The organism is Streptomyces sp. NPDC053426 (genome assembly GCF_055585405.1).
Window position 1 is genome coordinate 57672 of sequence record NZ_JBVJKE010000025.1, and the last position, 44546, is coordinate 102217.

The 44546-nt window shown below is 72.2% G+C and carries 42 protein-coding genes and 1 pseudogene; 19 read left to right on the forward strand and 24 right to left on the reverse strand.

Annotated elements, in window-relative coordinates; translation table 11 throughout:
• Positions 1-115: 115 nt before the first annotated feature.
• Positions 116-1255, forward strand: coding sequence for a transcription termination factor Rho (gene rho / locus ACZ62B_RS34915; protein ID WP_344555579.1), 1140 nt, complete (start codon positions 116-118; stop codon positions 1253-1255).
• 91 nt (positions 1256-1346) lie between these two features.
• On the forward strand, positions 1347-2498 hold the full coding sequence (locus ACZ62B_RS34920) for a D-alanyl-D-alanine carboxypeptidase family protein (RefSeq protein WP_469693479.1): 1152 nt from the start codon (positions 1347-1349) through the stop codon (positions 2496-2498).
• 44 nt (positions 2499-2542) lie between these two features.
• Here the strand turns inward: ACZ62B_RS34920 and ACZ62B_RS34925 are convergent, their stop codons facing one another.
• Positions 2543-3559, reverse strand: coding sequence for an asparaginase (locus tag ACZ62B_RS34925; protein WP_344555575.1), 1017 nt, complete (start codon positions 3557-3559; stop codon positions 2543-2545).
• Positions 3559-4287: a FadR/GntR family transcriptional regulator gene (locus ACZ62B_RS34930; RefSeq protein ID WP_344555573.1), complete on the reverse strand. Its 729-nt coding sequence runs from the start codon at positions 4285-4287 to the stop codon at positions 3559-3561. The genes ACZ62B_RS34925 and ACZ62B_RS34930 overlap by 1 nt, the downstream gene beginning before the upstream one ends.
• 158 nt (positions 4288-4445) lie before the next feature.
• Here ACZ62B_RS34930 and ACZ62B_RS34935 point away from each other — a divergent pair, with 158 nt between their 5' ends.
• The gene (locus tag ACZ62B_RS34935) at positions 4446-5492 is read left to right on the forward strand and encodes a fatty acid desaturase family protein (RefSeq protein ID WP_344555571.1); all 1047 of its coding nucleotides are present in this window, start codon (positions 4446-4448) and stop codon (positions 5490-5492) included.
• Here the strand turns inward: ACZ62B_RS34935 and crcB (ACZ62B_RS34940) are convergent.
• The 6 genes from crcB (ACZ62B_RS34940) to ACZ62B_RS34965 all read right to left on the reverse strand — a co-directional run bounded on the left by crcB (ACZ62B_RS34940) (position 5489) and on the right by ACZ62B_RS34965 (position 10873).
• A complete protein-coding gene (crcB, locus tag ACZ62B_RS34940; RefSeq protein WP_344555569.1) occupies positions 5489-5863 on the reverse strand; it encodes a fluoride efflux transporter CrcB in 375 nt (124 codons plus the stop codon). The genes ACZ62B_RS34935 and crcB (ACZ62B_RS34940) overlap by 4 nt on opposite strands.
• A complete protein-coding gene (locus ACZ62B_RS34945; RefSeq protein ID WP_344555568.1) occupies positions 5860-6240 on the reverse strand; it encodes a DUF190 domain-containing protein in 381 nt (126 codons plus the stop codon). The genes crcB (ACZ62B_RS34940) and ACZ62B_RS34945 overlap by 4 nt, the downstream gene beginning before the upstream one ends.
• The gene (crcB, locus tag ACZ62B_RS34950; RefSeq protein ID WP_344555567.1) at positions 6237-6680 is read right to left on the reverse strand and encodes a fluoride efflux transporter CrcB; all 444 of its coding nucleotides are present in this window, start codon (positions 6678-6680) and stop codon (positions 6237-6239) included. The genes ACZ62B_RS34945 and crcB (ACZ62B_RS34950) overlap by 4 nt, the downstream gene beginning before the upstream one ends.
• Before the next feature lie 75 nt (positions 6681-6755).
• On the reverse strand, positions 6756-7013 hold the full coding sequence (locus ACZ62B_RS34955; protein WP_344555565.1) for a helix-turn-helix domain-containing protein: 258 nt from the start codon (positions 7011-7013) through the stop codon (positions 6756-6758).
• A 163-nt stretch (positions 7014-7176) separates the two neighbouring features.
• Positions 7177-8736, reverse strand: coding sequence for a glycoside hydrolase family 53 protein (locus tag ACZ62B_RS34960; protein WP_344555563.1), 1560 nt, complete (start codon positions 8734-8736; stop codon positions 7177-7179).
• Positions 8737-8851: 115 nt separating this feature from the next.
• Complete coding sequence (locus tag ACZ62B_RS34965) at positions 8852-10873, reverse strand: beta-galactosidase (RefSeq protein ID WP_344555561.1); 2022 nt, start codon at positions 10871-10873, stop codon at positions 8852-8854.
• A gap of 184 nt (positions 10874-11057) precedes the next feature.
• Between ACZ62B_RS34965 and ACZ62B_RS34970 the strand changes: the two genes are divergently transcribed.
• The 5 genes from ACZ62B_RS34970 to ACZ62B_RS34990 all read left to right on the forward strand — a co-directional run bounded on the left by ACZ62B_RS34970 (position 11058) and on the right by ACZ62B_RS34990 (position 15888).
• Positions 11058-12377: an ABC transporter substrate-binding protein gene (locus ACZ62B_RS34970; protein ID WP_344555559.1), complete on the forward strand. Its 1320-nt coding sequence runs from the start codon at positions 11058-11060 to the stop codon at positions 12375-12377.
• Positions 12374-13300 carry a carbohydrate ABC transporter permease gene (locus tag ACZ62B_RS34975; protein ID WP_468877141.1) on the forward strand — a complete coding sequence of 309 codons (927 nt, stop codon included), beginning with the start codon at positions 12374-12376 and terminating at the stop codon, positions 13298-13300. The genes ACZ62B_RS34970 and ACZ62B_RS34975 overlap by 4 nt, the downstream gene beginning before the upstream one ends.
• Positions 13297-14190: a carbohydrate ABC transporter permease gene (locus ACZ62B_RS34980; protein WP_344555555.1), complete on the forward strand. Its 894-nt coding sequence runs from the start codon at positions 13297-13299 to the stop codon at positions 14188-14190. The genes ACZ62B_RS34975 and ACZ62B_RS34980 overlap by 4 nt, the downstream gene beginning before the upstream one ends.
• Positions 14187-15218, forward strand: coding sequence for a LacI family DNA-binding transcriptional regulator (locus ACZ62B_RS34985; RefSeq protein ID WP_073934949.1), 1032 nt, complete (start codon positions 14187-14189; stop codon positions 15216-15218). Before ACZ62B_RS34980 ends, ACZ62B_RS34985 begins: the two co-directional genes overlap by 4 nt.
• A 280-nt stretch (positions 15219-15498) precedes the next feature.
• Complete coding sequence (locus ACZ62B_RS34990) at positions 15499-15888, forward strand: MarR family winged helix-turn-helix transcriptional regulator (protein WP_468890598.1); 390 nt, start codon at positions 15499-15501, stop codon at positions 15886-15888.
• 14 nt (positions 15889-15902) lie between these two features.
• Here the strand turns inward: ACZ62B_RS34990 and ACZ62B_RS34995 are convergent, their stop codons facing one another.
• Positions 15903-16307 carry an SseB family protein gene (locus ACZ62B_RS34995; protein ID WP_073934951.1) on the reverse strand — a complete coding sequence of 135 codons (405 nt, stop codon included), beginning with the start codon at positions 16305-16307 and terminating at the stop codon, positions 15903-15905.
• Positions 16308-16506: 199 nt separating this feature from the next.
• Between ACZ62B_RS34995 and ACZ62B_RS35000 the strand changes: the two genes are divergently transcribed.
• On the forward strand, positions 16507-17952 hold the full coding sequence (locus ACZ62B_RS35000; protein ID WP_344555551.1) for a glyceraldehyde-3-phosphate dehydrogenase: 1446 nt from the start codon (positions 16507-16509) through the stop codon (positions 17950-17952).
• A gap of 160 nt (positions 17953-18112) precedes the next feature.
• Entirely contained in the window at positions 18113-19081 is a 969-nt protein-coding gene (locus tag ACZ62B_RS35005) for a hypothetical protein (protein ID WP_344555549.1), read from the forward strand.
• 24 nt (positions 19082-19105) lie between these two features.
• Here the strand turns inward: ACZ62B_RS35005 and ACZ62B_RS35010 are convergent, their stop codons facing one another.
• A complete protein-coding gene (locus ACZ62B_RS35010; RefSeq protein ID WP_469693485.1) occupies positions 19106-20965 on the reverse strand; it encodes an FAD-dependent oxidoreductase in 1860 nt (619 codons plus the stop codon).
• 235 nt (positions 20966-21200) lie between these two features.
• Here ACZ62B_RS35010 and ACZ62B_RS35015 point away from each other — a divergent pair, with 235 nt between their 5' ends.
• The 7 genes from ACZ62B_RS35015 to ACZ62B_RS35045 all read left to right on the forward strand — a co-directional run bounded on the left by ACZ62B_RS35015 (position 21201) and on the right by ACZ62B_RS35045 (position 26545).
• Complete coding sequence (locus ACZ62B_RS35015; RefSeq protein ID WP_344555545.1) at positions 21201-22325, forward strand: SchA/CurD-like domain-containing protein; 1125 nt, start codon at positions 21201-21203, stop codon at positions 22323-22325.
• 69 nt (positions 22326-22394) lie between these two features.
• On the forward strand, positions 22395-22862 hold the full coding sequence (locus ACZ62B_RS35020) for a cupin domain-containing protein (protein ID WP_469693487.1): 468 nt from the start codon (positions 22395-22397) through the stop codon (positions 22860-22862).
• A complete protein-coding gene (locus tag ACZ62B_RS35025; RefSeq protein WP_344555541.1) occupies positions 22859-24127 on the forward strand; it encodes a beta-ketoacyl-[acyl-carrier-protein] synthase family protein in 1269 nt (422 codons plus the stop codon). The genes ACZ62B_RS35020 and ACZ62B_RS35025 overlap by 4 nt, the downstream gene beginning before the upstream one ends.
• Positions 24124-25368: a ketosynthase chain-length factor gene (locus tag ACZ62B_RS35030; RefSeq protein WP_344555540.1), complete on the forward strand. Its 1245-nt coding sequence runs from the start codon at positions 24124-24126 to the stop codon at positions 25366-25368. Before ACZ62B_RS35025 ends, ACZ62B_RS35030 begins: the two co-directional genes overlap by 4 nt.
• A gap of 27 nt (positions 25369-25395) precedes the next feature.
• A complete protein-coding gene (locus ACZ62B_RS35035) occupies positions 25396-25656 on the forward strand; it encodes an acyl carrier protein (RefSeq protein WP_344555538.1) in 261 nt (86 codons plus the stop codon).
• A 2-nt stretch (positions 25657-25658) separates the two neighbouring features.
• A complete protein-coding gene (locus ACZ62B_RS35040) occupies positions 25659-26141 on the forward strand; it encodes an SRPBCC family protein (RefSeq protein WP_344555536.1) in 483 nt (160 codons plus the stop codon).
• A 68-nt stretch (positions 26142-26209) separates the two neighbouring features.
• Entirely contained in the window at positions 26210-26545 is a 336-nt protein-coding gene (locus ACZ62B_RS35045; RefSeq protein WP_073934961.1) for a TcmI family type II polyketide cyclase, read from the forward strand.
• Positions 26546-26620: 75 nt separating this feature from the next.
• Here ACZ62B_RS35045 and ACZ62B_RS35050 read toward each other — a convergent pair whose 3' ends face one another.
• The 5 genes from ACZ62B_RS35050 to ACZ62B_RS35070 all read right to left on the reverse strand — a co-directional run bounded on the left by ACZ62B_RS35050 (position 26621) and on the right by ACZ62B_RS35070 (position 33572).
• A complete protein-coding gene (locus ACZ62B_RS35050; RefSeq protein ID WP_344555533.1) occupies positions 26621-27649 on the reverse strand; it encodes a methyltransferase in 1029 nt (342 codons plus the stop codon).
• 49 nt (positions 27650-27698) lie between these two features.
• A complete protein-coding gene (locus ACZ62B_RS35055) occupies positions 27699-28760 on the reverse strand; it encodes a right-handed parallel beta-helix repeat-containing protein (RefSeq protein WP_344555531.1) in 1062 nt (353 codons plus the stop codon).
• Positions 28761-28852: 92 nt separating this feature from the next.
• The gene (locus tag ACZ62B_RS35060; protein ID WP_469693491.1) at positions 28853-30862 is read right to left on the reverse strand and encodes a beta-galactosidase; all 2010 of its coding nucleotides are present in this window, start codon (positions 30860-30862) and stop codon (positions 28853-28855) included.
• A 279-nt stretch (positions 30863-31141) separates the two neighbouring features.
• Positions 31142-32719 (reverse strand): MDR family MFS transporter, encoded by a 1578-nt coding sequence (locus ACZ62B_RS35065; protein ID WP_468878075.1) that lies wholly within the window; start codon positions 32717-32719, stop codon positions 31142-31144.
• A 172-nt stretch (positions 32720-32891) separates the two neighbouring features.
• Positions 32892-33572, reverse strand: coding sequence for a TetR/AcrR family transcriptional regulator (locus tag ACZ62B_RS35070; RefSeq protein ID WP_468877164.1), 681 nt, complete (start codon positions 33570-33572; stop codon positions 32892-32894).
• A 169-nt stretch (positions 33573-33741) separates the two neighbouring features.
• Here ACZ62B_RS35070 and ACZ62B_RS35075 point away from each other — a divergent pair, with 169 nt between their 5' ends.
• Both ACZ62B_RS35075 and ACZ62B_RS35080 read left to right on the forward strand, forming a co-directional pair.
• The gene (locus ACZ62B_RS35075) at positions 33742-34497 is read left to right on the forward strand and encodes an IclR family transcriptional regulator (RefSeq protein WP_469693494.1); all 756 of its coding nucleotides are present in this window, start codon (positions 33742-33744) and stop codon (positions 34495-34497) included.
• A 120-nt stretch (positions 34498-34617) separates the two neighbouring features.
• Entirely contained in the window at positions 34618-35787 is a 1170-nt protein-coding gene (locus ACZ62B_RS35080) for a 4-hydroxybenzoate 3-monooxygenase (protein WP_469693496.1), read from the forward strand.
• Positions 35788-35814: 27 nt separating this feature from the next.
• Here the strand turns inward: ACZ62B_RS35080 and ACZ62B_RS35085 are convergent.
• From ACZ62B_RS35085 to ACZ62B_RS35125, 9 genes and pseudogenes are all read right to left on the reverse strand, one after another.
• Positions 35815-36516: pseudogene (locus ACZ62B_RS35085) on the reverse strand (NAD(P)/FAD-dependent oxidoreductase); the annotation flags it as partial.
• Between the two features lie 6 nt (positions 36517-36522).
• Positions 36523-37428, reverse strand: coding sequence for a LysR family transcriptional regulator (locus tag ACZ62B_RS35090; protein WP_344555519.1), 906 nt, complete (start codon positions 37426-37428; stop codon positions 36523-36525).
• Positions 37429-37464: 36 nt separating this feature from the next.
• Positions 37465-38664, reverse strand: coding sequence for a glycine C-acetyltransferase (locus ACZ62B_RS35095; protein ID WP_344555517.1), 1200 nt, complete (start codon positions 38662-38664; stop codon positions 37465-37467).
• Positions 38665-38692: 28 nt separating this feature from the next.
• A complete protein-coding gene (gene tdh, locus ACZ62B_RS35100) occupies positions 38693-39721 on the reverse strand; it encodes an L-threonine 3-dehydrogenase (protein ID WP_344555516.1) in 1029 nt (342 codons plus the stop codon).
• Positions 39722-39904: 183 nt separating this feature from the next.
• On the reverse strand, positions 39905-40480 hold the full coding sequence (locus ACZ62B_RS35105) for a GAF domain-containing protein (RefSeq protein WP_344555515.1): 576 nt from the start codon (positions 40478-40480) through the stop codon (positions 39905-39907).
• Between the two features lie 58 nt (positions 40481-40538).
• Positions 40539-41168 carry a GTP-binding protein gene (locus ACZ62B_RS35110; RefSeq protein WP_344555513.1) on the reverse strand — a complete coding sequence of 210 codons (630 nt, stop codon included), beginning with the start codon at positions 41166-41168 and terminating at the stop codon, positions 40539-40541.
• On the reverse strand, positions 41146-41517 hold the full coding sequence (locus ACZ62B_RS35115) for a DUF742 domain-containing protein (RefSeq protein WP_344555695.1): 372 nt from the start codon (positions 41515-41517) through the stop codon (positions 41146-41148). Before ACZ62B_RS35115 ends, ACZ62B_RS35110 begins: the two co-directional genes overlap by 23 nt.
• A gap of 2 nt (positions 41518-41519) precedes the next feature.
• Positions 41520-41954 carry a roadblock/LC7 domain-containing protein gene (locus tag ACZ62B_RS35120; RefSeq protein ID WP_019522568.1) on the reverse strand — a complete coding sequence of 145 codons (435 nt, stop codon included), beginning with the start codon at positions 41952-41954 and terminating at the stop codon, positions 41520-41522.
• A gap of 56 nt (positions 41955-42010) precedes the next feature.
• Positions 42011-43867: a sensor histidine kinase gene (locus ACZ62B_RS35125; RefSeq protein WP_468890608.1), complete on the reverse strand. Its 1857-nt coding sequence runs from the start codon at positions 43865-43867 to the stop codon at positions 42011-42013.
• Positions 43868-44546: the final 679 nt, after the last annotated feature.

Consider the following 44546-nt stretch of genomic DNA (forward strand, 5'->3'; position numbering starts at 1 on the left):
CCGTGACCGGGGTGCTGTTCCCCGCCGCCCGAAGGCGCGTGTCCGCCCTCCCCGCGCGGTTTCCCTCCTTCCCACCACACGTCTCTGTCCGTCGCCCGCGAAAGGACCGACCCCCATGACCACCACCACACTCGATCACCCTCCCGTACGGCAGCGGCCCCGGCTCGTCACCGGTGTCCTGGACATCGACGCGGCCGGGAAGGGGCATCTGCGCGCCGAGAACTGTCTGCCCTCCCCCTTTGACCCGTCCGTCTCCCCCGCGCTGCTGCGCCGCCACGGCCTGCGCAAGGGCGACCTCGTGGAGGGCGTGCGCGGCGACCGGAGCGCCCTGACCGAGGTCACCCGCGTCGAAGGCCGCACGCCCGGCGCACCGCACGGCAGGCGGCACTTCCGCGACCTGACGCCGCTTCACCCGCACCGGCGGCTGCGCCTGGAGCACCCGGCGTCCGGCCTCGCCGGGCGGGTCGTCGATCTGCTCGCGCCGGTCGGCAAGGGGCAGCGCGGGCTGCTCGTGGCGCCGCCCAAGACCGGCAAGACCGTCCTCCTCCAGCAGCTCGCGGCGGCCGTCGCCGGCAACCACCCCGAGTGCCGGCTGATGGTGGTGCTGCTCGACGAACGCCCCGAGGAGGTCACCGACATGCGGCGCTCGGTGCGCGGCGAGGTGTACGCCTCGACCTTCGACCGGCCCGCCAAGGAGCACATCGCGCTCGCCGAGCTGGTCGTCGAGCGGGCCAGGCGGCTGGTCGAGGCGGGCGAGGACGTCGTCGTGCTCCTCGACTCGCTGACCCGGCTGTGCCGGGCGTACAACAACGCGGCCGCGTCCGGCGGCCGTACCCTCAGCGGCGGTGTCGACGCCTCCGCGCTGCTCGGGCCCAAGCGGTTCTTCGGCGCCGCCCGGCAGGCCGAGGAGGGCGGCTCGCTCACGATTCTCGCCTCGGCCCTGGTGGAGACCGGCTCCCGGGCCGACGAGTTCTATTTCGAGGAGCTCAAGAGCACCGGCAACATGGAGTTCCGGCTGAGCCGCGAGGCCGCCGCGCGGCGGCTCTTCCCTGCCGTCGACATCACGGGATCGGGCACCCGCCGCGAGGAACTGCTGCTGGCTCCGGCCGAGTTGACCGCCGTACGGGGACTGCGGCGCGTGCTGCGGTCGCGGGACGGGCTGGCCGATCTGGAGACCCTGCTGGGCCGGATGCGCGAGACCCCCGACAACGCGGCGTTCCTGCGGCGCGTCCAGCCGACCCTGCCGGGCGGCTGAGGCGCCGCCGGCGTGTGGCATCCGGGTGCTCGCGGGCGGTCCCCGGCCGGGGCAGCGCGGTGTTCGGGGGGTCCATTCCTACGTTTGCGGTATGACTATCGGATTTACTTCGCGGGCTACCGTGTCGACCTGCGTGCTCTGTGCGGCGGGCCTGCTGGTGACGGCGCCCGCCGCGGCGATCGCCGGCGTCGACCCCGGGCCGCGGGCGACGGCCGGGTCGCTGCTGCACCGGCCCGGCACGCACGTCCGCCCGCGCCCGGGGGCACCCGAGGTCCCGGATCCGTCCGCCCTGTCGTGGCTGGTCGCCGACGCCCGCACCGGCGACGTACTGGCGGCGCACGACGCGCACCGCCGGCTGCCGCCGGCCAGCACGCTCAAGACGCTGTTCGCGCTCACCGTGCTGCCGATCCTCCCCGCCGGCATCCGGCACCGGGTCAGCGAGGAGGAGCTGGCGGGCATCGGCCCCGGCAGCAGCCTCGTCGGGGTCGCGGAGAACCGTACGTACCGGGTGTCCGACCTGTGGAACGGGGTCTTCCTCAGTTCCGGCAACGACGCGGTGCGCGTGCTGGCCGCGCTCAGCGGGGGCTGGCGGGCCACGGCCGAGCGGATGCAGACCAAGGCCCGCGCGCTGGGCGCCCGCGACACCCGGGTCAAGTCGCCCGACGGCTACGACGCACCCGGCCAGGTGTCGTCGGCGTACGACCTGGCGGTGTTCGGCCGGGCGGGGCTGCGCAACGACGAGTTCGCGCGGTACTGCGCCAGGCACGAGGCACTGTTCCCGGCCCGCGAGGGCGGCTCGTACGGCATCGTGAACACCAACCGGCTGCTCACCGGCGCGGACGGTGTCGAACCCTACGAAGGTCTGATCGGCATCAAGAACGGCTACACCAGCAACGCCGGCAACACCCTCGTGGCGGCCGCGCGCCGGGACGGTCACACCCTCGTGGTGACGGTCATGAACCCCCAGTCGGGCGGCGGCCACGCGGTGTACGAGGAGGCCCGCACGCTGCTGGACTGGGGCTTCGAGGCGACCGGGCACGTGACCCCGGTGGGCTCCCTGGACGCCCTGCGCCCCGGCCCACTGGGCGGCCCGGAGGCGGAACCCGCCACGGCCCCCGTGGCCCGAAGCCGCGACGCCCCGGCCCGCCCGGTCACCTGGACCATCGCCGCGGCCGCCCTCCTGGGCGCCGCGAGCGTGTCCCTGTACCTACGCCTCAGATGGGGCCCGGTACCGACGAACTGACGGCAAGGACAGCACCCCCGAAGGGGCGCGGGGAACCGCGCACATCACGTCAGCACCGGTGCGGTCACCGAATCCAGCGCGGGGACCGGCCGCACCCGCCCGACCGGCCGCCCGCCCCCGAGCAGCACCTCGCCCCGGAACTCCCCGAGCAGGGACGGATCCACCCCCGCCCGCACCAGCGCCGCCGCGGCGACCGGCACCCGCGCCCGCCCCGCTCCGTCCGCGATCTTCACGGCGACCGCCCGCCCGTCCGGCAGCGCGGCGACCTGCACGCCCTCGAAGCCGTCCTTGACGAGCAACCCCGGCACCGCCCGCATCAACGCGGCCACGTCCCGCCCCGACCCGGAGGCCATCTCCGCGTGCTCCCGCATCGCGTCGGCGACGCGCGCCTCCGGCGTGCCGGGCGCTGCGGTGGTGATCCGCGCGGCGGCGTGGGCGAGTCCCCGCAGGGAGACCGCGAACAACGGCGCGCCGCAGCCGTCGACGGTGACCGTGGCGACGCGCTGCCCGGTGAGGTCCTCGACGATCTCGGCGATCGCCTGCTGGAGGGGGTGGGCGGGGTCGAGGTAGTCGTCGAGGGACCAGCCGTTCAGCCTGGCCGTGTACAGCATGGCGGCGTGCTTGCCGGAGCAGTTCTGGGCGAGCCGGGACGGCGGGCGGCCCTCGCGCACCCAGGTGTCCCGGACGACCGGGTCGAACGGCAGGTCGGGGACGTTGCGGAGGTCGTCCTCCGTCAGCCCGGCGAGTTCGAGGATGCGCCGGGCGCCGGCGAGGTGGCGTTCCTCGCCGGAGTGGCTGGCCGCGGCGAGCGACAGCAGTTCGCCGTCGAGCGGGAGTCCCGCGCGGACCATCGCCACCGCCTGGACGGGCTTGAGCGCGGAGCGCGGGTAGCAGGCGGCCTCGATGTCGCCGAGCCGGAGGTCGACCTCGCCGTCGGGGCCGAGGACGACGACGGAGCCGTAGTGGACGCCTTCGACGACCCCGCCGCGTATCAGGTGGGCGACGGGGGCGTGGAGGGGCTCGCGGATCAGGGGTGCGTCCGCGGGGACGGTGCTGTACATCACACTGCCTGGGGGGAGTCGTGGGCCGGTGTGCGCGCGGAGCGCACGATGTCGGTGAGGGTCGTCTCGACGCGGTCGAGGTGGTGGGTCATGGCCTCGGCGGCGTCGTGCGCGGAGCCGTCGGCCAGCGCCTCGACGATCGCCCGGTGCTCGCGGTCGGACTGCTCACGGCGTCCGCCGAGTTCGTTGAGGAAGGCGGACTGGCGGGCCAGCGCGTCCCGGATCTCCTCGATGACCCGGCGGAAGACCGGGTTCTGGGCGGCCTCGGCCACGGTGAGGTGGAAGAGGGTGTCCATAGCGACCCATGCCATGGTGTCGGTCTCGCGCTCCATCCGTTCCAGCAGACGGTTCAGCCGGTCCAGGTTCTCCGGGGTGCGGCGCTCGGCGGCGTACCCGGCGACCGGGATCTCGATGTGCCGGCGCACCTCGAGCAGGTCGCTGGCCGCGTAGTCGCCGAAGGTGGGGTCCTCGACGGCGTCGGCGACGACGAAGGTGCCCTTGCCGGTCCTGGACACGGTCAGGCCCATGGTCTGCAGGGCCCGCAGCGCCTCGCGCAGCACGGGCCGGGAGACCTCGAGGGTCCGGCACAGCTCCGCCTCGGAGGGCAGCTTGTCGCCGATCGCGTACTCGCCGCGTTCGATGGCGCCGCGGAGGTGGGAGAGGACCGCTTCCATCGCGCTGACGCGCCGCGGACCCGCACCACCTGTCTGGCTGTCTGACAGGTTCACGGGGCCGATGGTGCGGGGGCGGCGCGGACGCTGTCAAGCGGAGGGCCCGCGCCGGGAGGGTGGGGCCAGCCACACCCCCTGTCGGGGGGTCCCCGTCACTCCCCTCCGGGGGGCCAACATCATTCCGCTCCGCGGAAAACGTTCACATACTCAGTCACATGGCCAATCCACCGGTACTCACCGCCGTCCCGCCCACGCCCGCACGTGAAAAGGGAAGCGACTTCTCCGAATTGTCACGGCGCATAGCCGAAGCGGGTCTGCTGCGCCGCCGCCCGCTGTACTACACGGTGCGTTTCGGGGCCGTGGGAACGGCGCTCGCGGGCGGTGTCGCCGCTTTTCTCGTCCTGGGTGACAGCTGGAGCCAGCTGATCGTCGCCGCCGCTCTGGCGGTGGTGTTCGGGCAGCTCGGACTGGCCGCGCACGATCTGGCCCACCGCCAGGTGTTCTCCCGCCGGCGCCCCAGTGAGGCCGGCGGGCTGCTGGTGGCCAATGTGCTGCTGGGCATGAGCTACGGCTGGTGGATGAACAAGCACACGCGCCACCACGCGAACCCCAATCACGAGAAGAAGGACCCGGATGTCGCCCCCGACATCATCGTGTGGTCACGGCGTCAGGCGAAACAGGCGAAGGGCCCCGCTCGGTTCATCGGAAAGCACCAGGCGGCCCTTTTCTTTCCGCTGCTGACCCTGGAGGGCCTCAATCTGAGTTTCAGCAGTTTCAAGGCCCTGCGCAGCCCGTCGATGAAGCGGCCGGTGCTGGAGGGGACGCTGCTGGTCGCCCACTTCGCCGTGTACTTCGGCGGTCTGTTCCTGGTCCTCTCCCCCGTCAGGGCGCTCGCGTTCATCGCCGTGCACCAGGGTCTGTTCGGGATCTACCTCGGCTCCGTGTTCGCCCCCAACCACAAGGGCATGCCGATGATCGAGGAGGGCACCGAACTGGACTTCCTGCGCCGCCAGGTCCTCACCTCCCGCAACGTCGACGGCGGGGTGTTCATCGACGTGTTCATGGGCGGGCTGAACTACCAGATCGAGCACCATCTGTTCCCCAGCATGCCGACGCCGGCCCTCGGCCGGGCCCAGGTCATCACCGAGCGGTACTGCGCCGAGCTGGGCATCCCGTACTGCCGGACGGGGCTGCTCGCCTCGCACCGTCAGGCCCTGCGTCACCTCAGGCAGGTCGGGGAGCCGCTGCGCGACAAGGCCTAACCCCACACCGCTCCGGCCAGGGCCGCGCCCGCGAAGGCCGCGCCCAGGCCGGCCGTCACGCTCGCCGCCACGTTCACGGCGGCGTAGCCGCGGGCGCCGGTCTCGGCCAGGCGGAGGGTCTCGTAGGAGAAGGTGGAGTAGGTGGTCAGGGCGCCGCACAGGCCGGTGCCGAGGAGCAGCTGGAGGCGGGAGCCGGCCGCGCCCGCCGCCACCGCGCCGGTGAGCAGGCCCAGGATCAGGCTGCCGGTGACGTTGACCGTGAAGGTTCCCCAGGGGAACACCGAGTCGTGCCGGGACTGCACCGCGCGGTCGGTGAGATAGCGCAGCGGGGCGCCGGCCATGGCGCCCAGCACCACGTACAGCCAGTTCACCGCGGCGCCCCGCCCGTCCGGTCCGTGGCACCGGTGCCGTCGTCGCGGCGCACGTGCCGGACGGCCTCGCAGCGGTCGAGGAGGACCAGGCCCTCGCCGACCAGCCCGTCGAGTTCCGGCAGGAAGGCCCGTACGCGCTCCTCGGTGTCGACCACGACGACCGCCACCGGCAGGTCCTCGCTGAGGGACAGCAGCCGGGAGGTGTGGACGACGGAGGAGGTGCCGAAGCCCTCGACGCCGCGGAAGACACTGGCCCCCGCGAGCCCTGCCGCGTGGGCCCGGTGGACGATCTCCGAGTAGAGGGGCCGGTGGTGCCATGTGTCGTTCTCGCCGACGTACACGGTCAGGCGGAGGACGGTGCCGGTCAGCCGGGTCATGGCTGCCTCCTGATCAGAACGCGGCGGGTCGCCGTGGCGGCCGTCCACACGGCGGCGAGCGCCGCGAGCGGGGTCACCGCGAGGTACACGAGTCCGGCGCCCGCCTCGCCGCCGTCGAGCAGGTTCCGGACGTCGACGGCGTACGTCGAGAAGGTGGTGAAGCCGCCGAGGACGCCGGTGCCGAAGAACGGGCGGAGCAGGGGGTGGGCGGCGCGGACCTCGGTGATGGTCACCATGAACACGCCGATGACGGCGCAGCCGGCGACATTGACCCAGAGGATCGTCCAGGGGAACCCGTGCGCCGGTGTCGGCCACCACAGGGAGGCCGCGTACCTGGCCGCCGCCCCCGCTCCCCCGCCGAGCGCGACGGCGGCGACGACGGGGGCCTGGGTACGGAAGGCGGGGCGGGCCCGAGGGCCCTCGGTTTCCGGGGCTGTCACCGTCGTACGTCTCCCACTCGCTCGGGATCAGCCTAACGTCCCGGAACGCGGCGGGTCATGTCGCGGTCCCGCGCGCTACCAGCCCTTCTCGAACAGCCGCGCCACCTCGGCGATCCGCGCCTCGTCGCGCCGGTAGCGCACGCGGGCGCCGGAGCCGTCGGTGCGCAGCAGGCCGAGGGCGGTGAGCAGCCGCAGGTGGGTGAGGGCGGCCGGGTGGGGCAGAGCGAGCCGTGCGGCGACGGCCTGCGCGGTCAGGCCGTCGGCCGTCGCGTCCCGTTCCCTCAGCAGCGTCAGGATGCGCAGTCGTGTCCCGTCGACCGGGGTCCTCAGCATCTCGTACACCTCCGCGCCGGGCCTCGCGCTCCAAAGCCCTTCCACTCTGCCGTGAGCGGGGGCTCCGTGTCCCGGTCCGAAGGCACCTTGTCCGGGACCCGACGGGCTTGCGGGAGAAGGCCGTTCGGCCCCGCCCGCGGTCTGCGGGACGGGGCCGGCGGGCTCAGCGGTGGCGGAACCAGGCCGTCGCGGGCAGGGCCCGGTCGTCGTAGCCGAACAGCGCCTGGTTCTCCCAGCCGTTGCCGGAGGACGGGTCGGCGGGGTCCCAGCCGTTGCCGGCGCGGGCGGTCCAGGTGGCCTCCCAGTAGAAGACGCCGAGGCCACGGCCGTTCGGGACGGCCTCCACGATGCTCGCCACGTCGTTCATCCAGCGGGTCTGCCCGGTGGTGGACGCAGGGTAGCCGGGGACGAGTTCACCGTCGAGGTCGATGATGTTCTCGAGGCCGTCCTCGCTGTCGAGACGGAAGGGGTAGGCCGTCTCGGCGACGAAGACGGGCTTGCCGTAGCGGCCGGCCGCGTCGTCCAGGGTCGTCTGGAAGTCGTGCAGTGTGCCGTGCCAGTAGCCGTAGTACGACAGGCCGATGGCGTCGAACCTCACGCCGTGGGAGACCGCGTTGTCGAACCACCAGCGGGTGCCGTCGAGGTCGCCGCCCTCGGCGAGGTGCAGTGCGGCGACCGTGGACGGGCTGACGGCCTTGACGGCGTCGTAGCCGGAGTTGAGCAGGCCGGCGAGTCGGGTCCAGTCGTCGGTGGAGCCCTCGTTCCACAGCATGCCGCCGTTGATCTCGTTGCCGACCTGGACCATGTCGGCGGTGGTGCCCTGCTTCTTGAGGGAGTTCAGCACGTCGTACGTGTGGTCGTAGACGTCCTTCTTGAGCTGGCCGTAGCCGTGTCCGGCCCAGGCGGCGGGCTTGTACTGCTTGCCCGGGTCGGCCCAGGTGTCGGAGTAGTGGAAGTCGACCAGCAGCTTCATGCCCTGCGCCTTGATCCGCTTGGCCATGGCGAGGACGTGCGCCTTGTCGTTGTAGCCGTCGGCCGGGTTCACCCAGACCTTCAGGCGGGCGTAGTTCATGCCGGCGGACCTCAGGATCGCGACCGGGTCGCCGACGGTGCCGGACGCGGTCCGGTAGACCCCGCCCTTGGCCTCGCTCTTGGGCAGGGAGGAGATGTCGGCGCCCTTGACCGCCAGGCCCGAGGTGCCGCGGGCGAAGGTCAGGTCGTCGACGTTGATCCAGTCGCCGGCGTTCGCGTCGCTGTTGACGCTGATCGTGCACTGGTTGTTCGTCACCTTCACCGGTACCACGATCCGTATCCATCCGGATTCGGAGACCGGCAGGTCGGTGCGCTGTTCGGCGCCGCCGCAGTTCTTCAGCGCGAGGTAGGCGGAGTTCTGGCCGCCGCCGGAGCGGACCCAGGCGGTGAGCTTGTAGTCGCCGTTGGCCAGGCCGGACAGGTACTGGTACGTCTCCACCCGGTAGGCGGAGGACGACCAGTGGGAGAGCCGGTGACCGCCGCTGTGGCCGCCGGACTCCGTGTACGAGGCGGCCGTGTCGCCGTACTCGGACCAGCCGGCCGGGGTGGCGGTGCCCGAACCGTCGGTCTCGAAGCCGCCGTTGGTGAGCGTGCTCGCGGCCGTCGCGGTCTGGGCGGGCAGGGCGGTGAGGGCGAGCCCGGCCACGAGCGGTGGCAGCAGGGCCCGGAGTGTGCGTCTGGGATGGAACATGGGCGTTCGTCGTCCCTTCGACGTGGGGAGGGGGATGCCCTGCGCCCGGAGGGCGAGGGCGAGGCCCCCTCCGCCCGCGGCCTGTGTGCTCACGCGGGCGGAGGGGAGTCGCGGCTCAGCCGTCGAGTCGTACGACCCGGACGGCTCCTGCCGGGACCGCGAGGCGGCCCGCGGCGCGTTCACCGGTCAGCAGTTCGGTGCCGGGAGTGTCCAGCGGCACCTTGGCGTCGGTGGCGGTGTGGTTGATCGCGAACAGGAAGGTGCCCGACTCGCCCGTGCGGCGCACCACTTCGACGTCGCGGGGCAGGTCGGCGCGCGGAGCGATCCGGGCGTCCTCGGCGGCCCGGCCGAGCAGGGCGGCGAGGCCCTCGGCGCCGAGCCGGGTGGAGACGTACCAGGCGGTGCCCTCGCCGAGGCGGTGCCGGGTGACGGCCGGGCGTCCCCCGGTCAGGCCGTCGGCGTACGTCCACACCGTCTCGGCGCCCCGCGGCACCACGAACTCCGTCCACACGTCGGCGTCGAGTTCCGCGCCGTCGGGGCCGGCCAGGCGGACCCGTTCGCCCTGGAGGAGGGGGGAGAACTCCTCGACGGTCAGGCCGAGGACGTCGCGCAGGGCGCCCGGGCAGGGGCCCTCGTGCACGGCGTCGTGCTCGTCGACGATGCCGGAGAAGTACGACACCACGAGGGTGCCGCCGTTCTCGACGTACTCCCTGAGGTTGTTCCCGGCCGCCTCCGTCATCAGGTACAGGGCCGGTACGACGACAAGGGGATACCTCGACAAGTCGGCTTCGGGGTGGGCGAAGTCGACGGTGAGGTGGTGGTCGTAGAGGGCCTCGTACCAGGCGTCGGCGCGTTCGCGGGCGTCGTGGTCCTCGCTGGGGCGCCAGTCGAGGTTCTGCGCCCACCAGGAGTGCCAGTCCCACAGCATGGCCACGTCGGCCTCGGTGCGGGTGCCCCGGATCGGCGCCAGCGCCCGTACGGACGCGCCGAGTTCGGTCACCTCGCGGAAGACGCGGGTCCCGGTGCCGCCGTGCGGCAGCATCGCGGAGTGGAACTTCTCGGCGCCGCGCCGGGACTGGCGCCACTGGAAGAACATCGCGCCCTCGGAGCCGCGGGCCACGTGGGCGAGGGAGTTGCGGGCCATCTGGCCGGGGGCCTTGGCGGGGTTGCGGGGCTGCCAGTTGACGCCCGAGGTGGAGTGTTCGAGCAGCAGCCAGGGGGCGCCGCCGGCGACGGAGCGGGTGAGGTCGGCGGCCATGGCGAGGTTGACGTGGGTGCGGCGGCCGTCGGTGATCAGGTAGTGGTCGTTGGTGACGAGGTCCACCTCGCGGCCCCAGGCCCAGTAGTCGACGGAGTCGCACTGGCTGAGGGCGGTCATGAAGTTGGTGGTGACCGGGACGCCGGGTGAGAGGCGGTGCAGGATGTCCCGCTCTGCGGTGAAGTTCTCGCGCATGGTGGCGTCGGCGAACCGCCGGTAGTCCAGCGCCTGGGCCGGGTTGCCGACGGTCGGGGTCCGGCGCGGCGGGTTGATCTCGTCGAAGCCGGCGTAGCGCTGGCCCCAGAAGGCGGTCCCCCAGGCCTCGTTGACGGCGTCGACGGTGCCGTACTCCCGCTCCAGCCAGCGGCGGAAGCGGTCGGCGCAGGAGTCGCAGTAGCAGGCGGAGACGGGGACGCCGTACTCGTTGTGGACGTGCCACATCGCGAGCGCGGGGTGGTCGCCGTAGCGCTCGGCGAGCTTGGTGGTGATGTTCGCGGCGGCGGCCCGGTAGTCGGCGTTGCTGTGGCAGATGGCGCCGCGGGAGCCGAACTCCAGGCGCACGCCGTCCTCGGTGACGGGCAGCGCGTCGGGGTGGGCGCGGTAGAACCAGGCGGGCGGCGCCACGGTGGGCGTGCCGAGGTCGACGCGGATGCCGCCCGCGTGGAGCAGGTCGAGGTTGCGGTCGAGCCAGCCGAAGTCGTACGCGCCGGGCGCGGGCTCCAGCAGGGCCCAGGAGAAGATCCCGGCGCTCACCATGGTGACGCCGGCCTCCCGCATCAGCCGTACGTCCTCGTCCCAGACGCTTTCCGGCCACTGCTCGGGGTTGTAGTCCCCACCGAAGGCGAGCCCGGTGAGGCCCCTGGGGGTGGTCTCCGGCATGGATTCTCTCCCGATGTGTCGATCTTTTGGGAACGTGCACACACATTTTCGGTGGCACGGGGCCAACATAACCGCACAGCAACAACCATTGACAAGTGTCCGGGATGTTTCTCTACTGTGAACGCTCACAGAAGCATGGTCGGTCTTCGCATCGAGCGGAGGCCCCAGGTCAGGGGAGAGTTCCATGCCGTACACGAAGCGCCGTCGCCTCGTGAGTTCCGCCGTCGCCGTCGCGCTCGGCGCCACCGCACTCGCCGCCTGCGGCTCGTCGTCCGACGACGGCGAGGCCCGGTCGGGCCCGGTCTCACTGACGTACTGGACCTGGACCCCCGGCATGGACAAGGTCGTCGACCTGTGGAACAAGGGGCCGGGCAAGAAGGAGCAGATCACCGTCACGGTGAAGAAGCAGGCGTCCGGCGACACGCTGGTCACCAAGATCCTCACCGCGCACAAGGCCGGCAAGGCGCCCGACCTGGTGCAGGCGGAGTACCAGGCGCTGCCCACGCTGGTCAGCAATGACGCGCTCGCCGACATAGGCGACACGGTGGGCGACGTGAAGAGCAAGTTCGCCGAGGGCGTCTGGCAGCAGACCACGCTCGGCACGGACGCCGTCTACGCGGTCCCGCAGGACATCGGGCCGATGATGTTCTACTACCGCGAGGACCTGTTCAAGGAGTACGGGCTCTCCGTCCCGGCCACCTGGGAGGACTTCGCCGAGACGGCCCGCGAGCTGAAGAAGAAGGCCCCCGACAAGGACCTGACCACCTTCTCCGCCAACGACTCCGGCCTGTTCGCGGGCCTCGCCCAGCAGGCCGGCGCCCAGTGGTGGACCACCTCCGGCGACAAGTGGAAGGTCGGCATCGACGACGACGCCACCAGGAAGGTCGCCGAGTTCTGGGGCGGCCTGGTGAAGGAGGGCGCCATCGACAACCAGCCGATGTACACCCCGGCCTGGAACAAGGCGCTCAACACCGGCAAGCAGATCGCGTGGGTGAGCGCGGTGTGGGCGCCGGGCACGCTGACCACGGCCGCGCCCGACACCAAGGGCAAGTGGGCCATGGCCCCGCTCCCCCAGTGGAGCGACGGCGAGAGCCGCACCGGCAGTTGGGGCGGGTCCTCCACCGGTGTCACCACCGACTCGGAGAACAAGGAGGCCGCCGCGAAGTTCGCCGCCTGGCTGAACACCGACGGCGACGCGCTCAACGCGCTGGCGAAGGAGGGCGGCATCTACCCGGCCTCCACCTCGGCCCAGCTCAGCGGCGCCTTCATGAGCCCGCCCGAGTACTTCGCCAACCAGCCCGACTTCTACAAGAAGGCCGCCGCGATCGCGGAGACCACCGCGCCGTCCGCCTGGGGCCCGAACGTCAACGTCGCCTACACGACGTTCAAGGACGCCTTCGGCGCCGCCGCGAAGAACAAGTCGGACTTCACCGCCGCCCTGGACACCATGCAGCGGGACACGGTCGCCGACCTGAAGAAGCAGGGCTTCGGGGTCGCGGAGTGAAGTCCCCCGCCCGCCGGACGCCGTACGGGGTCAAGGGGGCCCCGTACGCGTTCCTCGCCCCCGCGACCCTCTTGTTCCTCCTGTTCTTCGCGCTGCCCATCGGGTACGCCGTCTGGCTCAGCTTCCGCAAGGTGCGGGTCTCCGGCCTCGGGCTGGGCGCCGGTGCCCGTGAGGAGGTCTGGGCCGGCCTGGAGAACTACACCGACGCCCTGTCCGACAGCGAGCTGCTGAACGGCGCGCTGCGCGTGCTCGGTTACGGCTGCATCGTGGTGCCGGTCATGCTGGGCCTGGCGCTGCTGTTCGCGCTGATGCTCGACTCCGAGAAGGTACGGCTCGCTCCCTTCAGCCGGCTCGCGATCTTCCTGCCGTACGCCGTCCCCGGTGTGGTGGCGGCCCTGCTGTGGGGCTTCCTGTACCTGCCGGACGTGAGCCCGTTCTACTTCGTGCTCGACAGGTTCGGTCTGCCGCAGCCGGATCTGCTGGACGGCGGGCCGCTGTATCTGGCGCTGTCGAACATCGCGGTCTGGGGCGGCACCGGCTTCAACATGATCGTCATCTACACCGCGCTGCGGGCCATCCCCGCCGAGGTGTACGAGGCGGCCAAGCTGGACGGCGCCACGCCGCTGCAGATCGCGCTGCGGATCAAGATCCCGATGGTGGCGCCCTCGCTGGTGCTGACCTTCTTCTTCTCGATCATCGCGACGCTCCAGGTGTTCAGCGAACCGACCGTCCTCAAGCCGCTCACCAACTCCGTGTCCACCACCTGGAGTCCGCTGATGAAGGTGTACCAGGACGCCTTCGGCAACGGCGACATCCACGCGGCCGCCGCCCAGGCGACCCTCATCGCGCTCGCCACCCTGGTGCTGTCCTTCGGGTTCCTGCGGGCGACGAACCGGCGCGACAAGCAGGAGGCCGCCCGATGAGCTCCCTCGCCCTGCCCAAGGCCGAGCCCACGGCCGGCACCGCCCGTGGCCCGGCCCGCCCCCGCCGGACCGCGCTGGTCCCGACCGTGACGCTGCTGCTCGGCGCGCTGTACTGCCTGCTGCCGGTCGCCTGGGTGGTCATCGCGTCCACCAAGTCCGGCTCGGAGCTGTTCTCCACCTTCACGTTCTGGCCGGGCACCGGTTTCGCCGACAACCTCTCCGACCTGAGCGCCTACCGCGACGGCGTCTACTGGCAGTGGATGGGCAACTCCGCCCTGTACGCCGGAGCGGGCGCGCTGCTGTCGACGTGCGTGTCGGCGGTCAGCGGCTACGCGCTGGCGGTCTACCGCTTCCGGGGCCGCGAGACGCTGTTCAACGTGCTGCTCGCGGGCGTGCTGATGCCGCCGGTGATCCTCGCCGTCCCGCAGTACCTGCTGCTGGCGAAGGCGGACCTCACGGACTCCTACCTGTCGGTGCTGCTGCCGCAGATCCTCTCCCCGTACGGCGTCTACCTCGCGCGGATCTACGCCGCGGCCGCGGTGCCGGCGGACGTGGTGGAGGCCGGGCGGATGGACGGCGCGGGCGAGTGGCGGATCTTCTCCCGGGTGGCGCTGCCGATGATGGTGCCCGGACTGGTGACGGTCTTCCTGTTCCAGTTCGTGGCGATCTGGAACAACTTCCTGCTGCCGTACATCATGCTCAGCGACGACGAGAAGTTCCCGATCACCCTCGGTCTGCACACCCTGCTCGAACAGGGCGCCAACACCCCGGCGCTGTACACGCTGGTGATCACGGGCGCGTTCCTCGCCGTGTTCCCGCTGGTGGCGCTGTTCCTGGTCGTCCAGCGGTTCTGGAGTCTGGATCTGCTCTCCGGGGCCGTAAAGTCATGACCATGAGCAACACGGGGGGCAGGCGCAAGCCGCCGACGATCCACGACGTGGCGCGCGAGGCCGGTGTCTCGCGCGGCACCGTCTCGCGGGTGCTCAACGGCGGTCACTACGTCAGCCCCGCCGCGGCTCAGGCGGTCGACGCCGCCATCCGCAAGACGGGCTACGTCGTCAACCGGCACGCCCGCTCGCTGATCACCGGCCGGTCCGACTCGGTGGGCTTCCTGCTCACGGAGCCCCAGGAGCGGTTCTTCGAGGACCCCAACTTCAACGTCCTGCTGCGGGGTTGCACGCAGGCGCTGGCCGCGCACGACGTGCCGCTGCTGCTGATGCTGGCCGGTACGGACGACGAACGGCGGCGCATCACGCGGTACATCACCGCCGGGCACGTCGACGGGGTGCTGCTGGTGTCCAGCCATTCCGGTGATCCGGTGGCGGAGGAGCTGCGGGCCGCGGGGGTGCCGCTGGTCGCGTGCGGCAAGCCCATCGGGATGGGCTCGAAGGTCAGTTACGTGGCCGCCGACGACCGGGACGGCGCGCGGGACATGGTGCGGCATCTGCTGGCGCTGGGGCGGCGGCGGATCGGCGTGGTGACCGGTCCGCTCGACACCCCCGGTGGTGTGGAGCGTCTCGCCGGTTACCGGGAGGTGCTCGCCGAGGCGGGCGTCGAGGCCGACGAGCGGCTCGTCGTCTCCGGCGACTACAGCCGGGCCAGTGGCGAGGCCGGAGCCGAGCGGCTGCTGGCGCGGGCCCCGGACGTGGACGCGGTGTTCGTGGCGTCCGACCTGATGGCCCAGGGCGTGCTGACCGCGCTGCACCGGGCGGGGCGCCGGGTGCCCGAGGACGTCGCGGTCGGCGGCTTCGACGACTCCCCCGCGGCCGTCGCCGCGAGCCCGGAGCTCACCACGATCCGCCAGCCGTGGGACCGCATCAGCACGGAGATGGTGCGGGTGCTGCTGGCACAGATCGGCGGCGAGGACCCGGCGGCGGTGATCCTGCCGACGGAGCTGGTGAAACGGGACTCGACGTAGGCCCCGTGCGGGGTCCCGCCCGGCATGGGCACGGTGCGAGGTCTCAGCCCGGCGCAAACCCGGTGCGGGGTCCCGGCCCGTCGCGGGCCCTGTCCCGGGCCCTGCTCGGACGGAGCCCAGCGGAACGCCGGCGGCGGCACGCCGACCGTCTCCGTGCGGGGCCCGGACGGCGGCCTCGTCGGTCCGCTCCGGGACGCGCCCGCCCGACCTGCCGCGAAGGGCCGTCGTCGCACGTTCGTTGCACATTCATTGAATGTCGGACAAGTGTTACCGTTCGGGTATGGCAGCGGAGACGGCCGGGGCGCGGCTCGAGGAACGGTGGCGTGACATCCTCGCGGTGCACGCGCGCACCCTGGGCGAGATCGACCGCGCGCTGCACCCGTACGGCCTGGGCGCCTCGGACTTCGAGGTGCTGGATCTGCTCGCGACCGCGACGCCCCCGGACGGCGAGCAGTGCCGGGTGCAGAACCTGGTGGGCCGGGTCCACCTCAGTCAGAGCGCGCTGTCCCGCCTCATCGCCCGCCTGGAGAAGGACGGCCTGGTGGAGCGCAGCATGTGCCTGGAGGACCGGCGCGGGGTGTACGTGCAGCTCACGCCGAAGGGGCGTGAGCTGCACGCCGAGACGCTGCCGGTGCAGCGCGCCGCACTCGCCCGCACACTGGGCGAATAGGGCTCGGGCCGGACCTACGGGCGGGCCAGCAGCGTCCGCACCCCCTCCGAGGTGAGCGTCAGACGGTGCTCGGAGCTGCCGTCGATGGTGAGCGACAGTTCCTCGGCCGGCCACTGGGCGGCCAGCGCGCCGAGCGGGACGAGCCGGTAACGGGAGACGAACGGCAGCAGTCCGGCCATCTCCAGTTCGGACGTGAACACGGGCACCACCTGGGTGCCGCCCGGCTGCTCCAGCACCGGGAGGGCGACCGCGCCAGGGTCGGCGGCCTCCTCGTCGCCCGCGTCGTCCGGAACCGGGATCAGTACGTCGCTGTTGGCGAGGGCGTCCAGCGCCATCGTGTCCTCGGTGTTCTCCGACAGGGCGTCCAGGGCCCGCTGCGCGGGCGTGGGGGCGTTGTTCTCGTGCGCGGGTGTTTCCATGGCAGATTCCCTGGTAGCGGCGGTCGTACGGCTCGCCCGGGACAAGATCCCGCCCGGGCACGGTGCTGCACGCGTACCCGTTCGCATGTCGCGCAACCCTGCGGGTCCCGGCCCGTTCGCCGCCCTTCCGGCACCCCCTCCGGACCCGACGACCCGCATGGCTATCATATGAGCACCCTCTAGCTCGAAAGATGGACCTGTGACTGTCAACGAAGACTCGTTCACGCATTGGAAGCACCGCGAGGAGATCGCGGAGTCGATGATCCCGATCATCGGGAAGCTGCACCGCGAGCGGGACGTCACCGTCCTGCTGCACAGCCGCTCCTTGGTGAACAAGTCGGTGGTCAGCATCCTCAAGACCCACCGCTTCGCCCGGCAGATCGCCGGCGAGGAGCTCTCGGTCACCGAGACGCTGCCCTTCCTCCAGGCGCTCACCACGCTCGACCTCGGCCCGTCCCAGATCGACATCGGCCTGCTCGCCGAGGCCTACCGCGCGGACGACCGGGGCCGGTCGGTGACCGAGTTCACCGCGGAGGCCGTCGCCGGCGCGACCGGCGCCGACAAGATCGACCGCCGCGAGCCGCGCGACGTCGTCCTCTACGGCTTCGGCCGCATCGGCCGCCTCCTGGCCCGGCTGCTCATCGAGAAGTCGGGGTCCGGCAACGGTCTGCGCCTGCGCGCGATCGTGGTCCGCCGGGGCGGTGAGCAGGACATCGTCAAGCGGGCCTCGCTGCTGCGCCGCGACTCCGTGCACGGCCAGTTCCAGGGCACCATCACCGTCGACGAGGCGAACAGCACGATCACCGCCAACGGCAACACCGTCAAGGTGATCTACGCGGGCGACCCGACGGAGATCGACTACACGGCGTACGGCATCAAGAACGCCATCCTCATCGACAACACCGGCAAGTGGCGCGACCGCGAAGGGCTTTCGCTGCACCTGCGCCCCGGCATCGACAAGGTGGTGCTCACCGCGCCCGGCAAGGGCGACGTGCCCAACATCGTGCACGGCGTCAACCACGACACCCTCAAGCCGGACGAGCGGATCCTGTCCTGCGCGTCCTGCACCACCAACGCGATCGTGCCGCCGCTGAAGGCGATGGCGGACGAGTACGGGGTGCTGCGCGGGCACGTGGAGACGGTGCACTCGTTCACCAACGACCAGAACCTGCTGGACAATTACCACAAGTCGGAGCGCCGCGGCCGTTCGGCGCCGCTGAACATGGTGATCACCGAGACGGGTGCCGCCTCGGCCGTCGCCAAGGCGCTGCCCGACCTCGACGCGACCATCACCGGCAGCTCGATCCGGGTGCCCGTGCCGGACGTCTCGATCGCGATCCTCAACCTCCAGCTCGGCCGCGCCACCGACCGCCAGGAGGTCCTCGACCACCTGCGCAACGTGTCGCTGACCTCGCCGCTCAAGCGCCAGATCGACTTCATCAGCGCGCCCGACGCGGTCTCCAGCGACTTCATCGGCTCGCGCCACGCCTCGATCGTCGACGCCGGCGCACTGAAGGTCGAGGGCGACAACGCGATCCTCTACCTCTGGTACGACAACGAGTTCGGCTACTCCTGCCAGGTCATCCGGGTCGTCCAGTACGTTTCCGGGGTGGAGTACCCGACCTACCCGGCCCCGGCGGTCTGACCCGGAAAGCCGGCAAGCGGAACGGACGCGACGACGGGGCGGGGCGGGCGAGATGCCCGGCCCCGCCCCGGTCTGCCCGCTGTACCGGCGGTAAGGGGCAGATCGGTAACGATCACCCCGTACGGGTTGCCGGTGCACGTGGAGTTCCTAGTCTTCCGGCATGGCCCTCTTCAGCAGTCGCACCGGTAAACGCCCCCGCCTCGTGCCCGCCCTCGACGACGCCGAGCTGGCGCGCGTACTGGGGCGGTTGAGCAAGCGGAACGGGGGCGGCAGGGCCGCGGACGTGACACTCGTGTCCTCCTTGCTGGAGGAGACGGGAAACGACTGGGACCGTCGAGGTCACCGGGTGTCCGTACTGGCCGAGGCGACGGCCGACGCGGGGATCGCGGCGGCGTGGCTGGGCCGGGAGCCGCAGAGCGCGGACGCCCTGGTGTTCCACTCCTGGACCGGGCTGGTGCGCGGTCTGCGGGACGGACACCTGGAGGACGCCGGGGAGTTGGTCTCCCGGTGCCACCAGGCCGCCGAGCGAAGACCGGAGGATCCGCTGCCGTGGGTGGTCCTGCTCGGTGTGTCCCGGATCGAGCGCTACGGCCAGAGCGACGTCAACGCCGTCTGGCGGGAGGCCACCGGGCGCGACCGCTGGCATCGTGAGGCGTATCTGCAGATGCTCGCGTACCTGTCGCCGGAGGAAGGCGGGTCCAGCGCGGCCGTCCTCGACTTCGTCGACGTGGTGCGCACCCGTATCCCGGCCAACGCGGCCTGTGCGGCGGTCGAGTTGACCGCGGCCGTGCGGCAGTACCAGGGACTGCTCGCGCAGGGCGGGGTACGGGCCATGACGGCCGGTCAGCTGTGGGAGGGCGGACAGCTCGCGGCCGCGCTGGACCAGGCGGCCGCGCTGTGGGCGAAGCCGGGTTTCTTCCAGCACGCGGCGGCGCAGGCCGATCTGAACGTGCTGGCGTACGCGCTGTGCGCGGCCGGCCGGGCCGTCGACGCGCACCATGTGTTCCAGACGCTGCAGGGCGTGGTCACGCCCTGGCCGTGGAACACCGACGGGCCCGCGCTCCAGCGGTTCGAGCAGCACCAGGCCAAGGCGGAACGGGGACGGCAGGGCGGCGTCGGCGGAGGGTGACGTCCACCGGCCGCCGCTCCCGCGTCAGTTCCGTGCCAGGACGGTGGCGACGGCCTCCCGCAGCACCGCCGCCGGGTCCGGTACGGGTCCTTCGGAACGCCAGGCGACGAAGCCGTCGGGCCGGACCAGTACCGCGCCGTCCGCGGTGATCCCGTGCGCCCCGGCCCAGTCGGCACCGTCCTCGGGGGTCAGTTCCGCGCCGGGGCCGTCGCCCACCCGATAGGCGTCGAGCGGTACGGACAGGTCCTTCGCGACCTTCGCCGCCGCGGTGTGCCAGTCGCAGGCGCCGTCCGCGGAGCTCAGCAGCACGCACGACCGCTCGTACAGGTCGAGCGTGGAGATCCGGGTGCCGGAGCGGTCCAGCCACACGTGCGGGGCGCGGCTGCCGGGCTCGCCGGTCAGCATCACCCCGTCGGGGATGACCGGCGTCGCCGGGTCGGCACCCAGGACCGCGCCGCGCGGGTAGCGGTAGCAGAGCGCCACGTTGAGGATGCCGCCCGGCTTCATCCCGGGACCGCCGGGACCGCCGGGGCCGCCGGCTCCGGGACCACCGGGGCCACCGGGGCCACCGGGGCCACCGGGACGACCGGCTCCGAAGCCACCGGGGCCGCCGGGACCACCGGCTCCGGGACCGCCGGCCCCCGGACCGCCGGGTCCGCCGGGTCCGCCGGGTCCACCCGGACCGCCGGGAGCGCCGGGTGCGGGGGCTCCGAGGGCGGGAGCGCCGGGGGCGGGGGTGTACCCGGGGTGGCTGTGCTCGCTCGAGCGGGAGGAGGCACGGGCGCTGGTCGCCTCCGCGACGGGCCGGCGTTCGGCGTCGTAGGACTCCAGCAGGCCGGGCTCGGCCCAGCCGCCGAGCACGGCGGCCAGCTTCCAGGCGAGGTTGTGGGCGTCCTGGATGCCGGTGTTGGAGCCGAACGCACCGGTGGGCGACATCTCGTGGGCCGAGTCGCCGGCCAGGAACACCCGGCCGTCGGCGTACCGTTCGGCGACCCGCTCGGCGGCGTGCCAGGCGGCCCGGCCGGTGATCTCCACGTCGAGGTCCGGCACGCCGACGGCCTTGCGGATGTGGGCGACGCACCGCTCGTCGGTGAACTCCTCGAGCGTCTCGCCGTGTTCGGGGTGCCAGGGGGCGTGGAACACCCAGTGCTCCCGGTTGTCGACCGGCAGCAGGGCCCCGTCGGCCTCCGGGTTGGTCAGGTAGCAGACGATGAACCGCCGGTCCCCGACGACACCGGCGAGGTCGCGGGAGGTGAACGTGAGGCTCACGTTGTGGAACAGGTCGCCCGGACCGTTCTGTCCGATGCCCAGCGACTCGCGGACGGGGCTGCGCGGGCCGTCGGCGGCGACGAGGTAGTCCGCCCTGATCCTGGTGTGCTCGCCGGTCTCCCGGCTCTTGACCAGCACCGTCACACCCTCGGTGTCCTGGTCGAAGGAGAGCATCTCCGTCCCGAAGCGCAGGTCCCCGCCGAGCTCCCGGGCTCCCTCGAGGAGCACCGGTTCCAGGTCGTTCTGGCTGCACAGGCACCACCCGCTGGGGCTGAAGCGGGCGAGCCCGCCACCGGGGTCGATCTCCTGGAGCAGCCACTCGCCCTCGTCACCCGCCAGGCTCGGGGTCTGCCAGATGCCGTGGTTCTCCGCCAGGACCGACGCGGCCCGGCCGATGCGCTGCTCGACCCCGGCCGCCCGGAACAGCTCCATGGTGCGTACGTTGTTCCCCCGCCCGCGCGGGTGGATCGACGTGCCCGCGTGACGTTCGACGAGCGTGTGCGGCACGCCGAGGCGTCCCAGGAACAGGGACATCGACAGGCCCACCAGGGAACCGCCGACGATGAGGACCGGCGTGCGGTGATCCGCCCGGCCGGCCGTATCCGATCGATTCATTGAAACGCCTCCAGCGTCGCCCTCGACGGGCTGTGGAATGGGACGCACCTTTCATGCCCGGTGCGGGACCGTTCGCGTCCCGGCGGCACCCGGATGGCACGCGGTTCACCCACCTGCCCCGTGTCGCTCGCGCGCACCGGAAGGTCGCGTCAACGATCGACTCATGACGACCCCGGCCCTCCGACGGGCACGGCGGCCGTTCCCGACCTTCCGACGAAGAGGAGAGGTGCGCCGGATGACCATGTCGGCACGCATATCGCAGTCGGCGTTCGACGGCTCGAGGCTGCGGGTGATCCTGCTGCTCGACCTGTACGAGGGGGCCCAGGAGCAGTTCCTCGACGCGTACGAGCACATGCGCAACAAGGTCGCGTCCGTCCCCGGTCACATCAGTGACCAACTGTGCCAGTCGATCGAGAACCCCTCGCAGTGGCTCATCACCAGCGAGTGGGAGAGCGCCCTGCCGTTCCTCAAGTGGGTGAACAGCGAGGAGCACATCGCGATCGTCCGGCCGATGCACAGCTGCGTCCGGGACACCCGGTCGATGCGCTACAGCATCCTCCGCGAGACCCACCCGGAACAGCCGCTCACCCCCGAGGCCGCGGCGGCCGGCCTCCAGTCGACGGCCCGCGTGGGCACCGGTGTGACCCGCCACGCCCTCACCTTCACCGTCAAGCCGGGCTCCGAGTCCAAGGTCGCCGAGCTCCTGGCCGACTACGAGTCGCCCGAGGCGCAGGTCGACGGCATCACACGGCTGCACCGCACCTCGCTCTTCATGCACGGCAACCGCGTCGTACGGGCCGTGGAGGTGGCGGGCGACCTCCTGGCCACGCTGTGCCACGTGGCCCGTCAGCCCGGGGTGCGGGCGGTGGAGGAGGCCATCAACCCCTATCTGGAGCGGGACCGGGACCTGACCGACTCCGACTCCGCGCGGGTGTTCTTCACCCGGGCGGCGCTCCCGGCCATGCAGCACGTGGTGTCCGGCCGCCCGGAACCCGCCGAACTGCGGCGGCACATGCTGTACTACCCGGCCGTGACGGACCACGGCCTGGAGCTGGCCCGGTTCCTCGCCCACCAGGACGAGGCCGCGGCGAACGACCCGGACAGCCCGGTGTACGCGAGCACCGTCTTCCAGCGCGACGACGTCGTGGTCCGCATGATCGACGTCACCGGCGAGCTCGATCTCGACCCCGCCGCCGCCCTCGGCATCAAGGCCCCGGGCGGGGCGGCCGAGCTGGAGCGTCTCCTGGACGGCGCCGCGATCGGCGTCGAGGGCTCCCTGGACTCGGAGCGCACCCTGCACCGGCTCCTGGCGCACGCCGACATGATGCCCGTCACCGACCGCCGCTCCGCGGATTCCTGACGGTCCACCGCGGTGACGTCCGCGGCCGTTCCCGCCCGGACGTCACCGGCACACCCGGAGGTATCAACCATGTCCAAGCAGCATCCACGCATCGTGGACCTGAGCGAGACGGAACCCAACCGACGGCGCGGAGGCGACCTCAGAACCCTGCTCACCCCGGCCACCGTGGGCTCCACCAGCGGCTTCATGGGCCTGGCGATCATCAAGCCCGGCGAGCGCATCGGCGAGCACTACCACCCGTACTCCGAGGAGTTCGTGTACGTGGTCAGCGGCGCGCTCGAAGTGGACCTGGACGGCGAGCCGTTCGCGCTCCGCGCCGAGCAGGGACTGATGATCCCCATCGACATGCGGCACCGCTTCCGCAACGTCGGCGACCAGGAGGCCCGCATGGTGTTCCACCTGGGCCCGCTCGCCCCGCACCCGAGTCTCGGCCACGTCGACACCGAGGAGACCGAAAACGCCCCCACCGGGCCGCAGTTGACGGTCGGCGGTCCCGAGGTCGGCCGGTCGGCCGAGCCGAGCGAGGCCATAAAATGACCCGGCGAGTGGCCGTCACCGGTATAGGTGTGGTCGCTCCCGGCGGCATCGGAGCGACGGCGTTCTGGGATCTTCTGACAGCCGGCCGCACCGCGACCCGCGGCATCTCCCTGTTCGATCCGGCGGGTCTGCGCTCGCGCATAGCCGCCGAGTGCGACTTCGACCCGTTCGAGCACGACCTGGACGCGGAGCTGTGCCAACACGCGGACCGGTACATCCAGTTCGCCGTGGTCGCCGCCGCCGAGGCCGTGCGCGGCTCCGGACTCGACACCGAGACCATGGACCCGTGGCGCACCGCGGTCTCGCTGGGCAGCGCGGTCGGCGGCACCACCCGGCTGGAACACGACTACGTGCTGGTCAGCGAGGGCGGCCGGCGCTGGGACGTGGACCACCGGCGGGCGGAGCCGAAGCTGCACCTGGCCTTCTCACCGAGCACCCTCGCCTCGGTCGTCGCCGAGCGGTTCGACGCCCGGGGCCCGGTGCAGACCGTCTCCACCGGCTGCACCTCCGGGCTCGACGCGGTCGGCTACGCCTTCCACACCATCGCCGAGGGCCGGGCCGACGTCTGCGTCGCCGGGGCGTCGGACTCGCCGATCTCACCGATCACGATGGCCTGCTTCGACGCCATCAAGGCGACGTCGCCCAACAACGACGACCCCGAGCACGCCTCCCGGCCCTTCGACGCCCACCGCGACGGCTTCGTGATGGGCGAGGGCGCGGCCGTACTCGTCCTGGAGGAGTACGAGCACGCGCGGGCCCGCGGCGCGGAGATCCTCTGCGAGATCAGCGGCTACGCCACCTACGGCAACGCCTACCACATGACCGGTCTGACCAGTGAGGGACTGGAGATGGCCCGGGCGATCGACACCACGCTCGACCAGGCCCGTATCGACCCCACGCTGATCGACTACGTCAACGCGCACGGCTCCGGCACCCGGCAGAACGACCGGCACGAGACGGCCGCCGTGAAGCGGTCCCTGGGCGCGCACGCCCACGAGACGCCCATGAGTTCCATCAAGTCGATGGTGGGGCACTCGCTGGGCGCGATCGGCGCGATCGAGGTGGTCGCCTGCGTCCTCGCGCTGAAGCACCAGGTGGTGCCGCCCACGGCGAACTACGAGACCCCCGACCCCGAGTGCGACCTGGACTACGTGCCGCGCACCGCCCGCCCGCGGAAGCTGAACCATGTGCTCTCCGTCGGCAGCGGATTCGGCGGCTTCCAGTCCGCGGTGCTGCTGTCCGGGCCGGGTGGGAGGACACGATGAGCAATCGGCGCCCCGGGCGCGCGGCCGTCACCGGCATCGGTGTGGTCGCGCCCAACGGACTGCGGACCGACGCCTACTGGAAGTCCGTCCGCGAAGGCCTCAGCGTGCTGGACCTGATCAGCCGCGAGGGCTGTGACCATCTGCCGCTGCGGGTGGCGGGCGAGGTCCGGGCCTTCGACCCGGCGGCCCTCATCGAGGACCGGTTCCTGGTGCAGACCGACCGGTTCAGCCACTTCGCGATGGCCGCTGCCGCCCTCGCCCTCGACGACGCCGGACTCGGCGGCGAACCCGCCGATCCGTTCTCGGTCGGCGTGGTCACCGCCGCCGGCTCGGGCGGCGGCGAGTTCGGCCAGCGCGAGCTGCAGAAACTGTGGGGAAAGGGCTCCAAGTTCGTCGGCCCCTACCAGTCCATCGCCTGGTTCTACGCCGCGAGCACCGGCCAGATCTCCATCCGCGGCGGCCTCAAGGGGCCCTGCGGGGTGGTGGCGAGCGACGAGGCGGGCGGTCTGGACTGCCTCGCGCACGCGAGCCGGGCCGTGGGCCGCGGCACCGACGTCATGGTCGTGGGGGCCACGGAGGCGCCGCTGGCCCCGTACTCGATGGTGTGCCAGCTCGGCTATCCCGAGCTCAGCACCCTCGACGACCCCGACCGCGCCTACCGCCCGTTCACCGAGAAGGCGTGCGGCTTCGTACCCGCCGAGGGCGGCGCGCTGCTCGTCGTCGAGGACGAGTTCCGTGCCCGTGACCGCGGAGTGCCCGTACGGGCCGTCGTGGCCGGCCACGCCGCCACGTTCACCGGGGCCTCCCGCTGGGCGGAGTCCCGGGAGGGCCTGGCCCGCGCGATCCGCGGCGCCCTCGACGAGGCGGGCTGCGCGCCGGAGGAGATCGACGTCGTGTTCGCCGACGCCATGGGCGTCCCCGCGGCGGACCGCGCCGAGGCGCTGGCGATCGCCGACGCGCTCGGCGCGCACGGCACCCGCGTCCCGGTCACGGCGCCCAAGACGGGCATCGGCCGCGCCCACTGCGCGGCGCCCGTGCTGGACACGGTGGCCGCGGTGCTCGCCATGGAACACGGTCAAGTGCCCCCGACGCCGAACGTGTTCGACATCTGCCACGACCTCGACCTGGTGATGTCGCACGCTCGCCCCGCCGAGCTGCGCACCGCCCTCGTCCTCAGCAGGGGACTGATGGGCTCCAACGCGGCGCTGGTCGTGCGCCGCGGTGACGATTCCGCCCGGTAGGAACGGGCGGGGAAGGAGCAGTCACCCATGATCACCACCGAAGTGACCTTCGACGAGCTGGCCGCGCTGATGAAGCAGGCGGCCGGCATCACCGTCGACCCCAAGGAACTGAAGGACTCCGCGGAGTCCCCCTTCGACGTCTTCGGCCTCGACTCGCTCGGCCTGCTGGGCATCGTCGGCGAGCTGGAGAACCGGTACGGCGCGTCGCTCCCCCCCGACTCGGAGCGCTGCCGGACGCCGCGGGAGTTCCTGAACCTCGTCAACAGCACCCTCACGGCTGGAGCCTGAAAGTGGCCGGACACACCGAGAACAGCATCACCATCGACGCTCCCTTCGACCTCGTGTGGGAGATGACCAACGACCTGGAGAACTGGCCGCGGCTGTTCAGCGAGTACGCGTCCGTGGAGATCCTCTCCCGCGAGGGGGCCACGACGACGTTCCGGCTGACCATGCACCCGGACGAGAACGGGAAGGTGTGGAGCTGGGTGTCGGAGCGCACCCCGGACCGGGAGAGGCGGACCGTCCGCGCCCGCCGGGTCGAGACGGGCCCGTTCGCCCACATGGACATCGTGTGGGAGTACGCGGAGCTGCCGGACGGTGTGCAGATGCGCTGGGTCCAGGACTTCGCGATGAAGCCCGACGCCCCGGTCGACGACGACTGGATGACGGACAACATCAACCGCAACTCCCGTACGCAGATGGCCCTGATCCGGGACCGGATCGAGCAGGTCGCCCGTGACAGCGAGAGCGCGTCCGTCGCGTCCTCGCGCTGAGCGCAGGCCCGCCGGTCCGCCGGTCCGCCGGTCCGCCGGTCCGCCGGTCAAAGGAAGGACAACCCCCCATGCACCACGCCCTCATCGTCGCCCGGATGAAGCCCGGTTCGGCGCCGGACATCGCCGACGTGTTCGCCGCCTCCGACCGGGGTGAACTCCCCCACCTGGTCGGCGTCAGCCGGCGCAGCCTCTTCCAGTTCGGCGACGACGTGTACCTGCACCTCATCGAGGCCGAGCAGGACCCGGCGCCGGCGATCGCGAAGGTCGCCGGGCACCCCGAGTTCCGCAGCATCAGCGAGCGGCTGGAGGCGTACGTCAGCCCGTACGACCCGGCCACGTGGCGCAGCCCCAAGGACGCCATGGCGCAGTGCTTCTACCGCTGGGAGAGCGGCGCCCGTTCCTGAGCGGGAAACCCCGAGGCCGCCGGTCCCGCGTCAGTCGCGGAGCCGGCGGCCTCGGGGTTGTCGGCGTGCCCCCGGTCAGCCGGGGACGGTGCACTCGAAGGCGTGCAGATAGGCGTTGACCGGGCTGATGCCGTCGATGACGAGGCCCGCGTCGGTCAGCCGGTCGACCATGCTCTGCCGGGTGTGCTTGGCGCCGCCGACGTTGAGGAGCAGCAGCAGGTCCATGGCGGTGGTGAACCGCATCGACGGGGTGTCGTCGACGAGGTTCTCGATGACGACGACGCGGGCCCCGGGCCGTGCCGCCGCGCGGACGCCCGCGAGCACCCGGCGGGTGCTGTCGTCGTCCCACTCCAGGACGTTCTTGATGATGTACACGTCCGCCCGGACGGGGACGCCCTCGCGGCAGTCCCGGGCCACGATGTCGACGCGGCCGGCGAGCGAGCCGTCCCGGCGCAGCCGGGGGTCGGCGTTCTCGACGACCCCCGGCAGGTCGAGCAGGGTGCCGTGGAGGTGGGGGTGCTTCTCCAGGAGGCTGGCCAGGACGTGTCCCTGGCCGCCCCCGATGTCCGCGACGGAGGAGGCGTCGTCCAGGTCGAGCAGCAGGGCCACGTCGCGTGCGGACTGCTCGCTGGACGTCGTCATGGCCCGGTTGAACACATGGGCGGACTCGGGGGCGGACTCGTTGAGGTGGGTGAAGAACTCCTGGCCGTACACGTCCTCGAAGACGCCCCGGCCGGAGCGCACCGCCTCGTCGAGCCGCGGCCAGACGTTCCAGGTCCACGGTTCGGTGCACCACAGGGCGATGTACCGCAGGCTGTGCGGGTCGTCCTCGCGCAGCAGCCGGGACATCTCGGTGTGCTCGAAGGTGCCGTCGGGGTTCTCGGCGAAGACGCCCTGGCAGGACAGGGCGCGCAGCAGCCGCCGCAGGGTGTGCGGCTGGGTCTTCACCGCCGTCGCCAGGTCGTCGACGGTCATGGGGGTGTCGTCCAGCGCGTCCGCCACGCCCAGGCGGACGGCCGCGCGTACGGCGGCGGCGCACGCCGCCCCGAAAACGAGCTCCCGCAGCCGCATGGGCGGCGGGGGAGCCGGATCAACGGTGGTCATCCGTTGCCTCGCTTCCGCTGTCGTGCAGTCGGGGGGTGGGGCGGGCGGGTCAGCACATGCCCGCGGGCTCGGAGAGCGTGCAGGTGTTGTGGCTGAACGTGTTGTTCTCGGCGGTGTCCCGGTCGGCCAGGTCGGCCGGGCTGTTGCCGGTCACCAGGTTGTCGCGGATCTCGTTGCGCTCGCTGGGCGCGCCGACGAGGCTCTTGAAGAGCACGATGCCGCCGGAGAGCGGGGAGGTGCCCTTGTTGTCCTCGACCCGGTTGTAGGCGACCAGGGTCTCCTCGGCACCGGTGAGGACGATGCCCGAGCCCTGCAGGAAGGGCAGCCGGGCCGTCTTGGGGCAGTACTTGTTGTTGGCGTGGATGTAGTTGTACGTCACGCTCAGGTCGCCGGCGCGCGGCTTCGACTCGTCGCCGACCACGAAGACGGCGGCGCAGTTGCCGGTGGCCTCGTTGTGGCCGACGGTCAGGTTCCGCAGCCGGCGCACGGTGACGCCGACGCGGTTGCCGGCCATCCGGTTGTGGCTAATCACGGTCTTCTCCGCGTCCCGGGCGCCTTCCTCGGTGTCGACGGTGTTGGCGACGAACAGTCCGGCGTCGCCGTTCTGCCGGACGAGGTTGTGGCTGAGCACGCTGTGCACGGAGCGTTCCTCGGCGATGCCCCACTGGCCGTTCTTCTCCGCCAGGACGTACTTGACCTCCAGTCCGTCGGTGCCGGTGGCCCACAGCCCGTTCTCGGCGTATCCCCGCAGCGTCAGGGACCGTACGGTGACGTTCTCCACGGGGCTCTTGTCGGTGCCGGTCACGCAGATGCCGTTGCCCGCCTTGGCGCAGGCGCTGTCGCCGGCTTTCTCGGCGGGCACCAGGACGGTGCGTCCGGCGCCGTGGCCGCGCAGGGTCACGTCCGGCTTCTTGATGTCGACGCTCTGCCGGTAGGTGCCGGGTGCGAGGAGGACGGTGTCCCCCGGTTTCGCGGCGTCCACGGCCTTCTGGATCGACTGGCCGGGCTGTACGCGGTGCACGGTCGGATGGTGGGCCGACGGGGCGGCGCCCAGCCCCGCGGCCACGGCGGCGGCGGTACAGGCGAGAAGGGCGATGTGTCGTTTGTTCATGAGCCGAAGCTATGAGCGGGGGTGGGGCCCCGCCACCGGTGATCACCCGGGTGGGCCGACGCGCCCGCTCGACGGGTGATCACCCGGCCGGCTCATCTCTCGTGGACGACGGCGACCTCCCCCGGCGGCAGGACGAACCGCCCGTCGACGTCGTGGTCGCGCAGCAGTTCGCGTCCGCGGGCCGGTACGTCGACGGGACCGGCGGTGTGGTTGACGAGGAAGAGGAAACGGGAGCCGTCGTCGGCGTGCCGGCGCACGGCCTCGACTCCCGCGGGGAGGCCGGGGACCTCCGCGGTGACGCCCGCCTCGGCCAGGAGCGCGTCGACGACGCCGGCGACGCCCGCCGCGTCCGGCCGGGTGGCGACGTACCAGGCGGCGCCCTCGCCGACGGTGTGCCGGGTGACGGCCGGCCCGCCCGCCAGGGGGCCGTCGGCCCAGGTGCGTACCGCCTCGGCCCCGGTCAGACGGGTCTTCTCGGCCCACAGGTCGGCGCGGGTGCCGTCGTCCAGGGTGAGGACCTCGTCCTCCCGCAGCGGGTGGAACTCCTCGCTCCGTACGCCCAGCAGCTCGCGGAAGGCGCCCGGGTACCCGCCGAGCCGGACGTGGTCGTTCTCGTCGACGATCCCGCTGAAGAAGGTGATCAGCACGGAGGCGCCGGCCCGCGCGGCGGCGGCGACGCGGTCGGCGTCCGCGTCCGTGACGGTGTACAGGGTCGGTACGACCACGGCGCGGTAGCCGGTCAGATCACCGTGCACGGAGGTGACGTCGACGGTGACGCCGCGCTCCCACAGCGCCCGGTACCAGCGCTGCACCTCCGCCTGGTAGTCCAGCACGCCGCTCGGCCGGCCCTCGGTCTCGACGGCCCACCAGGACGGGTAGTCGACGACGAGGGCCACGTCCGCGCGGACCCTGCTGCCCCGTACCGGGGCCAGGGCGCCCAGCCTTCTGCCGAGTTCCACCGTGTCGCGGAAGACGTCGGTGTCGCGTCCGGCGTGCGGAACCATGGCGGAGTGGTACTTCTCGGCTCCGGCGGCGGACTGGCGCCACTGGAAGAACATCACGGCGTCGGCTCCCCGCGCCACATGGGTGAGGGAGTTGCGCAGCATCTCGCCGGGGCCCTTGGGCCGGTTGCGGGGCTGCCAGTTGACCGCCGAGGTGGAGTGTTCCATCAGCATCCACGGGTCGCCGCCGGCCACTCCGCGGCTGAGGTCGGCGGAGAACGCCAGCTCGATGTGGGCCCGCGGGTCGGCGGCGATCAGATAGTGGTCGTTGGCGACGACGTCCATGTCGGCGGACCACGAGAAGTAGTCCATCCACTTGGTGGCCGACGACATCATGAAGTTCGTCGTGGCCGGCACGTCGGGGGTGATCTCGCGCAGTACGTCGCGCAGCTCGCGGTAGTGGGCGAGCAGTTCGTCGGAGGAGAAGCGGAAGAAGTCGAGCTGCTGGGTGGGGTTGACGAAGGTCGGTGACTGGAGCGGGGGCAGGATGTCGTCGAAGGTGTCGTAGCGCTGCGACCAGAAGGCCGTGCCCCAGGCCGCGTTGAGTGCGTCGACCGTGCCGTAGCGCTTGCCCAGCCAGGCACGGAAGGCGTCGGCCGCGGCGTCGGAGTAGTCGTGGGGGACGTGGCACCCGAGCTCGTTGTCGACGTGCCACAGGGCGAGCGCGGGGTGCTGTCCGTACCGCTCGGCCATCAGGCGTGTCATGCGCAGCGCGTACCGGCGGAACACGGGGGACGACACGGCGTACGACTGGCGGGAGCCCTGGTGCAGGACGGTGCCGTCGGGCCTGCGGGGCAGGATCTCGGGGTGCTTGCGGGTGAGCCACGGCGGCGGGGAGGCCGTGGCGGTGGCCAGGGCGACGCGTATGCCCGCAGCGTGCAGCCGGTCCAGTACCGTGTCGAGCCAGCCGAAGTCATGGGCGCCCTCGCGCGGTTCGAGCATCGCCCAGGAGAAGATGCCGACGCTGAGGAGGTTGACGCCGGCCTCCTTCATCAGCTCGATGTCCTCGAGCTGGACCTCCTGGCTCCACTGCTCGGGGTTGTAGTCGCCTCCGTATCCGAGGCCGGGGACCTGGAGCGGCCAGGGGCGGTGCGTGGGCATGTGTTCCGTCCTTCCGGAGGGCTGTGCTTCCCGTGGGTTTCCCGTGAGCCGGATGTGTGGCTACCGCACATGTGGCTGGCGCATGTGCGGCTGCGGCATCCGCTCGTGGTGTCCGTCGGGGAAGTGGATCTCCATCGTCCCATCCCCCGCCGCGTCCGCCAGGGGGTGCGGGGGGTGGCGTCGGGGAGTCGCCGTGCGGGGGAAACGGACGGGGCCGCCCACCATGCGCGGTGGGCGGCCCCGTCCGTTTCCCCTGGGTCCGGCCGGCCTGATCGCTGCTCAGGCGACCGGGGCCGTCCGGTCCTTGTCCGGCGTGGTGTCCGCGGTGGCGGACTCCTCGGCGAGGCGTTCCATGCCGCTGGTGGTCTTCAGCGGCTTCTCCTTCAGGAAGACCACGGCGACCAGCGCGAGCAGCGCGAACGGCGTGGCGATGAGGAACAGCTCGGCGGTGGCGACACCGTAGGCGTGCTCCACGATCTCCCGCATCGGGGCGGGCAGCGTGCTCATGTCCGGGACGCTGTGCCCGCCGCCGCCCGAGCCGCCCTCGGCCCCTCCGGCGGCGCCCGCCTTCTCCAGCCCCTTGGTCATCTCGCTGGCGACCCGGTTGGCGAGGATCGCACCGAGGACGCTGGTGCCGATGGTGCCGCCCATGCTGCGGAAGAAGGACAGCACGGAGGTCGCGGCGCCCAGTTCGGCCGCGGGGACGTCGTTCTGCGCGGCGAGCACCAGGTTCTGCATCAGCATGCCGACACCGACGCCCAGGACCGCCATGTAGACGCTGAGCAGGCCGAAGTGCGTCCTGGCGTCGATCGTGGCCAGCAGCGCGAGGCCGATGGTCATGATGACCGCGCCCGCCACCAGGTAGTTCTTCCACTTGCCGGTCCGGCTGATCAGCTGCCCGGCGACGGTGGACGACACCAGCAGACCCAGGATCATCGGCAGGCTCATCAGACCGGCGACGGTCGGCGACTTGCCCAGGGAGACCTGGAAGTACTGCGAGAGGAAGACGGTCCCGCCGAACATGGCGACACCGACCAGGAGGCTGGCCACCGTGGTCAGGGTGACCGTGCGGTTCTTGAAGATGTCGAGCGGGATCACCGGCTCGTCGGTACGGGCCTCGACGAGGACCGCCAGGGCCAGCAGCAGCACGCCGCCGATCACCAGCGCGGCGGTCTGCCACGACGCCCAGTCGAACTGGTTGCCGGCCAGCGAGACCCAGATGAGCAGCGCGCAGACACCGGCGACGATCAGGAAGGCGCCGAGCCAGTCGATCTTCACCTGGCGCTTGACGGTGGGCAGCTTCAGCGTGCGCTGCAACAGGAGGATGGCCAGCAGCGCGAACGGCACGCCGATGAAGAAGCACCAGCGCCAGCCCAGCCAGTCGGTGTCCACCAGCACACCGCCGATCAGCGGTCCGGCCACGGTGCCGACGGCGAAGACGGCACCGAAGATGCCGGAGTACCTGCCCAGTTCCCGGGGCGGGATGACGGCGGCCATGACGACCTGCGCGAGCGCGGTCAGACCGCCCGCGCCGATGCCCTGCACGACCCGGCTGAAGATCAGCAGCGTCGTGTCGTGGGAGAAGCCCGCCAGCAGCGAGCCGACCACGAACATCAGCAGCGAGAGCTGGAGCAGCAGCTTCTTGTTGAAGAGGTCGGACAGCTTGCCCCACAGGGGCACCGTCGCGGTCATGGCCAGCAGTTCGGCGGTGACGACCCAGGTGTAGGAGGACTGGCTGGCACCCAGGTCGGCGATGATCGTCGGCAGCGCGTTGGAGACGACGGTGCCCGCCAGGATGGCGACGAACATGCCGGCCATCAGGCCCGACATGGCCTGGAGTATCTGCCGTTGGGTCATGGAGGTGGAAGGCGCGTCGGCGGGCGCCGGGGGTGAGGTCACGGGATCTCTTTCGGACGATGGTCGAACGGTCACGCGCGGGGCGGGCGCCGGCGGGTGCCGGCGCCCTCGTGGGCGCGGAACGGACAGCGGGGGCGGCCCCGGCGGGAAGCCGGGCGGCCGGTGGTGAGGCTTACGCGGGAGGTGCCGGGAGGCCGGCGGCGAGGAGGGCGAACACCTCCTGGAAGACGTCGAGGAAGGCGGCTTCCTCCGGCCGGGCGGACCAGTGCTCCACGCTGGTCCGCACCGCGGTGCCCGCCACCGCGGCCAGCAGCCGCGGGTAGAGGTCGAGCGCGCCGCGCCGTTCCTCGTCGGTCGCGCCGGCGGGTGGGGACACGGATGCCGTCGGCCCGCCGGCGCGGATGCGCGCGGCGATGGCCTCGGCCAGTGCCGTCTCGTCCGCCATGTGCGCGCCGAGCGTGCGGACCAGCAGGTGCGGCGAGGCGTGCACCACCTGGGCGTGCAGCCGCCACAGCTCGTGCTGCTGCTCCGCCTCGGCCAGTTCCGCGGCCAGGGCCTCGCGCAGGGCCTGGAGCGGGGAGAGCGCGGCCGGCGCGTCGAGTACGGCCTGCCGCATCCGCGCGCCCGCGTCCGCGTCGATCACGACGAAGGCGTCGTCACGGGTGTCGAAGTAGTTGAAGAAGGTCCGCACGGACACCCCGGCCGCCGCGCTGATCGCCTCGACGGTGACCTTCTCCGCACCGTGCTCGGCGGCCAGCCGCACGGCGGCCTCGGCGAGAGCGGCACGCGTGGCCCGCTTCTTCCGCTCCCGCAGCCCGCCCTGCGCGGTGCCCTTCTCCGACATACCTTGCATGCTATGCAAAGATGCACGCCATGCAAAATTCCCTCCGGCCCGCCCCCGTCCGGCGGGCGGGCGAGGGGCGCACGGCGGCGTGAAGTCCGTCTCCGGTGCCCCGCGCGAGGGGGTACCACCCGATACTCGTCACGGCGGCATGCCGCGAACCGGCCCGGAAGGACGGACGATGGCGAACTCACGGTCCGGGGAGACGGTCACCGAGCGGATCGTCCGCGTCCTCGAGACGTTCGACACCGACCGGACCGTGCAGACGGCGTCGGAGATCGGACGGCGCGCGAGGCTGCCGTCGTCCACGGCGCACCGGATCGTGGCCGATCTCGTGGAGTGCGGGCTGCTGGAACGGGACGAGGAGCAGCGGGTGCGGCTGGGCATGCGGCTGTGGGAGCTGGCGCTGCGCGGCTCCCACGCCCTGCGTCTGCGGCAGGCCGCGCTGCCGTTCATGGAGCGGGTGCAGGCCCGGGTCCGGGAGCACACCCAGCTCGCGGTGCTGGAGAACGGCGAGACCCTCTTCGTGGAGCGGCTGTCCCATCCGCACGCGGGCGCGAACATCACCCGGATCGCCGGGCGGCTGCCCCTGCACGCCTCGTCGTCGGGGCTGGTCCTGCTCGCCCACGGCCCGGAGGAGCTGCGCGAGCGGGTCCTCGCCGGGCCGCTGGAGGCGGTGTCGCCGGAGACCGTGACCGACGCGGCGCTGCTGCGCCGGGTCCTGGCCGGCGTCCGGCGTGACGGCGTGGTCGTGGCCCCGGGGACGGTCGAGGCCGTCTCCACGGGCGTCGCCGTGCCGGTGCGCGAGGGGCGCGGGCGGGTGATCGCCGCGCTGTCGGTCGTACTCCCCCGCGACACGCCTACCGCTCCCGTGGCCGAGGTGCTGCGCTCCGCCGCCGCGGGCATCTCGGCGGCGCTCGGCGCGCACCGCCCGTAGCCGCCGGCCGGGTCGCACGCCGAGGAGATCCGATTCCCGTTCAATGGGAAGGTCCGTCGTCAACAGGGGCGGACCGGCGCCAGACTCCCTGCCACCCCGTCGGCCGTCGAAGGAGACGACATGCCCGTACGCACCCGAGTCGCCGTCATCGGAGCAGGCCCCGCCGGTCTGCTGCTGTCCCATCTGCTCGGCCGCCACGGCATCGAGTCGGTCGTCGTCGACTCCCGCAGCCGCGAGGAGATCGAGACCACCATCCGGGCCGGCATCCTGGAGCAGGGCACCGTCGAGATCCTCAGCGGAACGGGGGCCTCGGACCGGGTCCTCACGGCCGGGCAGAAGCACGAGGGCATAGAGCTGCGCTTCGACGGCGAGGGTCACCGGATCGACTTCGCCGCGGCCGTCGGCCGGGCGGTGTGGCTCTATCCGCAGCACGAGGTGCTGAAGGACCTGGTCGCCGCGCGCCTCGCCGCCGGCCAGGACCTCCGCTTCGGAGTGACCGCCGAGCGCGTGGAGGACGTGGAGACGGACCGGCCGCGCGTCGTGGCCAAGGACGCCGGGGGCGGCACCGTCGAGATCGAGGCCGATGTCGTCATCGGTGCGGACGGCTCCCGCGGTGTGGCCCGCGAGGCCGTCACGGGCACCTACGGCGGCTACTTCCGGGAGTACCCGTTCGCCTGGTTCGGCATCCTGTGCGAGGCGCCGCCCAGCGCCGAGGAGCTGATCTACAGCAACTCGCCGAACGGCTTCGCCCTCATCAGTCGGCGCAGCCCCGGTGTGCAGCGCATGTACTTCCAGTGCGACCCGGCTACCGACACCGGGGCGTACACCGAGGAGCAGCTGTGGGAGATCCTGCGGTCGCGCGTCCCCGGCACCACCCTCAACGAGGGACCGATCTTCCAGCGGGACGTGCTCCGTTTCCGCAGCTTCGTCGCGCACGAGATGCGCCGGGGCCGGGTGGTGCTCGTCGGCGACGCGGCCCACACCGTGCCTCCCACCGGCGCCAAGGGCATGAACCTCGCCGTCGCCGACGTCGTCGTCCTCACCGAGGCGCTGCGCGCGCTGCTGCTCGACGGGGACGAGTCCCTGTTCGACGCCTTCCCCGACACCGCGCGGAAGCGCATCTGGAAGGCGCAGCACTTCTCCTGGTGGATGACGAGCATGCTGCACCTGCGGCCCGGGGCGAGCGACTTCGACCGCATGCGCCAGATCGGCGAGCTGCGTTCGGTCGTCGAGTCGGACGCCGGCCGCGCGTACCTCGCCGAGGGCTACACCGGCCGGCCGCTCGGGTGACCGCCGGGCGTCAGGAGCCAGGTGTCGGGCGAGCACCTCGTCCACGGACTCCTCCCGCCAGCGGCGCAGGAGTCCGTGGAAGGCGTGGGCGCCGTGCGGACAGGCCGTCGGGCCGCCCGGCCGTCCGCGCCCTTCGCGGCTGTAGCGGCCGGGGGCACTCGGCGTGGAACCACTCGTGGTCGGGGGCGCCTTCGGACAGGGGGCGATCCAGGCGTCCTCCGCCTCGCGGGACGGTTCGACGAGGGCGCCCTTGGCCTCGGCCGCCGCCACCGGGGCGGCGGCGTGCACGGCCCGTTCGTCCAGGACGTGTGTGAAGTCGACGCCGCCGGCGTTCTGCGGGGAACCCCCTCTGCATCAGGTTCGGGAAGCCGTTGGCGGCGAAGCCGTGCAGGGTGCGGATGCCGTGGCGGGCCCACGCGTCGAGCGACCGGACTCCTCCCCGGCCGTGGACGGGCAGCTTGCCGGAGCTGACGCCGGAGACGCCAACGGAGAATCCGGTGGCGAAGATCAGGCAGTCGAGCGCGTACACGGTGCCGCCCACCACGACACCGTCCTCGGTGACGCGTTCGATGCCGTGGGTGTCCGCGGTGTCGACCAGGGTGACGTTGCTCCGGTTGAAGGCCGCGTAGTACGTGTCGGAGAAGGTGGGGCGCTTGCAGGCGCACCGCGGTACCGGGGCTTGAGGGCCTCCGCCGTCGACGGGTCGGTGACCGCCTGTGCGACCCCCGCGCCCGCCTAGGCCTCCCCGGCCGCCGCGCGGAGGGCGTCCAGGACCGGGCGGATCAGCGGGTGCTCCTCGGCGCCGCGGCGGACGGCGGCGAAGACGCGGCGGGTCGGGGCCACCCCGTCGACCGGGCGCACGACCACGCCCGTGAGGTCCATGCCGCGCAGCGCCGAGCGGGGCACCAGGGCGACGCCGACGTCCGCCGAGGCGAGGGCGACCACCGCGCGGAAGTCGTCCGAGGAGTGCTCCAGGCGGGGCTGGAACCCGGCGCTCTCACAGGCCAGCACGACCACGTCGTGGCAGGGGTTGCCGGGGTACGGGCCGATCCACGGGTCCTTGGCCAGCTCGGCGAGCGGCACCTCGGCGGTGTCGGCCAGACGGTGGGTGACGGGGACGACCGCGTCGAAGGGTTCGGCGTACAGCGGTACGTGGGCCAGCCGCGGGTCGTCGGCGGGCGGCGCCCCGCGGTACTCGACCGCCACGGCGACGTCGACCTGCCGGTCCAGGACCATCAGGAGACTGGCGTCGCCCTCGGCGTCCTGGACCCGGATGCGGATGCCGGGCGCCGACCCGGCGAGACGGGCCACGGCGGGCGCGACGACCTCGGCGATCCCGGTGGCGAACGCGGCGACCGTGACCGTGCCGGCCTCCCCCGACCCGTAGGCGGCCAGTTCGGCCTCGGCCCGCTCGAGCTGGGCGAGGACGGCGTTGGTGTGGCCGAGCAGGATCTCGCCGGCCGGGGTCAGCCGTACGCCCTTGGCGCCGCGCTCGACGAGACGGTGGCCGGTCTCCTGCTCGAGGGCGGCGAGCTGCTGGGAAACGGCCGAGGGGGTCAGATAGAGCGCGGCGGCTGCCGCCGTGACCGTGCGGTGGTCGGCCACCGCACGGAGGATGTGGAGCCGCCGTGCCTCGATCATGGATGCGATTGTCTCAAATCGCTCGGTGTGTTCCGCTCAGGCGTCGAGCTCCGCCCGTGCCGCCACGAAGGCGTCCACCGCGCGGTTCACGTCCTCGGTGGAGTGCGCGGCGGAGAGCTGGACGCGGATGCGGGCCTGGCCCTGCGGTACCACCGGGTAGGAGAAGCCGATCACGTACACCCCGCGCTCCAGCAGCAGCTCCGCCATGCGGCCCGCCTTCGACGCGTCGCCGATCATCACCGGGGCGATGGCGTGGTCGCCGGGGAGGATGTCGAAGCCCTCCTCGGTCATCCGGCGGCGGAACAGCGCGGTGTTCTCCGCCAGCCGGACGCGCAGGTCGTCGGCCGACTCCAGCAGGTCGAGGACCTTCAGGGAGGCGGCGGCGATCACCGGGGCGAGGGTGTTGGAGAACAGGTACGGGCGGGAGCGCTGGCGCAGCAGGGCGACGATCTCCGCGCGGGCGGCGACATAGCCGCCGGACGCGCCGCCGAGTGCCTTGCCGAGGGTGCCGGTGACGATGTCGACCCGGTCCATGACGCCGTGCAGCTCGGGGGTGCCGCGCCCGCCGGGACCGACGAAGCCGACGGCGTGCGAGTCGTCGACCATGACCATGGCGCCGTGCCGGTCGGCGAGGTCGCAGATCTCGTCCAGCGGGGCCACGTAGCCGTCCATGGAGAAGACGCCGTCGGTGACGATGAGCGTGCGGCGCGCGCCGCCCTCCGCCGCCTCCTTGAGCTGCCGTTCCAGGTCGGCCATGTCGCGGTTGGCGTAGCGGAGGCGGCGGGCCTTGGAGAGCCGGATGCCGTCGATGATCGACGCGTGGTTCAGCGCGTCGGAGATCACCGCGTCCTCGGGGCCGAGCAGCGTCTCGAAGACGCCGCCGTTGGCGTCGAAGCAGGAGGAGTAGAGGATCGTGTCCTCCTGGCCGAGGAACGCCGACAGCCGCGCCTCCAGCTCCTTGTGCACCTCCTGGGTGCCGCAGATGAAGCGCACGGACGCCATGCCGTAGCCCCAGCGGTCCAGGGCCTCGTGGGCGGCGGCGACCACCTCGGGGTGGTCGGCGAGGCCGAGGTAGTTGTTGGCGCAGAAGTTGAGCACCTCACCGGGACGGCCGCCGGCGGTGACGTTCACGGTGGCGGACTGCGGGGTGCCGATGACGCGCTCGGGCTTGTGCAGTCCGGCGGCGCGGATCTCGTCGAGGGTGGCGCGCAGGTCGTCGCGCACGGAGTCGAACATCTTGGAAGCTCCTAGAGAGGCAGATGACTTACGCGGTCCAGTCGAGGATGACCTTGCCGCCCTTGCCGCCGGCCGCGTCCTCGAAGGCGGCCTCGAAGTCGCGGTAGGAGTAGCGGCCGGTGATCACGGGGGCGAGGTCCAGGCCGCCCTCCAGCAGCACCGACATGGCGTACCAGGTCTCGAACATCTCACGGCCGTAGATGCCCTTGATGGTGATCATCGAGGTGACGACGCGGGCCCAGTCGACGGGGAACTCCTCGGCCGGCAGGCCGAGCATGGCGATCCGGCCGCCGTGCGTCATGTTGGCGATCATGTCGCGCATGGCCTCGGGGCGGCCGGACATCTCCAGGCCGATGTCGAAGCCCTCGCGCAGGCCGAGGGTGTGCTGCCCGTCGGCGATGGTCGACTCGGCGACGTTCAGCGCCAGCGTCGCGCCGATCTTGCGGGCGAGTTCCAGGCGCTCCTCGCTGACGTCGGTGATCACGACGTTGCGCGCGCCCGCGTGCCGGGCGACGGCGGCGGCCATCAGACCGATCGGGCCGGCGCCGGTGATCAGGACGTCCTCGCCGACGAGCGGGAAGGACAGCGCGGTGTGCACGGCGTTGCCGAACGGGTCGAAGATCGCGGCGACGTCGAGGTCGACGGGCACCCGGTGCACCCACACGTTGGTGGCGGGGAGCACGACGTACTCGGCGAAGGCGCCGTCGCGTCCGACACCGAGGCCGACCGTGGCCCGGCACAGGTGGCGGCGGCCGGCCAGGCAGTTGCGGCACTTGCCGCACACCAGGTGGCCCTCGCCGCTGACCCGGTCACCGGTCTTGACGTCGGTGACGTCCCCGCCGGTCTCCACGACCTCGCCGACGAACTCGTGCCCGAGGACCAGCGGGGTGCTGATCGTCTGCTGGGCCCAGCCGTCCCAGGACCGGATGTGCAGGTCGGTGCCGCAGATACCGGTGCGCAGCACCTTGATCAGCACGTCGCCGGGTCCGACGGCGGGCTCCGGGACGTCCGTGAGCCACAGCCCGGGCTCCGCCTTCTCCTTGACCAGCGCCTTCAACGCTACGGCTCCTGAGGGTGAGTCCCGGCCCGTGGGCACGCCGAAGCGGCCCCGGTCCGGGAAGAGGAGTGGAATCGCACTGCAATCTGCCGTACGACACCCTCACCGGTCCATCGAGGATTTCTTAAGCGCGGCCACAGCTTTCCTTCACACCGTCACCCCATCGGCGGCGTTCGAAGGCACTCACGGCGGCAGCCCGTCGTCCTCCCGGCGCTCCAGCCGTACGACGAGATCCGCGGCCTGTGCCTTGATGGCGGCGAGCCCCGGCTGTCCCCAGGCACGGGGCTGGACGTCGGTGACCGACACGGTGCCGAGCACCATGCCGGTGCTGTCGATGAGCGGCGCGCCCATGTAGGAGCGGATGCCGAACTCGTCCACCACCGGGTTGCCGGCGAACCGCGGGTAGTCGCTCACGTCCTCCAGGACCAGCGCCTTGCGCCGGGCCACCACATGGGGGCAGAAGCCGTGGTCGCGGGGCAGCACCCGGCCCAGCAGGGCGCCGGTGCCGTCGCCGCGCACGACCGGTGCGACGGGCGGGGTGTGCAGGCCCGCGAAGAACTGCCCGCTCTCACCGGGCAGGTTGACCATGGCGTACGGCGCGCCGGTGAGCTCGGCGAGGCCGTACGCGAAGGCGTCGAGCGCGGGCTCGGGGTGGTCCCCCAGTCCCAGCCGGCGCAGCCTGCGGGCGCGCTCCGGCGCTTGGCCGTCCTCGGGGGTGAGCAGCAGACGACCTGCCGGGCGGGGCGGGTCGTAGCTCATGGGCGGGCTCCCAGGTCATGGGGGAAGGTCATATACGGGCTCCGAGGGTGTGCGGGGATCACATGTGGGCGCCATACCCCGTCGTGGCGGCCGGGGTGTGGGCGATGAGATGGCGGACCAGGGTCAGCAGGGTCTGGACTCCGGAGCTGGAGATCCGGGCGTCGCAGCAGACGACGGGGATCTCCGCGGAGAGGTCGAGGGCGGCGCGCACCTCCCCGGGGTCGTAGCGGAAGGCGCCGTCGAACTCGTTGACGGCGACGACGAACCCGAGACCGCGCTGTTCGAAGAAGTCGACCGCCGCGAAGCACTCCTCCAGGCGCCGGGTGTCGGCGAGGATGACCGCGCCGAGCGCACCCTCGCAGAGTTCGTCCCACATGAACCAGAAGCGTTCCTGTCCGGGGGTGCCGAACAGGTACAGCACGTGTTCCGCGTCGAGGGTGATGCGGCCGAAGTCCATGGCCACGGTCGTCTCGACCTTGTTCTCGATGCCGTCGAGGTTGTCGGTGGCGGCGCCGACCGTGGTGAGGAGCTCCTCCGTGCTGAGTGGCGCGATCTCGCTGACCGCGCCGACGAAGGTCGTCTTGCCCACGCCGAACCCGCCCGCCACCAGGATCTTGAGTGCGGTGGGGAACGGGTCGCCGTCGTGGTCCGCGCCGTCGACGTGGTCAGAGCTGTCGTCGTAGTCCATCGAGCACTGCCTCCAGAAGGGCCCGGTCCGTCGGGTTGTGGTGGAACGCGGGGGGCTTGTCGGTGAGCGCCCCGCAGTCGACGAGGTCCGCCAGCAGCACCTTGGTGACGGCCACCGGCAGCCTGAGGTGGGCGGCGACCTCGGCGACCGGGACGGGAGCGCGGCACAGGTCGAGGGCCTGCGCGTGCTCGGGGCCGAGGTAGCCGAAGGGGGTGGAGCCGGTGGCTCTGACCTGCGACATGAGGTCGAGGGCGACGGTGGGACGGGTGCGGCCGTTGCTGACCGTGAAGGGACGCACCAGCCGTCCGGCCGCGTCGTCGAGCCAGGGCCCGTCACCGGCCGCCGTCACGCTCAAGGCCTCATCGCCGGCGGTTCGACGCCCTGCTGGCGGGGAGCGGTCATCAGGTACGGCCGTACGGACTTGACCAGCATCGCCATCTCGTAGCCGAGCACCGCCGCGTCGGCCTCGCGGCCGGCCATGACGGCGAGGCAGGTGCCGGAGCCGGCGGTGGTGACGAACAGCAGGGTCGAGTCGAGCTCGACGACGACCTGGCGGACGTCGCCGCCGTCGCCGAAGCGGACGCCGGCGCTGCGGCCGAGGGAGTACAGGCCGGAGGCCAGGGCGGCCATGTGGTCGGCGGCGTCCGGGTCGAGGCCGTGCACGGACTTCACCAGTCCGTCGCAGGACAGCAGTACGGCGCTGCGGGTGTGCGGTACGCGTTGCACGAGGCCGCTCATCAGCCAGTCGAGGTCGGATACCTGGGCGGTCGGCGCATCGCTCGCCATGGTGGATCGACTCCTTGGGGTACGAAGGTCTGCGGGAGCGCTGGGGGTGGTGCCGGTCATCCGGCGGGCGTGCTCCCGCCGTGTCGGGCGGGGTGGTCGGTGGGGGGTGCGGGTACGGCGGGCCGCGGTGCGGCGGGGGACTCCTGCCGGGCCTCCGCGAGACTGACGCCGCGTTGGAAGGCGGCCATCAGGTTGGGGTCGTGCCCGGCGACGTACTCGGTGTCCTGGCGGGGCGCCGGGCCGTCGCGGAGCTGCGGGACGATGTGCTCCTGGGCGCGGCGGCGGGGCAGCCGGGGTCTGTCCATGGTGCCGCGCACCGTGCCGCCGCGCGGGATGAGGGGCGTGGTCCCGTGGTCCGTGAGGGCGTCGTCCCGGTCGCCGTGGTGGACGCCGGGTACGGCCTCGGCGGGGCCGGGGCGCACCTCACGGGCACCGCGCAGGGGCAGCGGCGGGGCGGGCGCGTCGCCGGCGGGCGACGGGGGCCGGGTGGGGGGCCAGGGCCGGGGGACGGCGGGTGTGAGGTGTGCCGCGGGTGCCGGGGCCTGCCCTCCGCCCGGCGTCGGAGCGTCCGCGGAAGCCGGTACGACGGACATGTGACGGGCCGTCGGTGCGGCGCCGCGGTCGTGCGGCTGCGGGGCCGCGTCCTGCCCGCCGACGGTCCCCGGCTCCGTGCCGAGCAGTGCCTGCGGCACCACGAGCACGGCCTGGACCCCGCCGTAGATGTTGCTCTGGAGCCGTACGTGGATGCCGTGCCGCTTGGCGAGCTGGGAGACCACGAACAGGCCGATCCGGCCGTCGGCCAGCAGGCTGGCGACATGCACCTGGTCGGGGTCGGTGAGCAGCGCGTTCATCCGGTCCTGCTCGCCGACGGGCATGCCGAGTCCGCGGTCCTCGACCTCGACGGCGAGCCCGGAGGTGACGAGGCTGGCCCGCAGCAGCACCTGGGTGTGCGGGGCGGAGAACACCGTGGCGTTCTCGACGAGTTCGGCGAGCAGGTGGATGACGTCGGCGACGGCGTGCCCGCGCAGGGTGCCGTCGATCGGCGGCACGAGCTTGACCCGTGAGTACTGTTCGACCTCGGCGATCGCCGAGCGCAGCACCTCGGTCATGGAGACCGGGTTGCTCCACTGCCGCCGGGAGACGGCCCCGCCGAGCACGGCGAGGTTCTCGGCGTGGCGGCGGATGCGGGTGGCGAGGTGGTCGACGTGGAAGAGCCCTTTGAGCAGGTCGGGGTCCTCCATCTCGTTCTCCAGCTCGTCGAGGATGGAGATCTCGCGGTGCACCAGGGACTGCAGGCGCCGGGCGAGGTTGACGAACACCTCGAGCTTCTGTTCGCTGCCGGTCTGGCTGGAGAGCTGGGACGCCTGTACGACGGCGTGGACGGCCCCGTCGTGCGCGCGGGCGAGGTCTGCGGCGAGCAGGTCGAAGTCGTCGGTGTCGTCGGCCTGTTCGTCCCGCCCGCGTGGGGGCGGGGCGTCGCCGCGGCGCAGTGTCTCGACGAGGGTGCCCAGGTCGGCCTCGCGCCGGGCGGTGCTGCGGCGCAGTGTGCCGATGCGGTCGCGCACGGACCGGGCGGCGCGGTCGGCGGCCACGGCGGCGATGACGATGCCGGCGAGCGTCACCGAGGTGGCGCCGCCGAGGACGGCCCACAGGGTGAGGCTCGGCCGGACCCCGGTGGAACGGACGGTGAAGAGCACGGCCGCGCAGGCGCTGAGGGCCACCGCCACGGGCGGGAGCACGGCGAGACGCAGCAGTTGGGGCCGTATCGGCGCCTCGGGCGGCGCGGGAGCGGTCCGTGCGGGCGGCCTGCCGTGCCGTCCGCCCTCACGGCGGTCCGCGCGGGCGGCCGGACCGGTCCGGCCGGCCCGGGTGTCGGCGGGGTTCGCATCGGCGCGGTCCGGCTCGCGGGCCATGACCGTGATGCCGACGGCGCCCCGCGCTCCACCCTGCCCCGGGGCTCCGGCCGGGCCCGGGCGTCGGGGCGCCTCGCCCCGTCCACTCCCTCGTCCGCCTTGTGGCTGCACGTACCGGTCCCCGCTCCCTGATCCGACTGCTGGACGCGGCTCTTTGGCGCGGCGCGCCCTTCGACGTGAGGTGCCGCGATGCCGCCCGACCGACACTCACCGTAGTCGCCACCGCATCATGTGCGGTGGGCAGTTGACAAACTCATGCGGACAGCATCGCGCTCTGGTATGAGGCTTCGTACGACAGACCGATAACCCTTCGGCGAAAGGGATCGGGAGTGGCCAGTCGGCGATCGAGGCTGGTCACAAGTGGTCGCCGCGGGTTCGGCGAGGCCACGGGAACCCATGGGCACCGCACCCGTGCGGGCACCCGCTTCGACCGTCGGGGGCCGGCGAGCACCGCCGACGCACACCATCCCTTCGGCCAGAACCTCACCGTCCGTAACGGTAGGGCCGGGACACCGAAACCGTTCCTCCGCGTACGGTGTTCAGGTAGGGGCTACCGATCGCTCGCATGGCGGTAGCCGTCGCTGCTCCACGGCGCGGCCGATGAGTTTGTGGCTCCCGGCCGGTCCAAGCTCGTGACACCCCAGGAAAGGACACCGCCATGTCGGAGCTTCTCGTCGAC

Bases quoted from the DNA above. Each gene is read 5' to 3' on its own strand.
- rho (WP_344555579.1), top strand. From the start codon at position 116: ATGACCACCACCACACTCGATCACCCTCCCGTACGGCAGCGGCCCCGG.
- ACZ62B_RS34920 (WP_469693479.1), top strand. From the start codon at position 1,347: ATGACTATCGGATTTACTTCGCGGGCTACCGTGTCGACCTGCGTGCTC.
- ACZ62B_RS34925 (WP_344555575.1), bottom strand. From the start codon at position 3,559: ATGTACAGCACCGTCCCCGCGGACGCACCCCTGATCCGCGAGCCCCTC.
- ACZ62B_RS34935 (WP_344555571.1), top strand. From the start codon at position 4,446: ATGGCCAATCCACCGGTACTCACCGCCGTCCCGCCCACGCCCGCACGT.
- ACZ62B_RS34945 (WP_344555568.1), bottom strand. From the start codon at position 6,240: ATGACCCGGCTGACCGGCACCGTCCTCCGCCTGACCGTGTACGTCGGC.
- ACZ62B_RS34955 (WP_344555565.1), bottom strand. From the start codon at position 7,013: ATGCTGAGGACCCCGGTCGACGGGACACGACTGCGCATCCTGACGCTG.
- ACZ62B_RS34960 (WP_344555563.1), bottom strand. From the start codon at position 8,736: ATGTTCCATCCCAGACGCACACTCCGGGCCCTGCTGCCACCGCTCGTG.
- ACZ62B_RS34965 (WP_344555561.1), bottom strand. From the start codon at position 10,873: ATGCCGGAGACCACCCCCAGGGGCCTCACCGGGCTCGCCTTCGGTGGG.
- ACZ62B_RS34970 (WP_344555559.1), top strand. From the start codon at position 11,058: ATGCCGTACACGAAGCGCCGTCGCCTCGTGAGTTCCGCCGTCGCCGTC.
- ACZ62B_RS34980 (WP_344555555.1), top strand. From the start codon at position 13,297: ATGAGCTCCCTCGCCCTGCCCAAGGCCGAGCCCACGGCCGGCACCGCC.
- ACZ62B_RS34985 (WP_073934949.1), top strand. From the start codon at position 14,187: ATGACCATGAGCAACACGGGGGGCAGGCGCAAGCCGCCGACGATCCAC.
- ACZ62B_RS34990 (WP_468890598.1), top strand. From the start codon at position 15,499: ATGGCAGCGGAGACGGCCGGGGCGCGGCTCGAGGAACGGTGGCGTGAC.
- ACZ62B_RS34995 (WP_073934951.1), bottom strand. From the start codon at position 16,307: ATGGAAACACCCGCGCACGAGAACAACGCCCCCACGCCCGCGCAGCGG.
- ACZ62B_RS35005 (WP_344555549.1), top strand. From the start codon at position 18,113: ATGGCCCTCTTCAGCAGTCGCACCGGTAAACGCCCCCGCCTCGTGCCC.
- ACZ62B_RS35010 (WP_469693485.1), bottom strand. From the start codon at position 20,965: ATGAATCGATCGGATACGGCCGGCCGGGCGGATCACCGCACGCCGGTC.
- ACZ62B_RS35015 (WP_344555545.1), top strand. From the start codon at position 21,201: ATGACCATGTCGGCACGCATATCGCAGTCGGCGTTCGACGGCTCGAGG.
- ACZ62B_RS35020 (WP_469693487.1), top strand. From the start codon at position 22,395: ATGTCCAAGCAGCATCCACGCATCGTGGACCTGAGCGAGACGGAACCC.
- ACZ62B_RS35025 (WP_344555541.1), top strand. From the start codon at position 22,859: ATGACCCGGCGAGTGGCCGTCACCGGTATAGGTGTGGTCGCTCCCGGC.
- ACZ62B_RS35030 (WP_344555540.1), top strand. From the start codon at position 24,124: ATGAGCAATCGGCGCCCCGGGCGCGCGGCCGTCACCGGCATCGGTGTG.
- ACZ62B_RS35035 (WP_344555538.1), top strand. From the start codon at position 25,396: ATGATCACCACCGAAGTGACCTTCGACGAGCTGGCCGCGCTGATGAAG.
- ACZ62B_RS35045 (WP_073934961.1), top strand. From the start codon at position 26,210: ATGCACCACGCCCTCATCGTCGCCCGGATGAAGCCCGGTTCGGCGCCG.
- ACZ62B_RS35050 (WP_344555533.1), bottom strand. From the start codon at position 27,649: ATGACCACCGTTGATCCGGCTCCCCCGCCGCCCATGCGGCTGCGGGAG.
- ACZ62B_RS35055 (WP_344555531.1), bottom strand. From the start codon at position 28,760: ATGAACAAACGACACATCGCCCTTCTCGCCTGTACCGCCGCCGCCGTG.
- ACZ62B_RS35060 (WP_469693491.1), bottom strand. From the start codon at position 30,862: ATGCCCACGCACCGCCCCTGGCCGCTCCAGGTCCCCGGCCTCGGATAC.
- ACZ62B_RS35065 (WP_468878075.1), bottom strand. From the start codon at position 32,719: ATGACCCAACGGCAGATACTCCAGGCCATGTCGGGCCTGATGGCCGGC.
- ACZ62B_RS35070 (WP_468877164.1), bottom strand. From the start codon at position 33,572: ATGCAAGGTATGTCGGAGAAGGGCACCGCGCAGGGCGGGCTGCGGGAG.
- ACZ62B_RS35075 (WP_469693494.1), top strand. From the start codon at position 33,742: ATGGCGAACTCACGGTCCGGGGAGACGGTCACCGAGCGGATCGTCCGC.
- ACZ62B_RS35080 (WP_469693496.1), top strand. From the start codon at position 34,618: ATGCCCGTACGCACCCGAGTCGCCGTCATCGGAGCAGGCCCCGCCGGT.
- ACZ62B_RS35090 (WP_344555519.1), bottom strand. From the start codon at position 37,428: ATGATCGAGGCACGGCGGCTCCACATCCTCCGTGCGGTGGCCGACCAC.
- ACZ62B_RS35095 (WP_344555517.1), bottom strand. From the start codon at position 38,664: ATGTTCGACTCCGTGCGCGACGACCTGCGCGCCACCCTCGACGAGATC.
- ACZ62B_RS35105 (WP_344555515.1), bottom strand. From the start codon at position 40,480: ATGAGCTACGACCCGCCCCGCCCGGCAGGTCGTCTGCTGCTCACCCCC.
- ACZ62B_RS35110 (WP_344555513.1), bottom strand. From the start codon at position 41,168: ATGGACTACGACGACAGCTCTGACCACGTCGACGGCGCGGACCACGAC.
- ACZ62B_RS35120 (WP_019522568.1), bottom strand. From the start codon at position 41,954: ATGGCGAGCGATGCGCCGACCGCCCAGGTATCCGACCTCGACTGGCTG.
- ACZ62B_RS35125 (WP_468890608.1), bottom strand. From the start codon at position 43,867: ATGGCCCGCGAGCCGGACCGCGCCGATGCGAACCCCGCCGACACCCGG.